The organism is Paenarthrobacter sp. 22069, from assembly GCF_052046035.1.
Taxonomy (GTDB): Bacteria; Actinomycetota; Actinomycetes; order Actinomycetales; family Micrococcaceae; genus Arthrobacter.
In genome coordinates this window covers 1-55,785 of the sequence record NZ_JBQEQF010000023.1, presented here as the reverse complement: position 1 = coordinate 55,785, position 55,785 = coordinate 1, and the positions used below count along the sequence as shown (strand labels likewise).

Annotated in this window: 56 protein-coding genes (1 of these 56 only partly in view); 11 read left to right on the top strand and 45 right to left on the bottom strand. The window is 66.9% G+C overall.

All coding sequences use genetic code 11. The annotated features are described in order from the left end of the window. The 7 genes in view from ACTJK0_RS17605 to argC are tightly spaced (at most 45 nt apart) and all read right to left on the bottom strand, a layout consistent with a single transcriptional unit that may run on beyond the window. Positions 1-872: the 5' portion of an argininosuccinate synthase gene (locus ACTJK0_RS17605; RefSeq protein ID WP_110544885.1), read on the bottom strand. It extends 334 nt beyond the left edge of the window; the window shows 872 of its 1,206 coding nt (coding positions 1-872); its start codon is at positions 870-872; its stop codon lies beyond the left edge, outside the window. Positions 873-917: 45 nt separating this feature from the next. Continuing rightward, complete coding sequence (locus tag ACTJK0_RS17600; protein ID WP_110544884.1) at positions 918-1,448, bottom strand: arginine repressor; 531 nt, start codon at positions 1,446-1,448, stop codon at positions 918-920. Next, positions 1,448-2,449: an ornithine carbamoyltransferase gene (gene argF, locus ACTJK0_RS17595; protein ID WP_440746068.1), complete on the bottom strand. Its 1,002-nt coding sequence runs from the start codon at positions 2,447-2,449 to the stop codon at positions 1,448-1,450. Before argF ends, ACTJK0_RS17600 begins: the two co-directional genes overlap by 1 nt. Continuing rightward, positions 2,446-3,699: an acetylornithine transaminase gene (locus ACTJK0_RS17590; protein ID WP_440746067.1), complete on the bottom strand. Its 1,254-nt coding sequence runs from the start codon at positions 3,697-3,699 to the stop codon at positions 2,446-2,448. The genes argF and ACTJK0_RS17590 overlap by 4 nt, the downstream gene beginning before the upstream one ends. Then, the gene (gene argB, locus ACTJK0_RS17585; protein ID WP_440746066.1) at positions 3,696-4,655 is read right to left on the bottom strand and encodes an acetylglutamate kinase; all 960 of its coding nucleotides are present in this window, start codon (positions 4,653-4,655) and stop codon (positions 3,696-3,698) included. Before argB ends, ACTJK0_RS17590 begins: the two co-directional genes overlap by 4 nt. 43 nt (positions 4,656-4,698) lie before the next feature. Continuing rightward, a complete protein-coding gene (gene argJ / locus ACTJK0_RS17580) occupies positions 4,699-5,865 on the bottom strand; it encodes a bifunctional glutamate N-acetyltransferase/amino-acid acetyltransferase ArgJ (protein WP_440746065.1) in 1,167 nt (388 codons plus the stop codon). Continuing rightward, complete coding sequence (argC, locus tag ACTJK0_RS17575) at positions 5,862-6,893, bottom strand: N-acetyl-gamma-glutamyl-phosphate reductase (protein ID WP_440746064.1); 1,032 nt, start codon at positions 6,891-6,893, stop codon at positions 5,862-5,864. The genes argJ and argC overlap by 4 nt, the downstream gene beginning before the upstream one ends. 150 nt (positions 6,894-7,043) lie before the next feature. Here argC and ACTJK0_RS17570 point away from each other — a divergent pair, with 150 nt between their 5' ends. Continuing rightward, the gene (locus ACTJK0_RS17570) at positions 7,044-8,009 is read left to right on the top strand and encodes a quinone oxidoreductase family protein (protein ID WP_110544876.1); all 966 of its coding nucleotides are present in this window, start codon (positions 7,044-7,046) and stop codon (positions 8,007-8,009) included. A gap of 78 nt (positions 8,010-8,087) precedes the next feature. On the opposite strand, the gene pheT is transcribed toward ACTJK0_RS17570, so the two are convergent. After that, positions 8,088-10,631, bottom strand: a complete 2,544-nt coding sequence (gene pheT / locus ACTJK0_RS17565) for a phenylalanine--tRNA ligase subunit beta (RefSeq protein WP_440746063.1) — start codon at positions 10,629-10,631, stop codon at positions 8,088-8,090. 2 nt (positions 10,632-10,633) lie between these two features. Next, positions 10,634-11,695 (bottom strand): phenylalanine--tRNA ligase subunit alpha, encoded by a 1,062-nt coding sequence (gene pheS, locus ACTJK0_RS17560; protein WP_110544872.1) that lies wholly within the window; start codon positions 11,693-11,695, stop codon positions 10,634-10,636. Positions 11,696-11,896: 201 nt separating this feature from the next. Here pheS and ACTJK0_RS17555 point away from each other — a divergent pair, with 201 nt between their 5' ends. Genes ACTJK0_RS17555 through ACTJK0_RS17545 form a run of 3 tightly spaced genes read left to right on the top strand, consistent with a single transcriptional unit; the run spans position 11,897 to position 14,181 of the window. Continuing rightward, on the top strand, positions 11,897-12,349 hold the full coding sequence (locus tag ACTJK0_RS17555) for a hypothetical protein (protein ID WP_110544871.1): 453 nt from the start codon (positions 11,897-11,899) through the stop codon (positions 12,347-12,349). Continuing rightward, positions 12,349-13,005 (top strand): SIMPL domain-containing protein, encoded by a 657-nt coding sequence (locus ACTJK0_RS17550; RefSeq protein WP_440746062.1) that lies wholly within the window; start codon positions 12,349-12,351, stop codon positions 13,003-13,005. Before ACTJK0_RS17555 ends, ACTJK0_RS17550 begins: the two co-directional genes overlap by 1 nt. A gap of 57 nt (positions 13,006-13,062) precedes the next feature. Then, positions 13,063-14,181, top strand: coding sequence for an Rv2578c family radical SAM protein (locus ACTJK0_RS17545; protein ID WP_440746061.1), 1,119 nt, complete (start codon positions 13,063-13,065; stop codon positions 14,179-14,181). 106 nt (positions 14,182-14,287) lie between these two features. Here ACTJK0_RS17545 and ACTJK0_RS17540 read toward each other — a convergent pair whose 3' ends face one another. Next, positions 14,288-14,743 carry a (deoxy)nucleoside triphosphate pyrophosphohydrolase gene (locus tag ACTJK0_RS17540; protein ID WP_110544868.1) on the bottom strand — a complete coding sequence of 152 codons (456 nt, stop codon included), beginning with the start codon at positions 14,741-14,743 and terminating at the stop codon, positions 14,288-14,290. Between the two features lie 171 nt (positions 14,744-14,914). Between ACTJK0_RS17540 and ACTJK0_RS17535 the strand changes: the two genes are divergently transcribed. Next, positions 14,915-16,123, top strand: a complete 1,209-nt coding sequence (locus tag ACTJK0_RS17535; RefSeq protein ID WP_110544866.1) for an MFS transporter — start codon at positions 14,915-14,917, stop codon at positions 16,121-16,123. Positions 16,124-16,271: 148 nt separating this feature from the next. Beyond that, a complete protein-coding gene (locus ACTJK0_RS17530; RefSeq protein ID WP_110544864.1) occupies positions 16,272-16,547 on the top strand; it encodes a GlsB/YeaQ/YmgE family stress response membrane protein in 276 nt (91 codons plus the stop codon). Between the two features lie 143 nt (positions 16,548-16,690). On the opposite strand, the gene ACTJK0_RS17525 is transcribed toward ACTJK0_RS17530, so the two are convergent. The 4 genes from ACTJK0_RS17525 to infC all read right to left on the bottom strand — a co-directional run bounded on the left by ACTJK0_RS17525 (position 16,691) and on the right by infC (position 19,551). Beyond that, positions 16,691-17,653 carry a TrmH family RNA methyltransferase gene (locus ACTJK0_RS17525; RefSeq protein ID WP_440746060.1) on the bottom strand — a complete coding sequence of 321 codons (963 nt, stop codon included), beginning with the start codon at positions 17,651-17,653 and terminating at the stop codon, positions 16,691-16,693. Positions 17,654-17,723: 70 nt separating this feature from the next. Continuing rightward, complete coding sequence (gene rplT, locus ACTJK0_RS17520) at positions 17,724-18,113, bottom strand: 50S ribosomal protein L20 (protein WP_018763610.1); 390 nt, start codon at positions 18,111-18,113, stop codon at positions 17,724-17,726. Between the two features lie 118 nt (positions 18,114-18,231). After that, positions 18,232-18,426, bottom strand: a complete 195-nt coding sequence (gene rpmI / locus ACTJK0_RS17515; protein WP_009358635.1) for a 50S ribosomal protein L35 — start codon at positions 18,424-18,426, stop codon at positions 18,232-18,234. Between the two features lie 117 nt (positions 18,427-18,543). After that, positions 18,544-19,551, bottom strand: coding sequence for a translation initiation factor IF-3 (infC, locus tag ACTJK0_RS17510; protein ID WP_440746059.1), 1,008 nt, complete (start codon positions 19,549-19,551; stop codon positions 18,544-18,546). A gap of 402 nt (positions 19,552-19,953) precedes the next feature. Between infC and ACTJK0_RS17505 the strand changes: the two genes are divergently transcribed. After that, the gene (locus ACTJK0_RS17505; RefSeq protein WP_440746058.1) at positions 19,954-20,340 is read left to right on the top strand and encodes a DUF1844 domain-containing protein; all 387 of its coding nucleotides are present in this window, start codon (positions 19,954-19,956) and stop codon (positions 20,338-20,340) included. 97 nt (positions 20,341-20,437) lie between these two features. On the opposite strand, the gene ACTJK0_RS17500 is transcribed toward ACTJK0_RS17505, so the two are convergent. From ACTJK0_RS17500 to ACTJK0_RS17465, 8 genes are all read right to left on the bottom strand, one after another. After that, positions 20,438-21,736: an MFS transporter gene (locus tag ACTJK0_RS17500; RefSeq protein WP_440746057.1), complete on the bottom strand. Its 1,299-nt coding sequence runs from the start codon at positions 21,734-21,736 to the stop codon at positions 20,438-20,440. Positions 21,737-21,794: 58 nt separating this feature from the next. Next, entirely contained in the window at positions 21,795-22,673 is an 879-nt protein-coding gene (locus ACTJK0_RS17495; protein ID WP_440746056.1) for an SseB family protein, read from the bottom strand. Between the two features lie 20 nt (positions 22,674-22,693). Continuing rightward, entirely contained in the window at positions 22,694-23,440 is a 747-nt protein-coding gene (gene priA / locus ACTJK0_RS17490; protein ID WP_440746055.1) for a bifunctional 1-(5-phosphoribosyl)-5-((5-phosphoribosylamino)methylideneamino)imidazole-4-carboxamide isomerase/phosphoribosylanthranilate isomerase PriA, read from the bottom strand. Between the two features lie 116 nt (positions 23,441-23,556). Further along, complete coding sequence (locus tag ACTJK0_RS17485) at positions 23,557-23,715, bottom strand: hypothetical protein (protein WP_181422497.1); 159 nt, start codon at positions 23,713-23,715, stop codon at positions 23,557-23,559. Continuing rightward, positions 23,716-24,477 (bottom strand): imidazole glycerol phosphate synthase subunit HisH, encoded by a 762-nt coding sequence (gene hisH, locus ACTJK0_RS17480; protein WP_440746054.1) that lies wholly within the window; start codon positions 24,475-24,477, stop codon positions 23,716-23,718. Further along, positions 24,474-25,100 carry an imidazoleglycerol-phosphate dehydratase HisB gene (hisB, locus tag ACTJK0_RS17475; RefSeq protein WP_110544930.1) on the bottom strand — a complete coding sequence of 209 codons (627 nt, stop codon included), beginning with the start codon at positions 25,098-25,100 and terminating at the stop codon, positions 24,474-24,476. Before hisB ends, hisH begins: the two co-directional genes overlap by 4 nt. A 61-nt stretch (positions 25,101-25,161) precedes the next feature. Beyond that, entirely contained in the window at positions 25,162-26,280 is a 1,119-nt protein-coding gene (locus tag ACTJK0_RS17470) for a histidinol-phosphate transaminase (protein WP_440746053.1), read from the bottom strand. A 124-nt stretch (positions 26,281-26,404) separates the two neighbouring features. Beyond that, complete coding sequence (locus tag ACTJK0_RS17465) at positions 26,405-26,782, bottom strand: LysM peptidoglycan-binding domain-containing protein (RefSeq protein WP_440746052.1); 378 nt, start codon at positions 26,780-26,782, stop codon at positions 26,405-26,407. 350 nt (positions 26,783-27,132) lie between these two features. Here ACTJK0_RS17465 and lexA point away from each other — a divergent pair, with 350 nt between their 5' ends. After that, complete coding sequence (gene lexA / locus ACTJK0_RS17460) at positions 27,133-27,870, top strand: transcriptional repressor LexA (RefSeq protein ID WP_440746073.1); 738 nt, start codon at positions 27,133-27,135, stop codon at positions 27,868-27,870. Positions 27,871-28,094: 224 nt separating this feature from the next. On the opposite strand, the gene ACTJK0_RS17455 is transcribed toward lexA, so the two are convergent. Next, on the bottom strand, positions 28,095-30,152 hold the full coding sequence (locus ACTJK0_RS17455; RefSeq protein WP_440746051.1) for an ATP-dependent DNA helicase: 2,058 nt from the start codon (positions 30,150-30,152) through the stop codon (positions 28,095-28,097). Further along, a complete protein-coding gene (gene hflX / locus ACTJK0_RS17450; protein ID WP_440746050.1) occupies positions 30,145-31,725 on the bottom strand; it encodes a GTPase HflX in 1,581 nt (526 codons plus the stop codon). Before hflX ends, ACTJK0_RS17455 begins: the two co-directional genes overlap by 8 nt. Before the next feature lie 435 nt (positions 31,726-32,160). Here hflX and ACTJK0_RS17445 point away from each other — a divergent pair, with 435 nt between their 5' ends. After that, positions 32,161-32,784, top strand: coding sequence for a class I SAM-dependent methyltransferase (locus ACTJK0_RS17445; protein WP_440746049.1), 624 nt, complete (start codon positions 32,161-32,163; stop codon positions 32,782-32,784). On the opposite strand, the gene dapF is transcribed toward ACTJK0_RS17445, so the two are convergent. The 6 genes from dapF to ACTJK0_RS17415 form a co-directional block, all read right to left on the bottom strand. Continuing rightward, complete coding sequence (gene dapF, locus ACTJK0_RS17440) at positions 32,756-33,700, bottom strand: diaminopimelate epimerase (protein ID WP_440746048.1); 945 nt, start codon at positions 33,698-33,700, stop codon at positions 32,756-32,758. The genes ACTJK0_RS17445 and dapF overlap by 29 nt on opposite strands. A 98-nt stretch (positions 33,701-33,798) precedes the next feature. Further along, positions 33,799-34,695, bottom strand: coding sequence for a tRNA (adenosine(37)-N6)-dimethylallyltransferase MiaA (gene miaA, locus ACTJK0_RS17435; RefSeq protein WP_440746047.1), 897 nt, complete (start codon positions 34,693-34,695; stop codon positions 33,799-33,801). A 3-nt stretch (positions 34,696-34,698) separates the two neighbouring features. Further along, positions 34,699-36,258, bottom strand: coding sequence for a tRNA (N6-isopentenyl adenosine(37)-C2)-methylthiotransferase MiaB (gene miaB / locus ACTJK0_RS17430; RefSeq protein ID WP_440746046.1), 1,560 nt, complete (start codon positions 36,256-36,258; stop codon positions 34,699-34,701). Between the two features lie 3 nt (positions 36,259-36,261). Next, positions 36,262-36,810, bottom strand: coding sequence for a regulatory protein RecX (locus tag ACTJK0_RS17425; protein WP_110544842.1), 549 nt, complete (start codon positions 36,808-36,810; stop codon positions 36,262-36,264). 72 nt (positions 36,811-36,882) lie between these two features. Continuing rightward, positions 36,883-37,938 carry a recombinase RecA gene (recA, locus tag ACTJK0_RS17420; RefSeq protein WP_110544923.1) on the bottom strand — a complete coding sequence of 352 codons (1,056 nt, stop codon included), beginning with the start codon at positions 37,936-37,938 and terminating at the stop codon, positions 36,883-36,885. Between the two features lie 205 nt (positions 37,939-38,143). Continuing rightward, a complete protein-coding gene (locus ACTJK0_RS17415; protein WP_110544841.1) occupies positions 38,144-38,368 on the bottom strand; it encodes a DUF3046 domain-containing protein in 225 nt (74 codons plus the stop codon). A gap of 41 nt (positions 38,369-38,409) precedes the next feature. Between ACTJK0_RS17415 and ACTJK0_RS17410 the strand changes: the two genes are divergently transcribed. Beyond that, complete coding sequence (locus tag ACTJK0_RS17410) at positions 38,410-38,931, top strand: MarR family winged helix-turn-helix transcriptional regulator (protein ID WP_440746045.1); 522 nt, start codon at positions 38,410-38,412, stop codon at positions 38,929-38,931. A 102-nt stretch (positions 38,932-39,033) separates the two neighbouring features. Here the strand turns inward: ACTJK0_RS17410 and ACTJK0_RS17405 are convergent, their stop codons facing one another. The 7 genes from ACTJK0_RS17405 to ACTJK0_RS17375 form a co-directional block, all read right to left on the bottom strand. Then, positions 39,034-39,486, bottom strand: coding sequence for a helix-turn-helix domain-containing protein (locus ACTJK0_RS17405; RefSeq protein ID WP_110544837.1), 453 nt, complete (start codon positions 39,484-39,486; stop codon positions 39,034-39,036). 166 nt (positions 39,487-39,652) lie between these two features. Next, a complete protein-coding gene (locus tag ACTJK0_RS17400; protein ID WP_440746044.1) occupies positions 39,653-40,132 on the bottom strand; it encodes a CinA family protein in 480 nt (159 codons plus the stop codon). Next, the gene (pgsA, locus tag ACTJK0_RS17395) at positions 40,129-40,776 is read right to left on the bottom strand and encodes a CDP-diacylglycerol--glycerol-3-phosphate 3-phosphatidyltransferase (RefSeq protein ID WP_440746043.1); all 648 of its coding nucleotides are present in this window, start codon (positions 40,774-40,776) and stop codon (positions 40,129-40,131) included. Before pgsA ends, ACTJK0_RS17400 begins: the two co-directional genes overlap by 4 nt. A gap of 17 nt (positions 40,777-40,793) precedes the next feature. After that, positions 40,794-43,688 carry a DNA translocase FtsK gene (locus ACTJK0_RS17390; RefSeq protein ID WP_440746042.1) on the bottom strand — a complete coding sequence of 965 codons (2,895 nt, stop codon included), beginning with the start codon at positions 43,686-43,688 and terminating at the stop codon, positions 40,794-40,796. A 146-nt stretch (positions 43,689-43,834) separates the two neighbouring features. Next, positions 43,835-45,526, bottom strand: a complete 1,692-nt coding sequence (locus tag ACTJK0_RS17385; RefSeq protein WP_110544831.1) for a ribonuclease J — start codon at positions 45,524-45,526, stop codon at positions 43,835-43,837. 40 nt (positions 45,527-45,566) lie between these two features. After that, positions 45,567-46,475: a 4-hydroxy-tetrahydrodipicolinate synthase gene (gene dapA, locus ACTJK0_RS17380; RefSeq protein WP_440746041.1), complete on the bottom strand. Its 909-nt coding sequence runs from the start codon at positions 46,473-46,475 to the stop codon at positions 45,567-45,569. A 58-nt stretch (positions 46,476-46,533) separates the two neighbouring features. Next, entirely contained in the window at positions 46,534-46,911 is a 378-nt protein-coding gene (locus ACTJK0_RS17375) for a hypothetical protein (protein WP_440746040.1), read from the bottom strand. An 84-nt stretch (positions 46,912-46,995) separates the two neighbouring features. Here ACTJK0_RS17375 and ACTJK0_RS17370 point away from each other — a divergent pair, with 84 nt between their 5' ends. Further along, a complete protein-coding gene (locus ACTJK0_RS17370; protein ID WP_440746039.1) occupies positions 46,996-48,231 on the top strand; it encodes a heparan-alpha-glucosaminide N-acetyltransferase domain-containing protein in 1,236 nt (411 codons plus the stop codon). A gap of 227 nt (positions 48,232-48,458) precedes the next feature. Here the strand turns inward: ACTJK0_RS17370 and ACTJK0_RS17365 are convergent, their stop codons facing one another. The 8 genes from ACTJK0_RS17365 to ACTJK0_RS17330 all read right to left on the bottom strand — a co-directional run bounded on the left by ACTJK0_RS17365 (position 48,459) and on the right by ACTJK0_RS17330 (position 55,663). After that, positions 48,459-48,932, bottom strand: a complete 474-nt coding sequence (locus tag ACTJK0_RS17365) for a hypothetical protein (protein WP_110544822.1) — start codon at positions 48,930-48,932, stop codon at positions 48,459-48,461. Between the two features lie 3 nt (positions 48,933-48,935). After that, positions 48,936-49,706: a 4-hydroxy-tetrahydrodipicolinate reductase gene (dapB, locus tag ACTJK0_RS17360; RefSeq protein ID WP_440746038.1), complete on the bottom strand. Its 771-nt coding sequence runs from the start codon at positions 49,704-49,706 to the stop codon at positions 48,936-48,938. A gap of 126 nt (positions 49,707-49,832) precedes the next feature. After that, complete coding sequence (locus ACTJK0_RS17355; protein WP_440746037.1) at positions 49,833-50,321, bottom strand: molybdenum cofactor biosynthesis protein MoaE; 489 nt, start codon at positions 50,319-50,321, stop codon at positions 49,833-49,835. Then, positions 50,311-50,835, bottom strand: a complete 525-nt coding sequence (locus ACTJK0_RS17350) for a MogA/MoaB family molybdenum cofactor biosynthesis protein (protein ID WP_110544817.1) — start codon at positions 50,833-50,835, stop codon at positions 50,311-50,313. The genes ACTJK0_RS17355 and ACTJK0_RS17350 overlap by 11 nt, the downstream gene beginning before the upstream one ends. Beyond that, positions 50,832-51,323: a cyclic pyranopterin monophosphate synthase MoaC gene (gene moaC, locus ACTJK0_RS17345; protein WP_440746036.1), complete on the bottom strand. Its 492-nt coding sequence runs from the start codon at positions 51,321-51,323 to the stop codon at positions 50,832-50,834. Before moaC ends, ACTJK0_RS17350 begins: the two co-directional genes overlap by 4 nt. Then, a complete protein-coding gene (locus tag ACTJK0_RS17340) occupies positions 51,311-52,564 on the bottom strand; it encodes a molybdopterin molybdotransferase MoeA (RefSeq protein ID WP_440746035.1) in 1,254 nt (417 codons plus the stop codon). Before ACTJK0_RS17340 ends, moaC begins: the two co-directional genes overlap by 13 nt. Before the next feature lie 23 nt (positions 52,565-52,587). Next, positions 52,588-54,321 carry a molybdopterin-dependent oxidoreductase gene (locus tag ACTJK0_RS17335; protein WP_440746034.1) on the bottom strand — a complete coding sequence of 578 codons (1,734 nt, stop codon included), beginning with the start codon at positions 54,319-54,321 and terminating at the stop codon, positions 52,588-52,590. 97 nt (positions 54,322-54,418) lie between these two features. Then, positions 54,419-55,663: an integrase catalytic domain-containing protein gene (locus tag ACTJK0_RS17330; RefSeq protein WP_440744316.1), complete on the bottom strand. Its 1,245-nt coding sequence runs from the start codon at positions 55,661-55,663 to the stop codon at positions 54,419-54,421. Positions 55,664-55,785 lie beyond the last annotated feature (122 nt).

Below are 55,785 nucleotides of genomic sequence, written 5' to 3'. Positions count from 1 at the left end.
ACCGTGATGTCCTCGAGGTGCTTGTGCGCGGTGATCAGCGCCATGGCGCCCGGGGCTTCGTAGATTTCGCGGGACTTGATGCCCACCAGGCGGTCCTCGACGACGTCGATGCGGCCCACGCCCTGCGCACCGGCGCGGCGGTTGAGTTCCTTGATGGCCTGCAGCGGGGTGACCTTGACGCCGTCGATGGCCACAGGCACGCCGGCTTCGAAGGAGATGGTGACCTCATCCGGCGCCGGTGGGAATTCCGGTGTGGCGGTGTAGTCGTAGATGTCCTTGGTGGGGGCGTTCCAGATGTCCTCGAGGTAGCCGGTTTCCACGGCGCGTCCCCAAACATTCTGGTCGATGGAGTACGGGTTCTTCTTGGTGGTCTCGATGGGCAGTCCCTTTTCCTCGGCGAAGGCGATGGCCTTGTCGCGGGTCAGGGCGAGGTCGCGGACCGGTGCGATGCACTTCAGGTCCGGGCCGAGGGTCTGGATGCCCACTTCGAAGCGGACCTGGTCGTTGCCCTTGCCGGTGCAGCCGTGTGCAACGGTCGTGGCGCCGAACTCACGGGCAGCCTTGACCAGGTGCTTGACGATGACCGGGCGGGAGATCGCGGAAACCAGCGGGTAGTGGCCCTGGTAGAGGGCGTTGGCCTTCAGGGTGGGCACGCAGTATTCGTTGGCGAACTCGTCCGATGCGTCGGCGACGTAGGCCTCCACGGCGCCGCAGCCGAGGGCGCGCTGGCGGATGGTTTCAAGCGATTCGCCGCCCTGTCCGACGTCCACCGCCACGGCGATGACCTCGGCACCGGTGGCTTCACCGATCCAGCCGATGGCGACGGAGGTGTCCAGGCCGCCGGAGTAGGCCAGCACAATGCGTTCAGTCACTTTAGATGCTCCTTGTTGGGGTTTGTTGATTGATTGTCTTCAAGCTTATTGCCCGGCTTCCTCGGCCATTTGCAGGAAGCGGGCGGCGAGGTCCGGGCCGCCGAGCGGATCGCGTGAGACCAGCAGGACGGTGTCATCACCGGCGATGGTGCCCAGGATGGACGGCATGACCGAATGGTCGATGGCCAGGGCCAGGAAGTTTGCCGCCCCGGGCGGAGTCCGCAGCACAGCGATGTTGGCCGAGGCTTCGGCCGTGACGAGCAGTTCGCTGCACAGCCGGGCGAGCCGGGCGTCCAGGATCTCCTGGGTCACGCCGCTCTTGGCAGCCCGTTCGCCCCCCTCACCTGGGACCGCGTAGACCAGGACGCCTTCCTTGCCGCGGACGCGGACAGCGCCCAGCTCCACCAGGTCGCGGGACAGCGTGGCTTGGGTGACCTGCACGCCGTCGTCCGCCAGCAACGCCGCGAGCTCCGCCTGGGAACGCACGGACTGCCCGGTCAGGATCGCAGTGATGCGCGCCTGCCGGGCCGTCTTGGTGGCGGGGCTGCTGCCCGGGGAGGACGGCTGGGCGGACACTAGAACGTGCTCTCCCCGGTACCTTCGACGGGCGACAGGCCTTCGACGAACGCAAGGCCGGACCGGTGCATCAGCCAGGCCATCAGCGCCTTCTGGGCGTGCAGGCGGTTTTCCGCCTCGTCCCAGACGATCGACTGCGGGCCGTCAATCACATCGGCTGAGATTTCGTAGCCCCGGTAGGCGGGCAGGCAGTGGAGCACGACGGCGTCATCCGCCGTGAGTGCCATGGCGGCGGAGTCCACGGAGTAGTCCCGGAACAGCTGCATCCGGGCTTCCTTTTCGGCTTCCTGGCCCATGGACACCCAGGTATCGGTGGCCACGACGTCCGCGCCCTGGAGTGCCTCCTTGGCGTCGGTGGTGATGAGGACCGAGCCGCCGGTTTCTGCAGCACGCTCCTTCGCTGCCGCTACGATCTCCGCAGCGGGCAGGTAGCCTTCAGGGCCGGCGATGCGGACGTGCATGCCGGCCGTGACTCCGGCCAGCAGGTAGGAGTTGGCCATGTTGTTGGCAGCGTCACCCAGGTAGCTCATGGTGAGCCCCTTGAGTTCGCCCTTGTGTTCCTTGACGGCAAGCAGGTCCGCCAGGAGCTGGCAGGGGTGGTAGTCATCGCACAGGGCGTTGATGACCGGGACCTTGGAGTTCGCGGCCATGGCCACCAGGCCGGAGTGCGCGCCCGTACGCCACACGATGGTGGAGACCATGCGTTCCAGGACCTTGGCGGTGTCCTCCACGGATTCCTTGTGCCCGATCTGCGCCTCGCCGGGGTTGATGATGAGGGCGTTGCCGCCCATGTCGGCGATGCCGGTGGCGAAGGAGACGCGGGTCCGGGTGGAGGTCTTATCGAAAATCACGGCCACGGTCTTGCGGCCACTGCCCTCCGCCGCGAACGGCTGGACGCTGTAGGGGGCAGCCTTCATGCGGGCGGCGAGCTCCAGGACTTCCGACTGCTCAGCCGGGGTGAGGTCGGTGTCCTTGAGGAAATGCCGGGTTGCGGTAGTCACTGGGCGTCCTTAGCTGCTTGGAGGATTGCCGGAAAAGCGGCGAGGAAGGTGTCAGCCTGGGCCGCGGTGAGGATCAGCGGCGGGGCCAGGCGGATGGTGCGCGGGCCGGGGCTGTTGATGATGAAGCCCGCGTCGAGGGCAGCCTGCACTGCCGCGGGGGCAACATCGGCGTCGAGGTCGAAGCCGATCAGGAGCCCTTCGCCGCGCACCTCCGTGACGCCGGGCAGGGCGGCCAGTCCGGAGCGCAGGTGCTCCCCCACCGTGACGGCGTTTGCGAGCACGTTCTGGCTTTCCAGTGCGTGCAGGGTTGCCAGGGCGGCAGCGGTGGCAACAGGGTTGCCGCCGAAGGTTGTGCCGTGCTGGCCGGCGGAGAGCAACGACGACGTCTGCTCGCCAAAGGTGATCAGGGCACCGATGGGGAAGCCGCCGCCGAGGCCCTTTGCCAGGGTGACGGCGTCCGGCATGATTCCGGCGTCTTCGCTGGCGAGCCACTTGCCGGTCCGGCCGATGCCGGTCTGCACCTCATCCAGGATGAGCAGGGCGCCGGTCCTGGCTGTCAGCTCCCGGGCTGCCCGGAGGTACTCCGCCGAAAGGGGGCGTACACCTGCTTCACCCTGGATGGGCTCGAGGAAGACCGCGGCCACGGTTTCGTCCACCGCGGCCTTGAGCGCGTCGATGTCCCCGAACGGGATGTGCTCCACGCCGCCGGGCAGCGGCTCGAAGGGTGCCCGGTAGGCCTCCTTGGCCGTGAGCGCCAGGGCGCCCATGGTCCGGCCATGGAAGGCCCCCTCGAGGGCAATGATTTTGGTCTTCTTCGCGGCGCCCTCGCCGGTGTTGCGGCGGGCCAGCTTGAAGGCGGCCTCGTTCGCTTCGGTGCCGGAGTTGCTGAAGAACACCTTGGATCCCGCCGGCGCGTTGGCCAGCGACAGGAGCTTTTCGGCCAGGGCCACCTGCGTGGGGCTGGTGAAGAAGTTGGACACGTGGCCCAGGGTGGCCAGCTGGCTGCTGATGACAGAGGTTACGAACGGGTGGGCATGGCCCAGGGCGTTGACGGCAATGCCGCCCAGGAGGTCGAGGTACTCTTTGCCGTCGGCGTCCCACACCACGCAGCCGGCACCGCGGACCAGCACCCGCTGCGGCGTGCCGAACACGTTCATCAGCGAGCTGGAGTAGCGGGCCAGCCACTCGGATCCGGCGTGGCCGGTGGTTTCCACCAGCTCGTTCACTGATGGTTTTTCCACGGTATTCATGAGCTGATCTCCTCGTCCGGGACTACCTGGGTGCCGATGCCCGCCGTCGTAAATGTTTCCAGAAGCATGGAGTGGGCCAGGCGCCCGTCCACGATGTGTGCCTGTTCGACGCCCTCGTCGACGGCCTTGAGGCAGGCCGCCATCTTGGGGATCATCCCTGATTCGAGCCTGGGCAGCATCTGCCGCAGCTCCGAGGCCGTGAGGGACGAAATCAGCGAGGACTTGTCCGGCCAGTTGGCGTAGAGGCCCTCAACATCGGTCAGGATCACCAGCTTGGAAGCGCCGAGCGCGGAGGCGACCGCGGCCGCTGCGGTGTCGGCGTTGACGTTCAGGACCTGGCCCGTGGGCTGGAACCGTGCGGTCCCGGCCACGCCGTCACCGCCGTCGACAATTTCCGGCGCCACCGTGGAGATCACGGGGATCCGCCCGGCGGCGAGGATGTCCACAATGCCTGCGGGGTCGACGCCGACCACCTCGCCTACCAGCCCGAGGTCCACGTCCTCGCCGTCCACCACGGTCCCGGTGCGGACAGCGCGGAGGAGGCCGCCGTCCTCGCCGGACATGCCCACCGCGTAGGGGCCGTGCGAGTTGATCAGGCCCACCAGTTCGCGGCCCACCTGGCCGGTGAGGACCATGCGGACCACGTCCATGGCCTCGGGCGTTGTTACGCGGAGTCCGCCCTTGAACTCGGATTCGATGCCCAGCCGGCCCAGCATGGAATTGATCTGCGGGCCGCCGCCGTGCACCACCACGGGGTGGATGCCCACATGGTGGAGGAAGACGATGTCCTCGGCAAAGGCGCGGCGGAGCTCGTCGTTGACCATGGCGTTTCCGCCGTACTTGATCACCATGGTGGTGCCCGCGAACCGCTGGATCCAGGGCAGTGCCTCGATCAGGGTGGCGGCCTTGTCCTGGGCGGCGGACATGCTGGTGTTTTCGCGCGTCTGGGTGTTCATGATGTCACTTTCCACAGCGGTCTGTGCCTGGGGCGCTGGGCTCCTAGCTGGAGTAGGCGCTGTTTTCGTGGACGTAGTCGTGGGTGAGGTCGTTGGTCCAGATGGTGGCTTCCGCATCGCCTGCCTGCAGGTCGATCTCCACCAGCACTTCGCGGGGTTCCAGGTCCACCAGGCCCCGGTCGTCGCCGATGCTGCCGTTGCGGCAGATTTGGACGCCGTTCATGGCCACGTTGAGCTTGTCCGCTTCGAAAGCGGCGTCCGTGGTGCCCACGGCTGACAGGACCCGGCCCCAGTTGGGATCCTTGCCGAAGATGGCGGCCTTGAACAGGTTGGAGCGGGCCACGGAGCGGCTGACGGTTTCGGCGTCGGCTTCGCTGGCGGCGTTGAACGTACGGATGGCGATGTCGTGGCTGGCGCCTTCGGCGTCCGCGATCAATTTCCGTGCCAGCTCGGCGCAGACCCGGGTGAGGCCGGCGCCGAAGGCTTCGGCTGACGGCACGGCTCCCGAGGCGCCGGACGCCATCAAAACCACGGTGTCGTTGGTGGACATGCAGCCGTCCGAATCGGCACGGTCGAAGGTGACGCGGGTGGCGTCGCGGAGGACGACGTCGAGCAGCTCCGGCTGCACGTTGGCATCGGTGGTGAGCACCACCAGCATGGTGGCCAGGCCGGGGGCGAGCATGCCGGCACCCTTGGCGATGCCGCCGATGCTGAATTCCTGGCCGTCGGCGTCGCTGCCGATGAAGAGGGCAGACTTGGGGACGCTGTCGGTGGTCATGATCGCCGTGCCGGCCGCAGGCCCGCCATCAGTGCTGAGCGCCGCAGCAGCAGCCTCGACGCCGGGCAGGATCTTGTCCATGGGCAGCTGCTCGCCGATCAGGCCGGTGGAGCAGACGAAGACGTCGGTGGCGGAGATGCCCAGCACCTCGGCCACTTTCTCCGCGGTGCTGTGGGTGTTCTGGAAACCGGTGGGGCCGGTGCAGGCGTTGGCTCCGCCGGAGTTGAGGATGACGGCGTCCACGCGGCCGTCGGAGACCACCTGGCGGGACCAGTGCACGGGGGCGGCTGCCACCCGGTTGCTGGTGAAGACGGCGGCGGCGGCCTTGGACGGGCCGTCGTTGACGACCAGGGCCAGGTCCGGGTTGCCGGAGGCCTTGAGGCCGGCGGTGACGCCGGCCGCCCGGAATCCCATGGGGGCGGTGATGGTCACGGGGCTACTCCCTGGAGGTTGAGGCCGGCGGTTTCCGGCAGGCCGAGTGCGATGTTCATGGACTGTACGGCGCCGCCGGCGGTGCCCTTGGTGAGGTTGTCGATCACGCAGGTGACGATGACGCGGCCCGCGTGCGGGTCGAACACCAGCTGCATGGCTGCGTGATTGGATCCCTGGACGGACTTAGTGGCGGGCCATTGGCCTTCCGGCAGCACATGGACGAAGGGCTCGTCGTCATACGCTTCCATCCAGGCCTGCCGCAGCTGGGCAGCGGTGGTGCCGGCCTTGACCTTCGCGGTGGCCGTGGTCAGGATGCCGCGGCTCATCGGCGCCAGTGTAGGCGTGAAGGAGACGGAGACCTTTTCGCCGGCGGCGTTGCTGAGCCCCTGCTCGATTTCCGGCGTGTGCCGGTGTCCGCCGCCCACGCCGTACGGGCTCATGGAGCCCATCACTTCGGAGCCGATGAGGTTGACCTTGGCTGCCTTGCCGGCGCCGGAGGTTCCGGACGCGGACACGATCACGACGTCGTCGGGCTCCAGGAGCTGGGCGGCGAACCCTGGGGCCAGGGCCAGGAGGGAAGACGTGGGGTAGCAGCCGGGCACGGCGATGCGCTTGGCGCCCTTGAGGGCCTCCCGCTGGCCGGGCAGTTCCGGCAGCCCGTAGGGCCAGGTGCCGGCGTGGGCGGAGCCGTAGAACTTCTCCCAGGCGGCCGGATCCTCCAGGCGGTGGTCGGCGCCGGCGTCGATAACGAGGGTCCCCTCAGGCAGCTGGGCGGCAATCTCCCCGGAGGCACCGTGCGGCAGGGCGAGGAACACGACATCGTGGCCGGAGAGGTTCTCCACCGTGGTGTCCTCCAGGATCCGGCTGGCCAGTCCGTGAAGGTGCGGCTGGAGTTCACCGAGCCGGGATCCTGCATTGCTGTGGGCGGTAATGGCCCCGATGGTCACCCCGGGGTGCCCGGCAAGGAGGCGGAGGACTTCTCCCCCGGCGTAGCCACTGGCTCCCGAGACCGCAACAGAAATAGTCATGCTCCGACTATACAGCAATAGTTATGCATACCTACCGATATTTATGCATCGAAATGGGAGGTTCCCGGTTCTTGGGTAAGGAGTGCCGGTGTCCCTACGATGGTTCCGGCAGCCGGGGCCGGAGATTCCGGGTCCCGCGAAAGGAGAGCCATGACGCACGCAATCGTCGCACGGCAGGCAGGCGGACCGGAAGTCCTTGACTACGCCGAGGTTGAAACTCCGGTTCCCGGGCCGGGCCAGCTGCTGTTCAGGGTGGGGGCGGCCGGCGTCAACTTCATTGACACCTACAAGCGCAGCGGCACCTACAAGGTGCCCTACCCCTTCGTCCCCGGCACGGAAGCGGCAGGCACGGTGGAGGCCGTGGGCGACGGCGTGACCGGCTTCGCGGTGGGCGACCGCATTGCCACAGCCGAGGGCATCGGCTGCTACGCCGACTATGCGCTGGTGGATGAGGATGCGGCGCTGCCCGTACCGAAGGGCCTGGACGTCTTCACCGCCGCCGCCCTCCCCCTGCAGGGTGTCACAGCCCACTACCTGATCAACTCCACGTTCAAGGTGGAACCGGGGCACACGGTGTTGCTGCACGCCGGCGCAGGGGGTGTGGGTCTGCTCCTGATCCAGTTGCTCAAAGCCAAGGGCGCGCGGGTCATCACCACCGTGTCCAACGATGAGAAGAAAGCCCTAGCCCTCGAGGCCGGGGCGGACCACGTGCTGCGCTACGAGGGCTTCCCGCACCACGTGCGCGAACTTACCGGCGGGACCGGCGTTGATGTGGTGTACGACGGCGTGGGGAAGGATACCTTCGACGGCTCGCTGGCTGCGCTGCGGGTGCGCGGCATGCTGGTGCTGTTCGGCGCGGCGTCGGGTCCGGTGCCGCCGTTCGATCCGCAACGGCTCAATGCCGCCGGGTCGCTGTTCCTGACCCGCCCCACGATGGGCCACTACCTGCGGGACGCTGCGGAGCGGCGCTGGCGCGCGGACGAGGTCTTTGCTGCCGCGGCCGACGGCAGCCTGAAGGTCCGGATCGGTGCGCGCTATCCGCTGAGCCAGGCCGCCCAGGCGCACCGGGACCTGGAAGGCCGCAAGACCACGGGCAAGGTCCTCCTGGTGCCCTGACAGGTACTTACAGGCCAACGACAAAGTCCCCGCAACCACTCAAGGTTGCGGGGACTTGTGGCTTCCGGAAGCGTCCAGTCAGCGCTGGACAGCTCCGAAGCGTTCGGCGGTCAGGGCAACGGCGCTCTCGCGCGCTGCGGAGGCTTCGTCGGCGGTCAGCGTACGGTCGGCGGCACGGAACCGGAGCCCGAACGCCAGGGACTTCTTGCCGTCCTCGATGCCCTTTCCTGCGTAGACATCGAACAGGGCCACATCCTCCAGCAGTTCACCGGCGCCTTCACGCAGCGCGGCGAGGACGTCGTCGGCGGGAACCTCGGACGGAACCACGAGTGCAACGTCCTGGGTTGCCACGGGGAACGTGGAAATGTGCCGCGCCACGATGACATCCGGTGCGGCCTCGAACAGCGCGTCAGCGTTGATCTCCAGCGCGACGGAACGGGCAGGCATGTCCGAGGCGGCGAGCAGCTTGGGGTGCAGTTCGCCCGCATAGCCGACGGTCTGCCCGGTGTGCAGGGCAAGGCGGGCCGTGCGGCCGGGATGGAAAGCCTGGTGCCGGCCCTGGGTGACCACGAGGTCGACGCCGAGGACGTCGCCCGCGAGCCGGGCGACATCGAGCGCGTCGGCCCAGTCCCACGCCCGGGGGGTGTGCGTCGCAGCAGCCGGCGAATCATGGCCGGTGAGGACCGCGGCAAGGTGGAACGGCTGGTCAGGGACGCCGTCGTACAGCGCGTCCAGCACCTCATCGGCAGGCTTTACGCCCAGCGGCGGGATGGAGGCGGTCCCAACGGTTTCACCCGGCAGGAACACGAGGCCGGATTCGAACAGGGCGAGGTCCCGGAAGCCGCGTGAATGGTTCCGCTTGGCCACCTCGATCAGCCCCGGCAGGATGGAGGTGCGCAGGTAACCCTGCTCTTCGCTGATGGGATTGGCCAGCTTGACGGCACTGCGGCCGGCACCCTCTTCCGCGGTTCCGAAGGTGTCGTTGGCGGCTTTGGAGACGAACGGGTAGGCCAGGACTTCCGTGAGGCCGGCGTCTGCCAGTGCCTGGATCAGGCGGCGGCGCTGTTGCTGGACGCGGGTGAGGCCGCGGCCGGGCGGGGCCACGGGCAGGGTGGCGGGGATCTTGTCGTAGCCCACCAGCCGGGCAACTTCCTCGGTCAGGTCCTCTTTGGTCTCCAGGTCGCTGCGCCAGCTCGGCGGTGTCACCGTCCAGCCGCCGTCGTGCTTCACCACAACCGCGCCCAGGTCCTCGAGCGAGGTGACGATCTGTTCCTCGGTGAAGTCGATGCCGATGCGTGCCGCAGCGAAGCCTGCCGGCAGTTCGATGGTGATGGTTTCCGGCGGGGTGCCCACGTCGGTGCCGGCGTCGTCGGCCGTTCCGCCGGCGAGCTCCACCAGGAGGTCCACCACGCGCTGGGCGGCGATGCCGGCCACCTGCCAGTCCACGCCGCGTTCGAACCGCTTGGATGCCTCGGACGGCAGCTTGTGCCGGCGCCTGGAGCGTCCGATGGACACCTCGTCGAAGTGCGCCGCCTCCACCAGGATGTTCGACGTCGAATCGCCCACCTCGGTGGCCGCACCGCCCATGACGCCGGCGATGCCGATGGCACCGGAGTCGTCGGTGATGAGCAGGTCCTCGGCGTCAAGGCTGCGTTCCTTGCCGTCGAGGGTGGTGATCTTCTCCCCCGCGGCCGCGCGGCGCACCACGATGTCGCCGGAGAGCGTGTCCAGGTCGTAGCAGTGTGTGGGCTGGCCCAGCTCAAGCATGACGTAGTTGGAGATGTCCACGGGCAGGGAGATGGAGCGGATGCCTGCCAGCCGAAGCCGCGAGACCATCCACGGCGGGGTGGGCTTGGTCGCATCCACGCCGCGGACGGTGCGCGCCACGAAGCGGTCGCAGCCCGGCTTGCCGTAAATGGGGGCATCATCATTGAGCTTGACGCCGTACCCGCCGGACAGTTCCGCGGGTGCCTGGACCTTGCCGGCAGGGTCCGTGAAGGCCGTACCGGTGGCGTGGGCGTACTCCCGGGCCACGCCACGGATGGAGAAGGCGTAGCCGCGGTCGGGAGTGACGTTGATTTCCGCGGCCTCGTCGTACAGGCCCAGCAGCTCCATGGCGTCGGTGCCCACTTCCGGGTCCAGCCCGATGCGGGACAGCACCAGGATGCCGTCGTGGTCCTCGCCGATGCCCAGTTCGCGGACGGAGGCAATCATGCCGGCCGAGAGGTGGCCGTAGGTCTTTCGGGCCGAGATGCGGAAGTCGCCGGGCAGCACGGCGCCGGGCAGGGTCACCACCACCTTGTCGCCCTCCACGAAGTTGTGGGCACCGCAGATGATGCCCTGGACACCGGACGGGTCGATACCGTCCCCGGTAAGGGTCTGTTCCTGTCCCTCGGGGACAACCCGGACATGGCACCAGTTGATGGTCTTGCCGTTGGTCTGGGGTTCCTTGACCAGGCTCAGGACCTGGCCCACCACGACGGGACCCTGCAGGGTGTCCGTGGGGCGGTGGACGGCTTCTTCCTCGAAACCGACCTTGACCAGCTCGGCCATGACGTCTTCGGCCGTTGCATCGGCCGGTACTGCCGCGAATTCACGCAGCCAGGAAAGTGGGATACGCACTGTTAGATCTCCATCCCGAAGTGCTCGCTGAACCGTACATCGCCTTCGATCATGTCGCGCATGTCCCCTACTTCATTGCGGAACATGAGGGTGCGCTCGATGCCCATGCCAAAGGCGAAACCTGAATAGACGTCCGGATCGATGCCGGCGGCGCGCAGGACGTTCGGGTTGACCATGCCGCAGCCGCCCCACTCGATCCAGGCCGGGCCGCCCTTGGCGCCGGGGTGGAAGATGTCCAGCTCGGCGGACGGTTCGGTGAAGGGGAAGTAGTTGGGGCGAAGCCGGATCTGGGCTTCCTCGCCGAACATCTGCCGGGCGAAGTGCTCAAGGGTGCCGCGCAGGTCCGCCATGCTGAGGTTCCTGTCGATGGCCAGGCCCTCGAACTGGTGGAACACCGGGGTGTGGGTGGCGTCCAGTTCATCGGTACGGAACACCTTGCCAGGGCACAGGACGTAGATGGGTACCTCGCGCTCGAGCATCGAACGCACCTGCACCGGCGAAGTGTGGGTGCGCATCAGCAGGTGGGCTTCGGGAGGTTCCACGAAGAAGGTGTCCTGCATTTCCCGGGCCGGGTGGTCAGGTTTGAAATTCAGTGCGTCGAAGTTGAACCATTCCGATTCCACCTCGGGACCCTCGGCGATTTCCCAGCCCATGCCCACGAAGATGTCGGCCACGCGGTCCTGCAGGGTTGACAGCGGGTGGCGGGCGCCGGCACGGCGGCGGCGCGGCGCGGCCGTGACATCCACCGTCTCCTCCACCAGGATGCGGGCGTCGTTTTCGGCCTCCAGCACCACGGTGCGATCGGCGAGCGCCTTGTTCACGCGGCCGCGGGAGGCTCCCATCAGCTTTCCGGCGAGCGCCTTCTGGTCCTTGGGCAGGCGGCCGATCTCCCGGTTGGCCAGGCTGAGCGGGGACTTCTCGCCGCTGTGGGCCAGGCGCACCGCCTTCAGCTCGTCAAGGGTGGCCGCACCGGCGATGGCGGTGATGGCCTGGTCTACAGCGGCGTTAATGGCGGCCTCATCCGTGGGGTTCGGGATGTCGGCGCCCGGCAAAGTTTCAGTCATCTACTGTTCTTAGCTACGAGTCGTGGCTGCCGGCGGCAGGGGCAGCCACGGACGGTTTCCCGCCCGGCGCGTCCGCCGCTGGCAGGTCATGGATGAATGCGCTGAACGTCAGTGTCATTCAATGACCAGGTCAGGGCTCGCCGGCAGGACCGGCGGCCACTGCCCTCCAGTCTAGTTGAACCCTCCGGCTACCATGGCCTCATGACTTTGCGGCAGCGGCCGGGTTTCCTGGGCGGCCCGACGACGGCCCAGCGGCTCAGGCGCGCAGCAAACCTCCTCAACGGGAGCACCCTGGCCGGGCTCGCCGTCGCCCTCGCCGCGCGGACGCGGATCAGCCGCGGCCCGCGCGGAATGATCATCGCTGCCGGCTACCCCTGGCGCCTGCCGTTCGCACACGCCTACACCCTGGGCAACGTGGTGCTGTGCCGCTGCACGGCCGGGGACCTGCTGTCCCGGCCCGCGCTCCTGGAACACGAGGAGAGGCATTGCACCCAGTACGCGTGCTGCTTGGGCCTGCCCTTTATCCCGCTGTACCTGGTGGCTGCCGCGTGGTCGATGCTGCGGACGGGAAACCCCGGGACGGCGAACATTTTTGAACGCAGGGCAGGGCTGGCAGCCGGCGGCTATCCGCTCACGGCAGGCAGGAAAGCGTGATGGTCCCTGAATCCTTGGCGAATGGCCGGGCGGGAACCATCACCCTCACCGGAGCGGGGTGGGCAGAGACGGCCCCGGACCTGATGCTTGTTTCGGTTGGCGTGGAGTGCCGCGCCGCATCAGTGGAGGACGCCTGGGCGGCGGCCACCGGGGGCCTGCGGGAGGTTGGCGCTGCGCTCCGCAGCCGCGGCGTAGCCCCCGCGGACATCCGTTCGACAGGCTTGGCCGTCCGCCCCGATCTGGCCTGGCGGGACGGCGAGGGCCAAAAGCTCGTGGGCTATGTGGCAGCCGGCAGCCTGTCGGTCCGGCTGCGGGACCTCCCTGGGGCGTCCGCCATCATTTCCGCTGCAGTCGGCGCGGCCGGTGACACTGTCCGGCTGAACCACCTGCAGCTGGTCCTCTCCGACGACTCCGCGGTTCGGGCAGAGGCCCGGGAGGCTGCCTGGCAGGACGCACTCCGCAGCGCCGGCCAGTATGCGGCGCTGGCCTCCGGCCGCCTCGGACGGGTGCTGTCCGTGGACGAGTCCCGCCCCGCCCCGGGACCGGTTCCGCTGGCAGGGCTGCAACGGGCTTCCGCAGCCGAAGGACCGCCAATCGAACCCGGACTGAACCGGGTGGAGGCCGCCGTAACGGTCACGTGGGAGCTGGCAACCTAGGACATCGCCGTGTGCGGCGCCTTGACATTTATTCGAACATGTTTTCGAATGGGAATCATGAGATGGGAAGCACAGGCCTTGGTGCCCACCCCGGATGCTCCTGCTGAAGCACGCCCGGCGCTGCTTCCGCTGGTGGGGCTGGTACGCTCCGTCACCACCCCTGAGTTCGCCGGCATCACCTTCCACGAGGTCACCGCCAAATCGGTGCTCAACAGGGTTCCCACAGGGTCGAAGATGCCCTTCGAATGGACGGTCAATCCGTACCGCGGCTGCAGCCACGCCTGCGTCTACTGCTTTGCCCGCAAAACCCATACGTACCTGGATTTCGACGCCGGCATGGACTTTGACAGCCAGGTGGTGGTGAAGGTGAACGCAGCGGAGGTCCTGCGGAAGGAATTGGCCAAGCCATCCTGGTCCCGGCAGCAGGTGGCGCTGGGCACCAATACCGATCCCTACCAGCGGGCGGAGGGAAGGTACCGGCTCATGCCCGGCATTATCGCCGCCCTGGCGGAGTCCGACACGCCACTGTCCATCCTGACCAAGGGGACGCTGCTGGCGCGCGACATTCCGTTGCTCAAGAGCGCGGCCACGCAGGTTCCCGTGGGTCTGGGCATATCCCTGGCCATGACCAATGAGGCCCTGTCAGAGGCGATCGAGCCCGGTACCCCCGGGCCGAGGGCGCGGCTCAAACTGGTGTCGCGGCTTCGCGAGGCCGGCCTTCCCTGCGGGGTTATGGCCATGCCCATCCTGCCGTGGCTGTCCGACAGCGACGAAGCCCTGGACGCCCTTTTCGGGTCCCTGGCGGCCGCCGGCGCAACCGGGGTCAGCGCAGGCGCGCTGTACCTGAAGCCGGGCACCAGGGAATGGTTCATGAAGTGGATCGCTGCCCACCACCCCGAACTGGCCGGCAAATACCGGCGGCTGTACGGGACCGGTTCCTACGCCACAAAGGAATACCGGACGTGGCTGGCGGGCAGGGTGCGCTACTTCAAGGCCCGCCACGGCTTCACGCATTCCTCCGGCTTCAGCCACCGCGACCTGGACGATCCGCGGGCGGAGGAAGCGGAATACCCTGCGGGCATCATTCCTGACCGGGCTGGCGGCGCCTCCACTGCCGGTTCCTCGCGGCCTGCCCCGTCACAGCCAGGACAGGCGGTGCAGGACTCGCTGTTCTAGGTGTCGCTGTTCCAGGTGTCGCTGTTTTAGGTGTCGCTGTTTTAGGTGTCGCTGGTCCAGCCCCAAGGAGCACACGGTCTTCCCGGCTACAACCTGCCGGCCCGTCTTATCCTTCGTTCCGGCCTTCCGGCACCAGCGCCGCCACATTGTCCAGGAGCGCCCGCACAATCGGATAGTCGGCAGGGATCCAGGCCAGGCCAAGGATCGCATCCCGGTCATTGAGTCCAAACCAGCGCAGTTCATCATGGTCTTCAAGCGGCCGGGGTTCGCCCCCTGTGACCTCGGCGAACCACACCCGCATTCGCGCGCGATCATTGAGGGGCCAACCACCCGGTTCCTCCGCGGGCAGTTCACGCCCCAGCCGCACGCCGACGCCCAGTTCCTCGGCCAGCTCACGGATCAGCGCCGCTTCAGGTTCCTCGCCGGGTTCCACCTTGCCGCCGGGGAACTCCCACAGCCCTGCCAGGTGCTCCGGTGCGCTCCGCCGTGCCACCAGCAATGCGGCCGGATCAGCCAGCTGGTCCACCACGGCTGCGCCCACTACCTCAATCAGTCCAGTCACCGGCCCATTCTATGGGCCACAATGGAAGGGTTCCGGAACAGCGCTTCCGCCCATCCCGGGCAGGCCGCAGGGAATAGGCCCTGCTGGCCCGGGGTTTGACCCAATGTTCGGAGCCCTGCCCCATTGCCGTGGCATCCACCCCTTCAGTCGACCCCTTTGAGAAGCAGGCACATGAGCAGCGTCCTTACCCCCTCCACGGCAACCAAAACCAAGACCCCCCGTGTGGGGATGGCCATCTTTGCTCTCGCCATGGGCGGGGTTGGGATCGGCGTCACCGAGTTCACCATGATGGGTCTGCTGAAGGAAGTGGAACAGGGGCTGGCCATCAGCACCCCCGAGGCCGGGAACCTGATCTCCGCCTATGCGCTGGGCGTGGTGGTGGGAGCCCCACTCCTGGCTGCCGTCGGCGCAAAGCTCCCCCGCAAGAAACTCGCGCTGGGGCTCCTGCTGTTTTTCACCATCGCCAATCTGGCCTCATACCTGGCCCCTGACTACGGGTCAATGCTGTTGTCCCGCTTTGCCGCCGGACTGCCGCACGGGGCCTTCTTCGGGGTTGCCGCAGTGATCGCCGCGTCCCTGGTCCCGGCCACCCGGCGGGGCTGGGCCATTTCCATGGTCATGGCCGGGCTCAGCGTCTCCAACGTCGTGGGAGTTCCCTTCGCCACCTGGGTCGGCCAAACCTACGGCTGGCGGCTGCTGTTTGTCCTCGTGGGTGCAATCGGCCTGCTGGCCCTGGTTCTCGTCTGGAAATTCGTGCCCTTCCAACATGCCCACCCGGATGCCAGCATCCGGCGCGAGCTTGGGGCGCTCAAGCGCCTCCAGGTGTGGCTCGCGCTCCTGGTTGGCATCGTGGGTTTCGGCGGCTTCTTCGCCACCTACACCTACATTGCCCACACCATGACCGCTGTCGCCGGCATCCCGTCCGCCCTGATCCCCGTGGTGGTGGCGCTGTACGGGCTGGGCATGGTGGCGGGGAACGTCATCGGCGGCCGTCTTGCCGACAAATCGGTCATGGGCACGCTGTACAAAGTCCTGCCGGCCATTGCCGTGGCCCTCGTGGTGTACGCGGTGGCAGCGCACTGGGCGTGGAGTGCCATGGTCATGGTGTTCGTGGTGGGTGCTTCGGGCTCCATGCTGATTCCGGCCCTGCAGACCCGCCTGTTGGACGCTTCCCCTGACGCGCCCTCGCTGGCGTCATCCCTCAACCATGCAGGACTCAACGTGGCCAATGCCCTCGGAGCATTCCTGGGCGGCCTCGTCATCGCCCTCGGATGGGGCTTCACAGCCCCCGCCCTGGTCGGTGCCGTCCTGGCCGTCCTGGGCTTCGGCGTCGCCCTCCTCAGCGGGCTGCTGGAACGGAAGAAGCCGCTGGGTGCCTGAATTCAGGGCAGATCCGGCCACGCCCGGCCGTCTGCGCCGCTGCTAACGATGCGGCAACGCCGCCGTCCGGGCTACTGACTTTGCGGGGCCCTTATGTTAGCTTGAGGCTCATCGGGACTGTTAATCCCGGTCACAATAAGGAGGAGACATGGGTTTTCTTGCTTGGATTATTTTGGGCCTGATTGTCGGGGCCATCGTTAAAGCCGTAATGCCCGGACGGGTCGGCGGCGGCTGGGTAACCAGCCTCATCCTGGGTGTGGTTGGAGCCATTGTCGGCGGCTGGATTGGCAGCCTCCTGTTCAACAAGGGCGATCTTGCCTTCTTCGACCTTGGCACCTGGATTCTCGCTATCGTCGGCGGCCTGGTTGTTGCCGGCATCTACGGAGCAGTCACCGGACGCGGACGAGCCAGCCGCGCACCCTGATCGCTCTGTCAACGAATAACCGATGGGCCCCGGATATCCGGGGCCTTTTCTTATGCCCCCGGACTTCTCCGGTGCCCCGCACATGCGGGTCCACCGCATAGTGGGCGGCGGAAGATTTCCCGCCCGGCCGCCGTCGTCCTTTCCTACCCTGCCGGGTCCTGTTCCCCCGCTGCGCCGGCGCCCATGGCAATTTCTGCTCCCCCGGCAGCTTCTGCCCGGCGCTGGGAGCGGGCACTGGCGTAGAGGCAGACGGTAGCCGCCGTCCCCAGATTGAGGCTTTCGGCAGCGCCATAGACGGGGACCGCAACGCGGTGGTCAGCCAGTTCCAGCTCTTCGTCGGAGAGTCCCTGGGCCTCGTTGCCGAAAAACCAGGCGGTGGGTCCGGCAAGGTCGTACACCGAGTCCGGCCCAAATCCGGTAAGTCTGCGGCGGGCGCTCTCGTCCTGCAGAACGTCGAGGTCCAACTGGCCGTAACCGTCCGCGGCGAGGACGCCAATGCCGCGGGCCTTGCACTCAGCCGCCAGTTCCGCGGGATCCACGGCCAGGACGACGGGCAGGTGGAACAGTGAACCGGCGGTGGAGCGGACAGCCTTCGGGTTGTAGATGTCCACGCTGGACGCGGTGAACACCACAGCATCGGCGCCGGCTGAATCGGCTGCGCGCAGGACCGTTCCCGCGTTCCCTGGATCCCGTACCTGGCAGAGAACGGCGATAAGGCGGGGGCCGGCGTCGAGAACGTCCGCCAGGGTGACGTCGACGAAGCGGCAGACGGCCACGATGCCCTGGGGGTTGACGGTGTCTGCCATGGCCGCCAGGACCTCATCCGTGGCCAGCCGCGCGTTGGTGCCTTCGGCGAGCTCTTCGAATTCGGGAAAGCGGTCAAGGCAGCTTTCGCTGGCGAAGACCTCAGTGACCACTCCGGGCGCTCCCGCCGCGAGGCGCTGCTGGTGGAGTTTGAGGGCTTCCCGGACGGCCTGGGGCCCCTCGGCAAGGAACTGGCCCCGCTTTAAACGGGCCGGGCGCCCTGCAAGCTTTGCCACGTCCCTGACCCGATCGGCTCGGGGGTTGGACAGTGGAAGATCTTGCGGGCGCCCGGATTCGTTCATACAAGAACTGTAGTAGCTGACGCTTCCAGTTCCTGAACCGGCCCCTCAGGCGAGGGGCGAGCAGCGGCTGCTAGGCTGCGGCAACCTTCTTGGCGGAGGTGTCTGCCGGCAGGGAGTCCTTGGCCACCTGGACCAGTGCGGCGAAGGCGTTGGCGTCGGAGACGGCAAGCTCGGCCAGCATGCGGCGGTCAACCTCGACCTCAGCGGCCTTCAGGCCCTGGATGAGGCGGTTGTAGGTGAGGCCGTTGGCGCGGGAAGCAGCGTTGATGCGCTGGATCCACAGGCGGCGGAAGTCACCCTTCTTCTTCTTGCGGTCGCCGTAGCTGTACACAAACGAGTGCAGCAGCTGTTCCTTGGCTTTGCGGTACAGGCGCGAACGCTGTCCGCGGTAGCCCTTCGCCCGTTCAAGAACAACCCGGCGCTTCTTGTGGGCGTTGACCGCCCTCTTCACACGTGCCACGTGCGTACTCCTTCGAAAATCTGATCCCAAGCATCTGTTGCCGGTGTTCCGGCGGCCTGAGAAGGCTGTTTGGCAGGTGACGGACCACCGGTGGGCGGTCCATCAATAAACTTGGAAACTAGATGCCGAGCATCTTCCGGATGACCTTGGCATCGCCCTTGAAGACGATCTTGTCGCCGGCAAGGCGGCGGGTCAGGCGGCTGGACTTGTGCTCCAGGTAGTGGCGGCGGTTGGCCTGCTGGCGGCGCAGCTTGCCGCTGCCGGTCAGCTTGAAGCGCTTCTTGGCACCACTGTGGGTCTTCATCTTCGGCATGGGAACCGATCTCCTAACGTGTCTGCGGGCCCGGGGGCCGGCAGTTCTATCGCGCAGCCACCCCTGCGGGCAGCATGCTGGTTGCTGACTGCCGGGGCTTGCCCCGGCAGCTGTGAACTAGTTGGTCTTCTTACCTGCCGGCTTCGGCACTGCCTTGGGAGCAGGGCGGGCAGCAGGCTTCGGTGCAGCGGGCCTTGCCACCGGCTTCGGCGGCGCAGGCACGGCCGCTGGCTTCGGCGCGGCCGGCGCGGCAGCTTCGGGCTTGGCAGCAACCGCAGGCCTGGGCGCCGGAGCGGCGGCCTTCGGTGCAGCAGCCTTCGGCGCTTCGACCTTAGGTGCAGCAGCCTTCGGCGCTTCGGCCTTAGGTGCTTCAGCCTTGGGTGCTTCCTGCTTCGGAGCAGCCGCAGCCTTCGGGGCCTCCTGCTTGGGAGCTTCAGGTACCTCAGCCGTGGCGGTGTCCGCCTCAGGAGCTTCCCTGGCGGGAGCTTCCGGCTCGGTGGACACGGTGAAGCCTTCAGGCAGGAGATCCGCCAGTGACTGCGTCATCGGGGCCTGATCGTCGCCGGAGGTGTCAACCCGTCCCGCGGCCTTGGCTTCGTTCTGCGCCTTGGCTTCGGCACGCTGGGTGGCCCGCCGCGCTTCAGCCTTGGCCTCGGCCTTGTTCTTCAGCGGGCCAACCACCATGACCATGTTGCGGCCGTCGATGCGGGGGCTGGACTCCACGACGCCGACTTCGGCGACGTCGTCCGCGAAGCGCTGGAGCAGGCGGATGCCCATCTCCGGACGCTGCTGCTCACGGCCACGGAACTGGATCATGGCCTTGACCTTGTCCCCGGCTCCGAGGAAGCGGAGGGCGTGGCCGCGCTTGGTCTCGTAGTCGTGGGTGTCGATCTTCAGGCGGAAGCGGATTTCCTTCAGAACGGTGTTCGTCTGGTTCTTCCGTGCTTCACGCGCCTTGACTGCGGCCTCGTACTTGTACTTGCCGAAGTCCATCAGCTTGCACACCGGAGGCTTCGCCTGAGGTGCGACTTCAACGAGATCAAGGTCGGACTCGGCAGCCAGGCGCAGGGCATCCTCAATGCGGACGATTCCTACCTGTTCACCTGCAGGGCCGACCAGCCGCACCTCGGGGACGCGGATACGCTCATTGATTCTTGGCTCGCTAATGTTAAAGCTCCTGTGGTTGATGTGGTTTCCGGCAAACAGAGAAGGCCCCCAATTGCCGGAGCAATCGAAGGCCTCAAAAAAGGTTGGCCGGCGCACCCCGCAAAGGGGCTGCACGCGCACGGTCCCGGCAATGCCGGTCCGTGCCCAACCAGGTACCCGGCAACCTTACGTCCCGGGCGGGTTCCAATGGAACGCCTGGGACAGCGGCTGACGCGGGTGGGAGAGATCTCCGCTTGCAAACTGAATGCCATTCTACAGAAAAAATTCCCGCCAACGCCGGAAAGCGCTGTTGGGAACCTGATTGTTTGGGACAATCCCTGAAATAACGACATCCAGTCGGTCTGTGTCAAGCTTACCAGTATGAGCACCCCAGACAGTAATTCACACGTCTTCGAGCCGGCTGAGGCAGGCGCAGACGTTTCCCAGCAGATCCGGGACATCTCGGAGGTTCCGGCCATCGAGGTCATCACCACGGCAGCGGTGCACCTGATGAGCGCCGCCGCCGTAAAGCTTGGCCTGGCGGCTGAGGACAACGCAGCCGAGCTGAAGGACCTTGACGAGGCCCGCAAACTCATCACCGCACTGGCTGGCCTTGTCACCGCGGCTGCCCCCGAAATCGGGTCCCAGCACGCGGGTCCGTTGCGCGACGGCCTCCGGTCACTCCAGCTGGCGTTCCGTGAGGAGTCCCTGATTCCGGACGCTCCGGGCAAGGGCCCGGGCGAAAAGTACACCGGGGCAGTCAACTAAGGAAGTACTCCCACAGCAGCGTCCGACGGCGGGACGGCCTTTNCGTCCCGCCGTCGTCGTTTCCCCGGCAGAGTGTCCGGGGCGACTCTTGAGCCTGTCAGGCGGCTGCCCGCCGGCGGCGCTGCTGAAGAACCAGCCCCACCAGGCACAGCACCACCCCAGCGGCACCCACGGACAAGAAGCCGCCGGAAGGTCCCATGACGTCGATGAAAATCCCGGCCAGCGGTGAACCAAGCGCAACGCCGGCGGTCAGGGCCGATCCGTACCAGCCCATCGCCTCGCCGCGCCGTTCCTCTGAAACCAGGTCCGCAACCTTCTCGGATGCCGCGGACAGGACAGGAGCGCACAGGAGGCCCGGCAGGACGGAAATGAGCGCCAGCGTCCACGTGTCGTGGGCGAATGCCATGGGCATGGTCAGCGCGGCCATGCCCAGCAGCAGGATGATGGGCGGGATGGGCCGGTGCATGGCGCCGTAGATCAGTCCGCCCACCACCGACGCGGCGCACCAGAAGACGAAGACTATGCCGATCTCGCGCTGGTGGCCGCCGATCTCCAGCGCGGCGACAATGCCCACGTCCGTGCCGCTCAGGACCATTCCGGCACCGGCGGCCACGGCAAACAGTGCCGCGACCGTGGCCGTGAACCAGGCGAAGCCGCCCGCCAGCTTTCCGCGGAGCCCGTACTGCGCGGCTGTTGTGGCTGCGCCCGCCGGTGCGAGCTCTGCTGCTGCTTCCTGGACGTGGGCCGGTGCAGCGGAGACGACGGCGGCTTCCGCGGCGTGTTGCTCGTCCTCGGCGCACTCGGCTGTCAGGTCCTGGCTGCGGGTGGGCGGGTTGAACCACATCAGGAGCAGACCGGCGAGGGAGGTCGCCACACCCACTACGGTCAGCCCGGCGGTGGTGAACCCGCTGGTGGCCACCACGGCTCCCGCGGCGGGGCCGATCATGAACACCATTTCCGTGGTGATGGCGTCGAGGGCAAAGGCGGTCCGCCGCTGGTCACCTTCGGCCAGGACGCCGAGGGATTGCCGCACGACGCTGAAGATGGGCAGCGTGAGCAGGCCGCCCACAAAGACGAGTGGAAGCAGCCATTGGTAGGGCACGTGCGGCACCACTGACCAGATCACTGTCTCCGAGATCACGGACGGGATAAGCGCGGTACGCAGGCCCACGGTGTCCACGCGCCTGCCCCGCCACGGGGCGCCGAGGGCGATGCCAATGGTCATGACGGCCGCGGCGGCACCGGCGGCCGCGTACCCCTGGCCCAGGGTGAGCACGATGTGCAGGGTCAGCAGCACTCCGGCAGCCGAGTGCGGGATGCGGGCAATCATGCCCACCAGCAGCAGCCGGCGGATTGGCCGGATGGCGAGCAACTCCCGGTAGAGAGCGAAATTCACGAAGCGGTCCTTCACGGTATGCCGGAGCCGTGGCGGGGTTCGCCCGTCCGGCTGCCGGCTAGTCGGGAGCGCGCCTCAGTTTGATTTCGAGGGAGTCGACGCGCTCCCCAAACAATACATTCCGCGACCATTCCGCCTGCAGGCCGGCTACCAGTTCCTGGACGCCGGCGGCGTCCAAGCCGTCCTCGAGGTACAGCACCACCTGCAGTTCCGGGCCGGAGCCGCCGCCGGGAAGCACCGAACCGTCGGCCGCGGCGGCAGCTACTCCCCTGCCTGGACGAAGTTCGAGGCTGCGGACAGCGGCGAAGCCGGAGGCAGCCCGGGCCATCTCACCTGCAAGGTCGGGATCGCTGTACGACGGTGTCCAAGGTTGCTGCTGGGCCAGCGCCCACACCCCGGGCCTACGGACCACAAAGGTCACATCCGCCCCCGGGTCCAGGACCAGGAGCTCCGCGCCCTCAGCGACGGCCGAGAGCGCCGCGCGCGCAGCATACACGGCAACGGGCCGGGCCTCCGGGTGCCAGGCCGCCAGGGCGGCGGCCGAGGTGAACGCGGGAAGCGCAGTCCTGCCGTCAGCTGCCTTGAGCGTCACCAGTGCCATGTCCGCTTGTTTGTCGCCGTGCAGCCCATGGTCCGTTTCCGCCTCGTCGGCCAGTTGCGCCACGATCGGAATGAAGACCCGGGCTGTCGCCAGCGAGGCGACGACGCCTGCTTCGCCGCCCGAGCCCTTTTGGAGCGCGTCCAGGGCGGCGAGGTAGCCGGCGTCGGCCGTGCCGTCGTCGTCCTCGAAGTTGTGGATCTTCGCGTCATCACCGGCGAGGCTGCGGCCGGACCAGGGCTGGCCGGCGGAATCCGTGGCGCCGCCCGCGCCGGCCAGGGCCGCCGCGATATGTCCCGGCAGCCGCCGGCCGGCGGGTGGCTCCTCGATATTTGCCATGTCGTAGGCTTCTGCCGGCCCTACCGGCGGCCTGCGACGTCGAGGGCTTCGGGGAGGGTAAAAGCTCCGGCGTACAGGGCCTTGCCTACGATGGCACCTTCCACGCCCAGCGGCACCAGCGAACGGAGGACCTTCAGGTCATCCAGGCTGGAGATGCCGCCGGAAGCCACCACCGGCTTGCCCGTCTTTTCCACCATCTGGCGCAGGAGTTCGACGTTGGGGCCCTTCAGGGTGCCGTCCTTGGTCACGTCCGTCACCACATAGCGCGCGCAGCCGGCTTCTTCGAGGCGGCCCAGCACCTCCCAGAGGTCGCCGCCTTCCTTGGTCCAGCCGCGTCCGGCCAGCGTGGTTCCACGGACGTCGAGGCCGACGGCGATCCGGTCACCAAAGCGTTCGATGGCACGTGCGGTCCACTCAGGGTTTTCCAGTGCGGCGGTCCCCAGATTGACCCGGGCCACACCCAGGTCAAGGGCTGCTTCGAGGGATGCGTCGTCGCGGAGTCCACCGGAAAGCTCCACCTTGATGTCCAGCCGGCCCACCACTCCGCGGAGCAGGTCGGCGTTCGAGCCGCGGCCGAAGGCGGCGTCCAGGTCCACCAGGTGCACCCATTCGGCGCCCTGCTGCTGCCAGTTCAGCGCCGCTTCAAGCGGCGTTCCATAGCTGGTCTCGCTGCCGGCTTCGCCCTGGACCAGCCGGACGGCCTGGCCGTTGACGACGTCGACGGCTGGCAGAAGTTCAAGGACCGGCAGGTCGTGTGCGGTGGTCATACTCATCCTTGGTGTCGGTTCTTCAATGGAGCAGGGGCATGGTTCGTATGCGGCGTTCCGGGCCGAAGCCCTTCACCCCGCGGGCCGGTTGGCAGTGGGGCGCCGAGTTTGCTGTGTCAGTTGCCTGGGAGTGTGAGCAGGTAGGCGGCGACCAGCGACATGGCGGCCAGGACGTAGAAGGCCACCTGGGTCCACAGCGGCCTGTGCTGCTGCCGGAACGAGATGCCGCCGCCAATCAGCAGGCCGGCGAGGCCCATCAGGAGGACGGACCACATCTAGGCGTCGCTGCCGGCTTCGGCTGACACTGCGCCGGACCCGTTACCGGCCGGCTTGCGCAGGCCTTCAACCCAGTTGCGGAGCAGCCTGGCGCCGGCGTCACCGGACTTTTCGGGGTGGAACTGCGTGGCGCAGAGCGGGCCGTTTTCGACTGCGGCGATGAAAGGGCCACCGTGCTCGGACCAGGTGACCAGCGGGGGCGCCATCCGTGGCTGGATGACGTCGAAGTTCCATTCCTGGACCCCGTAGGAGTGCACAAAATAGAACCGCTCGTTTTCAACGCCGGCAAACAGCTTCGAACCTTCCGGAACCTTGACGGTGTTCCAGCCCATGTGCGGAACCACTTCCGCACGCAGTGCCTCGACCTTGCCGGGCCACTCGCCGATGCCCTGGGCTTCGGTGCCATGTTCCACGCCGGCCTCGAACAGGACCTGCAGGCCCACGCAAATGCCCAGGACGGGACGTCCGCCTGCCACGCGCCTGCCGATGAGCCTGATGCCGTCCACGGCTTTGAGTTCACCCATCACGGTTTCGAAGGCACCCACGCCGGGCACCACAAGGCCGTCAGCGTTCAACACGTCCTCGGGCTTGGCGCTCAGGATGACCTCGGCGCCGGCGCGTTCGAGCGCCCGGACGGCCGACCGGACGTTGCCGGAACCATAGTCCAGTACCGTGACCGTGGGCTTACCCTCGGGGGACGGCAGCTTCCGGGATGCTGTGGGATCGGTGATCGCTCCGTCTTTCAGGACCTGGCCGCTCACAGTGCCCCCTTCGTGGATGGGATGCCCTCGACCCGGGGGTCGGGTTCCACTGCGGCGCGCAGGGCGCGGGCGAAGGCTTTGAACTGGGCTTCGACGATGTGGTGCGGGTCCCGGCCGGCCAGCACGTTCATGTGGAGGCAAATGCCGGCGTGCAGGGTGATCGCTTCGAACACGTGGCGGGTCAGGGAACCGGTGAAGTGGCCGCCAATGAGGTGGTACTCCTGTCCAGCGGGCTCGCCGCCGTGCACCAGGTAGGGCCGGCCGGAGACATCGACCACGGCGTGTGCCAGAGCCTCGTCCAGCGGCACCGTGGCCTCGCCGAACCGGCGGATCCCGGCCTTATTGCCCAGGGCGATCCGGAGTACTTCACCGAACGTGATGGCGACGTCCTCCACCGTGTGGTGCACGTCGATGTGGGTGTCGCCGGTTGCCTTGACCGTCATGTCGATCAGCGAGTGCTTGCACAGGGCCGTGAGCATGTGGTCGTAGAACGGCACCGAGGTATCGATGTCCGAGGTCCCGGTTCCGTCGAGGTTGATCTCCACGAGCACGGACGACTCGCTGGTGGCTCGCTCCATGCGGGCGGTCCGGGCCGCAGCCGTGTTCGATCCGGTTGAACTCATGGTGAAGGATCCTTTGTGGGAGAAGAAGTGGTTCAAGGCGTCCAGCGCCGCACTATCAAGTCTAGGCGGGAAGCGCGGCGTGGCCCGCAAGGATGCGTTCCAGGGACTCAAGGAAGGCTGTGGTTTCCGCCTCAGTGCCCGCAGTCACGCGCAGGTGGCCCGGGATGCCCACGTCGCGGATCAACACGCCGGCCTCCAACAGTTCCTGCCACACCTGGTGCGGATTTTCCAATCCTCCGAAGAACACATAATTGGAGTCCGACGCGGCGGGCTTGAGACCCATCCTTGCCAGCTCGGACACGATGCGGTCCCGCTGCTTCTTGATGTCCTCGACATCGGCCATCAGGACCTCGCGGTGTTCCAGAGCGGCCAGCGCAGTCGCCTGGGTGATGGCGGAAAGGTGGTAAGGCAGGCGCACCAGGCGCAGGGCATCCGTGACCTCGGGGGCGGCCGCCATGTAGCCAAGCCGGGCGCCGGCCAAGGCGAACGCCTTGCTCATGGTGCGTGAAACGATCAGCCGTTCCCGTCCCGGCAGCAGGGTCAGAGCGCTGGGTGTGCCGTCATGTGCGAACTCGTGGTAGGCCTCGTCAACGATCACGATCGTCTGGCTGTCGGCGCCTGCCTCGTACACCGCCTCCACCACGTCAAGGCCGAGGCCGGTGCCCGTGGGGTTGTTGGGTGAGCAGAGGAAGACGATGTTCGGCTGCAGTTCCTTGACCTGGCGGGCCGCGGACTCAGCGCTCAAGCCATACCCGTCGGCGCGTTCCCCGGTGATGTACTGGGTGTCCGTTCCACTGGCCAGGAGCGGGTACATGGAGTACGTGGGCGGGAATCCCAGGGCGGTCCTGCCGGGGCCGCCGAAGGCCTGGAGGATCTGCTGCAGAACTTCATTGGAGCCATTGGCTGCCCAAAGATTGGTTTCGTCCAGGCCATGGCCAAGATATTCAGCCAGGGCTTTGCGGAGGTCCGTGAACTCCCTATCCGGATAGCGGTTGAGTCCCGCAGCGGCTTCCGTGACAGCCGCTGCGATGGCCGCACGCACATCCGCGGGTACCCCGTGGGTGTTTTCATTGACGTTCAACAGAATGGGGACGTCCAGTTGGGGCGCCCCATAAGGAGTCAGCCCGCGGAGGTTGCTGCGGAGGGGAAGCCGGTTCAGGCGTTCTAGCTGGTCGTTCACCTGAACAGTTTAGTTGCCGCGGCAACGGCCGGAAAATGTGACAGGTGCTGTTCGCCGTCGGCATGCCTTGCATAAGTCCGCTGCGTGGACTGGGCCCGGCCTGACCGACCAGCGGAGTGGCCGGTCAGCGCGTGGGAACAAAGAGTTGCTGGCCCGGAATGACAGTGCCGGCGCCAAGGTTGTTGAGCTGGACGATATCCGCCACCACGTCCCGGGCATCACGGTCCGGGGCAACAGTTCCAGCGATGGCCCACAGCGACTGCCCCGGCTGCACGGTCACGGTCACTGCCGGTGTCACGGCCAGACCGGCAGCGGAATCCGAGGCCTTGGCCGGTGAATTGAAGAACCCGCCAAGCGACAGCAGGACGACGGCGAGGAGTACGAGCGGGGCTCCGATCAGGACGATCCGCCCGCGGCGAGTAAGCCGCAGCGGCGCCGGCGCGGGCGTTGCCTTGCGGGCGAAACTGCTGGGGGAAACCTGGTGAAGAGATAAAGCTGACATGAACTGAGCCCTCCTGGACCTGCCGTGCTGCCCGGTGTCCGCCCGCCACTGCCCCTGCCATTTCGCATCCCGGACCGAAACTTCCTTCGGCCGTTTTCGACGGAGACATTTGCTGGTTAGAACACATATTCGAACTTTGCTGGTTTAGTTTTAGCACTTATCAACGAACAATGTCGAGACTCGCTAGAACAAATGTTTGAAAAACCAATGTGGCTGGCCTAGCTTTGAACCAAAGAACAACCACTCCCGTAGTTGATCAGCAGGGTCTGACAATGACAGATGGTCCATCCGGCGGCGGTGTGGAAACAGCGCCGGGTGGATGCGGCGGCAAGCGAAAGGCATTGGCGAATATGGCAGCAGCAGCCGCCGGGGGCAGGACCGCCCCGCAACCCAGGAGAACCGCCAAGGGCCTGACCCCACGGCAGAAAAAGATCCTGGAGACGATCCAGCGCTCAGTCAATGAGAACGGCTATCCCCCCTCAATGCGCGAGATCGGTGACACCGTGGGGCTTGCCAGCCTTTCCAGCGTGACCCACCAGCTGTCCCAGCTTGAGAAGCTGGGCTACCTGCGCCGTGACCCCAAACGGCCCCGTGCCATGGAAGTGCTGATGCCACTTACCCTGGACGGTGGCGCCGGAAAAGCTGCTGGTCCGGCGCCTGTCCCAAAGGCAGCCGGTACGCGTGCCGGTGTAACTGAACTGCCCAGCGCGCTGGATACCGCGATGGTGCCGCTCGTGGGGCGGATCGCGGCCGGCGGCCCTATCCTGGCCGAGCAGCTTGTCGAGGATGTCATGCCGCTCCCCCGCCAGCTCGTCGGACAGGGCGAACTATTCATGCTGAGGGTTGCCGGCGACTCCATGGTGGACGCCGCCATTTGCGATGGTGACTGGGTGGTGGTGCGGCGCCAGGCGGATGCCGCCAATGGCGACATTGTTGCTGCCCTGCTCGATGACGAAGCAACTGTCAAGACGTTCCGCCAACGGGACGGACACACCTGGCTGCTCCCACAGAACACGCAGTACGAACCCATCCTTGGCGACCATGCCACGATCATGGGCAAGGTCGTCTCGGTCCTGCGGTCCCTCTGACCACGGATTCTTGATGACATCGGTCCCTTAATGACCACAGCTTCTTGATGGCCACAATTCATCAATAGCCACGGCTCCTTAGTGAGCACGCTTCCTTGCCTAACGGGCAAGGAAGCCGGGGCCCGGGCTCACCTGGCCGGGTCCTGGGAGATCAGAAGCTGCCCGCGGCCGCAGCCCCTGCTTCCTGGCGCCCGCAGACGCCAGCCGGAAGTTTCGCGGACCCGCTACTTGGCGTCCGCCCCAAGCCTGGACAGCGCGGCCAATGCCTTGCTGCGGTCGGTGGTGGCCCAGAACGGCGGCAGCGCTCCGCGCAGGAATCCTGCGTAGCGCTCGGTTGCCAGCCGTGAATCAAGCACGGCCACCACTCCCTTGTCCCCGGTGGATCGAATCAGCCGCCCGGCGCCCTGGGCGAGACGGATGGCGGCATGCGTGGCCGATACCGACATGAAGCCGTTGCCCCCGGCCTGTGCCACGGCGCGGGAACGCGCAGTCATCAGCGGATCATCCGGCCGCGGGAACGGGATCCGGTCGATCACCACAAGCCGGCAGGACCCTCCCGGGACGTCAACGCCCTGCCACAGCGACATGGTTCCGAACAGGCAGGTGTCGGGTTCGTCCGCGAACTGCTTGACCAGGGCTGTCATGGTCGATTCGCCTTGGCAGAGGACCGTCACATCGAGCTTGGGCCGCAGGGCGTCAGCGGCTTCCTCCGCCGCACGGCGGGACGAGAAGAGGCACAGGGCTCCCCCGCCGGATGCCTTGATGAGTGCTTCCAGTTCCTCCAGGGCCTCCGGCGAGACGCCGCGGCCGGGCTTCGGCAGGTGGCCGGCCACGTAAAGGATTCCTTGGCGTGGATAGTCGAACGGCGAGCCGACATCTACGCCCGTCCAGCTGGGTGCGCCGTCGCCGATAAGGCCCAGTCCCCCTGCGGCGGGCTCGAAGGCCGACCCAATGGCCAGGGTGGCGGAGGTCAGGACCACGGTGTGCCCGTTGAAGAGCCCTTCCCGCAATTTTCCTGCCACTGACAGCGGGGCGATGTTGACCAGTACGGGCGCCGTTTCATCAGGCTGGGAGTATCCCTGCCCGGGGTCGAATGTGCTGGCGCGCGAGAACCACACCACTTCCCTGTTCTCCCGGGCATTGATCAAACGTTCACACAGCTCCAGGATGAGCATGAGCCGGGACCGGGCGAGCTGCCGCCCGCCGTCTGCTGTGGTGTTGCTGTCCCCCTTGGAGTCTGACAGCGCGGCCCGGCAGGCCTCCCGGAGCTGGTCGACGCAGTCGAGCTGCTCGTCGTTTAGTCCGTTGGGCAGCAGGCCGCTGGGTGCGCCGGCCAGCGCCAGCTCGAGGTTGGCGGCCGCTGCGTTGAGGGCATCAACGGTGATGGCGGTGTGTTTCCGGGCGCCCGAGGCGGCAGCGTGCACCATGGCGACAGACAGCTGCCCGGACACGGCTCCGGTGACGCGGTCCTGCAGTTCGTGTGCCTCATCCACCACCACGACGTCGTATTCGGGCAGCACTGCGAGTCCCTCGAACGCACTGACGGCCAGCATGGCGTGGTTGGTCACCACGACGTCAGCCTCGGCTGCGTCCTGGCGTGCCAGCTCGCTGAAGCATTCGGCGGCCATGGGGCACTTCTGGGCACCGAGGCATTCCATGGAGGTCACCGAGACCTGCCGCCAGGCACGGTCCGTCACGCCGGGCAGGAGCTCGTCCCGGTCGCCGGTGGCCGTCTTTTCGGCCCACTCGCGCAGCCGCACCACTTCCTTGCCCAGCTGGGAGGAGGGGCCGCCCACGGAGGCGGCGAAGTGCGGCACGCTGGTGTCCTCCCCGAGGGAGAAAAGCTGGCCCTCCGACGGCTCCTCGGAGGGGAACCCGCCGTCGAGCTTGTGCCGGCAAACGTAGTTGGACCGCCCTTTGACCAGGGCAACCTTCACCGGCCGGTCCAGCGCCGGCGTGATGTTCTTCAGGAGCCGGGGCAGGTCCCTGCCCACAATCTGGGTCTGGAGTGCCAGCGTGGCCGTGGACACCAGGGCGGGCTTGTTGCTTTCGAGGGCATGGGCAATAAGCGGCACCAGGTAAGCAAGCGATTTGCCGGTGCCTGTGCCTGCCTGGACCAAGAGGTGGTTGCCTGTTTCGATGGCCCGGGCCACCTGGCGGGCCATTTCGTGTTGTCCGGTACGGCTTTGTCCGCCCATGCCGGCGACGGCGCGGTCGAGCAGTTCGATAACGAACTGCTCGCCGGCCGTCTGCGCAGCTTCGCCGGCTGCGACGTCAGACATTGACGACGAATGGTTCCAGTTCGGACGCGAGGCCCTCCCGGACCATCACGGCTGCCCTGGTACCCGCCTCAACGTGGTCCAGGCTGAGGATTTCGGCGTCGGACTCATGGAGCTTGCTGATGAGGTCCCCGCGGTCGTACGGAATGAGCAGCTCCATCTTGACGGAGGGCCGGGGAATGGACTCGCTGATGGCCTTCAGCAGTTCCGGGATGCCCTCCCCCGTGCGTGCCGAGACCACCACGTGGCGCGGTTCGCGCTGCTTCAGCCGCTCCACCGCGAAGGGGTCGGCGGCGTCGGCCTTGTTCAGCACGATGATTTCGGGCACCTTCCGGGCGTCCACTTCGCTGAAGACCTTGCGGACGGCAGCGATCTGCCCTTCGGGGTCAGGGTGCGAAGCATCCACCACGTGCAGGATGAGGTCCGAGTCCGCCACTTCCTCGAGGGTGGAGCGGAAGGCTTCCACCAACTGGGTGGGCAGCGACCGGACGAATCCGACGGTGTCGGCCAGGGTGTAGCCCAGGCCGTCAGCAGTTTCGGCTTTGCGGACGGTGGGGTCCAGGGTGGCGAAGAGTGCGTTCTCCACGAGAACCCCGGCGTCCGTGAGCCGGTTGAGCAGTGAGGACTTTCCGGCGTTGGTGTACCCGGCGATTGCCACCGAGGGCACTTCGTTACGACGGCGGTTGGCCCGTTTGGTCTCGCGAGCGGGTTTCATGGCGGCGATTTCGCGCCGCAGCTTTGCCATGCGGGTACGGATCCGGCGCCGGTCCAGCTCGATCTTGGTTTCACCGGGTCCGCGGGAGCCCATGCCGGCGGCAGCGCCGCCGACCTGGCCACCGGCCTGGCGGGACATCGACTCGCCCCAGCCACGCAGGCGGGGAAGCAGGTATTCCAGCTGCGCGAGCTCTACTTGGGCCTTGCCTTCGCGGCTCTTGGCGTGCTGGGCGAAGATGTCGAGGATCAGGGCTGTCCTGTCGATGACCTTGACCTTGACGATGTCTTCCAGGCCGCGGCGCTGGGAAGGCGCCAGTTCGGCGTCGACCACCACGGTGTCCGCGCCCGTGGACATGACGATGTCCTTCAACTCCTGGGCCTTGCCGGACCCCAGGAAGGTCCCGGGGTCCGGTTTGTCGCGGCGCTGCACCAGCCCGTCGAGGACCTCCGAACCGGCGGTCTCGGCGAGGGCGGCGAGCTCACGCAGCGAGTTTTCGGCGTCGGCAAGCGTCCCTTCGGACCAGAGCCCGGCAAGGACGACGCGTTCCAGGCGCAGCTGCCGGTATTCGACCTCGGTGACGTCTTCGAGCTCAGTGGACAGGCCTGCCCGCCGGCGCAGCGCGCGGCGCTCCTCGAGGTCCTGCTGGTCGCCGTCGTATGTGCTGTGTTCCTCATCAAGGCGGGAAATAGCCTGCGCCTTGCCGAGCACCGCTTTTCCATTGCCGCCGCCTTCACCGCCGGGCGTGCTGACATTCTTGGCCGGGACGTCCTTGGCGAGGATCCGGTCGATAACAGCCTGGATTTCCTGCGGACTCATGTCCTGGGCGGCTGGATCGGAACCGGTGTTGGGCTGGCTGGTCATGGTCTCCTTTGAAGATTCGGCAATTCCAGAATAGTGCTGATTGGTGGGAAGTTGGAACGTATTCGCGCTGGGCTGACGGCCTGCGGTCATGCATCTTCTCCTGTTGTGTCGCCGCCGGCTGCGGTGCCGGGGCCGGTGATGCCGCGCCAGGGAGGCGGCAGGGGAAAAGGGAGCCGGAAAATGGCTGAAACTGCAGCACGGGGCTGACGTTCGAGTATTGTCCGGGGCCGGCGGGACAAAGAGGTCTGCGCCGGTGTGCAGCGGAAGGTGTGGGAGCCTGCGTCGCTGCGGGACGGGCTGTCGCTGGAGGACAGGTGCGGGACGGGCAGTGGGCCCGCGCGGCTACTCGAAGATCAGGAACATGCCCTCCAGAGTAGCAGAGCGGCTTCTGCGCGGTTTCCCTTTACGCTGCAAGGGGAACTACTCTGGCCAGTTATGGAGTCCGCACATTATTTCAGCACGTCCCCCGCCGGCCCCTTCACCCGTAAGCCACTTACTGTGGAGTTGGCCGGTGAGACGCGCAGGCTCCATACCTCCACCGGCATCTTCAGCCCGGACGGAATCGACAAGGGCACCGCCGTGCTCCTGGCCAAGGTCCCGCCCCCGCATCCGCAGGGAAACCTGCTGGACATCGGGTGCGGCTGGGGCCCAATCGCACTCACCATGGCACTGCTTGCTCCGCAGTCAAAGGTCTATGCCGTGGACGTAAACGAACGATGCATCGCCCTGACCAACGAAAACGCCGCCACGCTGGGACTGTCCAACGTCGTGGCCGACACGCCAGGGGCCGTGGACCCGGAGGTCCGCTTCGACACCATTTGGTCCAACCCGCCGATCCGCATCGGGAAAGACGAGCTGCATGCACTGCTGAAATTGTGGCTGCCGCGCCTGGCCGACGGCGGAACGGCGTGGCTTGTGGTGCAGAAGAACCTCGGTTCGGATTCGCTTCAGCGCTGGCTGGCAGCCGAACTTGACAGCTCCTTCACCGTAACCCGCGCGTCAACGTCAAAGACCTTCCGGATCCTGAAGGTTACGAAAGCGTCCCGCTCGCCACAATAACGGCTGGGCCGCTGAGCTCAACATGTTCATGGCCGCCGGGCCCGGCAAAGAACTTCACACCGACCACGCCCCCGGGAACATGGACGCGCCACGCGTCCGGCGCTTCGGCGCCGGCCCAGTGGCGGATGGCGACGGCGGCAGCACAGGCTCCCGTACCGCAGGACTGGGTCTCCCCCACGCCGCGCTCGTGCACCCGCATGGTGACGGATCCCACGCCGTCGTTGACCAGGGGCTCGGAGGGCACCACGAACTCCACGTTGGTCCCGTTGGCGGGTACGGGGTCGACCTTGGGCGCCGTGAAAAGCCGGGTGCCTTCCAGCTCGGACAGTTCAGCGAGGGCCACCACCGTGTGCGGATTGCCCATGCTGACGGACAGCGCCGGCCGGGGAACTTCCAGTCCGTCGGCAGTAACCAGGGAATCCATGGCCTTGGCGCTGGCCTCCCCGGGGAAGATGAATTCCCACGGCCCCATGTCCACCGCGTAGCCGTCCCCGGTCCGGACCACCGTCTTGACGCCTCCGCGGGTGCCGATGGTGAGAGCCGCGCCGTCGGGAAGGTCGATGAGGCCCTCCGTGAGCAGGAAGTGGACAAAGACCCGGACCCCGTTGCCGCACATTTCGGACAGTGAGCCGTCCGCGTTGCGGTAGTCCATGAACCATTCCGCGTCCGGGGCGGCGGCGAGCAGTTCCCGGCCCTCGGGCAGGAAGCGGGAGGGGACGGCCCTGATCAGACCGTCGGCTCCGATGCCGCGGTGCCGGTCACAGAGGGTGGCAGCGTGGTCAGCTCCCAGAGCCTGGGTCCCCTCCGGGTCGGCGACCAGGACGAAGTCGTTGCCGGTGCCGTGCCCCTTCGAAAAGCGGAGCCCGCTCAATGAGCGCAGGGCGGATCCGGGAGTTTCTGCGGGGGTGGCATTCATGTTCCCAAGCGTAGCGCCGGATGCTGCCGCCGCTGAAACCGCAACAGTGGCAGGCACAGTTCAACCTCCCGCCTGTACGGCTCCTACGGGCACAGTTTTTACCTGCACAGCTCCGCGGCTTTGCCCACGAGTTGCGGATCCTGCCAGTCGAGCCAGGTAATTCGCGGATCGGCGCGGAACCAGGTCAGCTGCCGGCGCGCGAACTGCCGGGTGGCCACGATCGTCTCTTCGGCGGCCTCCGCAACGGTTGAGCCGCCGTCGATGACCCGCAGGAACTGGGCATAGCCAAGGGCGCGGGACGCGGTTTTGCCCCGGCGCAGGCCACGGGTGTCCAATTCCCTGACCTCGTCCAGCAGTCCGCCGTCCACCATCCGGTGCACACGGGCCGCCAGCCGCTCCCGCAGCACGTCCCGGTCCACGGCAAGGCCCACCTGCACGGCAGGCCGGAAATACTCGCGCCGGGGCATGTAGGAGCTGAAGGGCCGGCCCGTGAGTTCGTGCACTTCCAGGGCGCGGATTATCCTCCGGGCGTCTGAGACCCGGTCCGCAGATACGGGATCAACGGCCTTTAGCCTGGCCAGGAGTTCGCCTGTGCCGAGTTCCGCGTGCTCTGCCTCAATCCGGGCACGGAGAGCAGGGTCGGTCCCCGGGAATTCCAGGACGTCCAGCGCTGCCCGGACGTACAGCCCGGAACCACCGGCCAGGATGGCGCGCTTGCCGCGTCCATGGATGTCGTCGATGGTCTCGCGCGCCTGCGCCTGGAAGTCGGAAACACTGGCTTCCTGGGTTACGTCCAGAATGTCGAGGAGGTGGTGCGGCACCCCGCGCCGCTCGGCCACGGTGATTTTTGCGGTACCGATGTCCATGCCCCGATAGAACTGCATGGCGTCGGCGTTGACGACTTCACCGCCGAGTTCAAGGGCGAGATTGACGGCGAGGTCTGACTTGCCGGAGCCGGTGGGACCGACGACGGCGATCACAGGTGGGGCAGCCACCTGTCAGCGGGTGCGCAGGGGCAGGGTGGGCATGCCGAGGGAGACACCCTTCGCTCCTGCCCCGGCGCCCGGGGCCGGTGCACCGCAGGAGTCGGCCTGGGACCTGTCCCAGGCGTCCCCTGCCCGGGACCGGCGCAGGCTGTAATCCTCCAGCGTGGGATCAGCCACGAGGTGGAATGCCGCGGCCTCAGTAATGGTGACGGTGACGAGGTCTCCGGGCCGGGGCGAGGCTGCGCCGTCGGGAACGGAGAAATGGACCAGCCGCTGGTCCTGTGAGCGCCCTGACAGCCGGTGGGTTTCCCCGGACTTCCGCCCCGGCTGGGCGGTGACCATGACCTCGAGCCGGCGGCCGAGCTGCTTGCGGTTCTCCTCGGCAGCGATCCTGTCCTGCAGGGCGGTGAGCCGCTCGAACCGCTCCTGGACCACGGCCTTGGGCAGCTGGTCCGGCAGGTCGGCGGCGGGCGTGCCCGGCCGCTTGGAGTACTGGAACGTGAAGGCGGTGGCAAAGCGCGACTGTTCCACCACGTCCAGCGTTGCCTGGAAGTCCTCCTCCGTCTCCCCCGGGAATCCAACGATGATGTCCGTGGAGATAGCCGCTTGCGGAATCTTTTCCCGCACCTTGTCCAGGATGCCCAGGAACTTCGTGGAGCGGTAGGAACGTTTCATGGCCCGCAGGATGCGGTCCGACCCCGACTGCAGCGGCATGTGGAGCTGTGGCATCACGTTCGGGGTCTCGGCCATGGCGTCAATGACGTCGTCAGTGAAAGCGGCCGGATGGGGGCTGGTGAAGCGCACGCGTTCGAGGCCCTCGATGTCTCCGCAGGCGCGCAGCAGCTTGGAGAAGGCCTCCCGGTCACCGAACTCGACGCCGTAGGAGTTGACGTTCTGCCCCAGGAGGGTCACTTCGATGGCGCCGTCATCCACCAGCGCCTGGATCTCGGCGAGGATGTCACCGGGCCGTCGGTCTTTTTCCTTGCCCCGCAGTGCCGGCACGATGCAGAAGGTGCAGGTGTTGTTGCAGCCGACAGAGATGGACACCCAGCCGGAGTAAACGGAGTCGCGTTTTGTGGGAAGTGTGGACGGGAACACGTCCAGGGATTCCAGGATTTCAAGCTGCGCTTCGTTGTTGTGGCGGGCGCGGTCCAGGAGTGCAGGCAGGGCCCCCACGTTGTGCGTGCCGAAGACGGCGTCAACCCAAGGCGCCTTCTTCAGGATCGTCTCGCGGTCCTTCTGGGCCAGGCACCCGCCCACGGCAATCTGCATGCCGGGGTTGGCCGCCTTCACGGGGGCCAGGATGCCCAAATTGCCGTAGAGCTTATTGTCGGCGTTTTCCCGGACAGCGCAGGTGTTGAACACCACCACGTCGGCGTGGTCGCCTTCCGCCGGGACGTAACCGGCGTCTTCGAGCATGCCGGCCATCCGCTCCGAGTCATGCACGTTCATCTGGCAGCCAAAGGTGCGCACCTGGTAGGTGCGGGGTTGGGCGGCTTCGGATTGCGGCACGGCCGCCGGATCAACGGAAGCGGTGGCGCCGGAGTGGGGGGAAGGAATGGTCAAACTCACCAGTTAAGGGTACCGGCTTTGGAACGCGGCGCTGTCGTGATCCCCGTGGGAATCCAGCACCTCGTTGACGATCCGGAACGCCTGGGATGGCTGATAACCCTTGCGTGCCAGCATGGACGCCAGCCGCCTGACAGATTTGTCCCGCTCTGCCTGGTCGGACAGGTCCGTGCCGGGCCGCAGCTTGCGCTCAACCAGCGTCCTGGCGGCGGCCTCCTCATCGGCGTCGGAGAGCTGCTCCAGGGCTGACGCAGCTGTCTCCTGGTCGATGCCCTTGTCCGCGAGTTCGCGGCGGAGGGCGCCTTTGGCCAGCTTGCGGGATTGTGAACGGCTCCTGACCCACATCTCCGCGAACTCGGCGTCGTCGATCAGGCGGACTTCCTGGAACTTGTCCAGGACAGCTTCGGCAACGTGCTCCGGGATATTTCGTTCGGCCAGCTTCCGGGCCAGCTGCAGCCTGCTCTTTGGCGAGGCCGTCAGCTGCCGGTAGACGATCGTCTGGGCAACGCTGAACGGATCCGGTTCGGCGTCGGCCGACTGCGGGTCCTCCGGCAAGGCGTCGGTGTCCGACAGCCCTCCGGAAGGGCTGTCGGACCGGCTACGGCGTGTACGCGATCCGGCCACGGGCTAGAACCCGTCGACGGCTTTCAGCTTGGGCGCGTCCTTAGACTCATCCTCGGCAGGCTTGACCCCAACGCCGAGCTTCTCCTTAATGAGGCGCTCCAGTTCGGCGGCGAGCTCCGGGTTATCGCGCAGGAACCGGCGCGAGTTCTCCATGCCCTGGCCCAGCTGGTCGCCATCATAGGTGAACCAGGAGCCGGACTTCTTGATGATGCCGTGCTCCACGCCCATGTCGATGATGCCGCCTTCGCGGGAGATGCCCTGGCCGTAGATGATGTCGAATTCGGCGACTTTGAACGGCGGAGCCATCTTGTTCTTGACGATTTTGGCCTTGGTCCGGTTGCCGACGGAATCGGCACCTTCCTTGAGGGTCTGGATCCGCCGGACGTCGATGCGCACGGAGGCGTAGAACTTCAAGGCCTTGCCACCAGTGGTGGTTTCGGGAGAGCCGAAGAAGACGCCGATCTTTTCACGCAACTGGTTGATGAAGATGGCGGTGGTCTTGGTCTGGCTCAGGCGGCCGGTGATCTTACGCAGGGCCTGGCTCATGAGTCGCGCCTGAAGGCCCACGTGGCTGTCCCCCATGTCGCCTTCGATTTCCGCGCGCGGCACCAGGGCGGCAACGGAGTCGATGACGACGATATCCAGCGAACCTGACCCCACCAGCATGTCCATGATCTCCAGGGCCTGCTCACCGGTGTCCGGCTGCGACACGAGGAGGGCGTCGGTGTCCACGCCCAGCTTGGCGGCGTAATCGGGGTCCAGGGCGTGTTCGGCGTCGATGAAGGCTGCGATGCCGCCGGCGCGCTGCGCGTTTGCCACGGCGTGCAGGGCAACCGTGGTCTTACCCGAGGATTCCGGACCGTAGATTTCGATGACGCGGCCACGCGGGAGCCCGCCAATGCCGAGGGCCACGTCCAGGGCGATGGAGCCCGTGGGGATGGTTTCGATCGGGGCACGGACTTCGTCGCCCAGGCGCATGACCGAGCCCTTGCCGAACTGCTTGTCAATCTGGGCAAGCGCTGCTTCCAGCGCTTTTGCACGATCCGGGGCTGCCGCCATGGTTGACACCTCTAATGCTTTCTCGATGGTGGCCTACGCGGCCGTTTTATTGGTCATCTCTGACGCTAAGGGGACCCACTGACATTCCGGCCGGAGGACGACGGTTATGTGGATAAACCCGATGGAAAAAGCATAGCCTTATCCGAACAGGTATTCGAAGAGTCGGGGTCCTGCGGCGTGTCAGCCTGCCCGGAGCGGGGCCCAGTCAGTCGCGGCGGGGAGCGATGTCGCGGCCGAGCCGCCGTCCGGCCGGCACGTCCTGGACGTCGCAGACAGCCAGCCAAACCTTCCGCGGCTCCACGCCTGCTGCCAGGGCCTGGTCGGCAGTTCGGCCGCCCACCCCGGCGAGGACGAGGGTGCTGCTCAGGACACGGGAATAGCCCGCGCCGAACTCGTCATCCATCAGACGCCAGTACTCGCTGATTCGCATCGGTAAATCCTCTCACGATTGCGGACCCTAGAATTGTTGCCATGAGCAACCCTCCGGATCTCCCGCCGCAGCCCGGCAGAGGCGATGATGCCGCCGACACGGCACTGCAGAATGTCGAACACCAGATCAGCCTTTTCTGGCGGCGGGCCAGGGCCATCTCGAACCAGCTCTCCCGGGAAGTGCACCCCGACATGGAGCCGGCCGCGTATGGACTGTTGACGGTCATCCGCAGGGAGGGGCCCATCCGCCTGACCGACCTCGCCATGAACATCGGTGTGGGCAAGCCGTCGGTGAGCCGGCAGATTGCGTTCCTGGAGAGCCTGGGACTGGTGTCCAAGGAAGCGGATCCGATGGACCGGCGGGCCCAGTCCATCCAGCTGACGCCGAAGGGCGAAGAGAAGATGCACCAGGTCCAGGACGCCCGGCGCCAGGTCTTCCAGGAACGCCTGCGGGAGTGGCCGGTGGAGGACCTCCAGGAACTTGCCCGTTACATGGCGATGCTGAACTCTACCTATGAGCGTGACGGGTTTCCCAGGGAAGCCACCGGAGAATCCGCCAATTAGGAGGATTAGGGCCCAACGGAGTATTCGGAGGCAGCAGAAAAGCCCCCGGCCTGGCCGGGGGCTTCCTGTTGCCGTTCGCCCCACCTGCGGTGGGGCTTGCGTTTACCGGGCGCCGGAGAGAAGGCCCGTGGAGAGTTCGTCGTTCAGTTCGTTGTTGAGGTCGCGTTCCAGGTCACGGCCGTAACGCTGGGAGAATTCCTGCGGAACGGTGTCCGGAACGGCCACGCCCTCCGCGACCGCCACGCGGTCGCTGACCTCGCGGAGCATGCTTGACAACGGAACATCCAGCGCCGAGCAGATCGAGGACAGAAGTTCTGACGATGCTTCCTTCTGGCCACGCTCCACTTCGCTGAGGTATCCCAGGGAGACACGGGCACTGTGCGAAACTTCGCGGAGCGTACGCCCCTGACGCTGGCGGACATCGCGCAGGACATCACCAATTTCGTGACGAAGTACTACCATCTTGCGCTCCTTCTGTTCGCTCTTAGCCTGTTCGGCGAGGCCCACATCCTTCCAGCGGACAACGCCGTTTACGGATACGGGCTGCTTTACCATCTGTATCGCCTTGCTCCCTCATTGGTCAGGTCCGCCGCGGGGCGGACCGTCGTGGTCATTTCATCCTAGGCGCCTCCGCTCTCCGGAAGCGACACAATGTAATAACTAATCGGTACCGGCTTTTGTTCCCGGAAACTTTACGCGCGGTAACTTGGGCCCGGAGGGGTCAGGCAGACAAGGCTTCCAGCAGCCTTTCCAGGGCCGCGGCGCAGGCAGCTCCCCTGATGTCCGGCCGGCTGCCGGTGAACGAATATTCAAAACCGGCGGTCCCGGCGGCCGTGGCAACCCCGATGTAAACCCGCCCCACCGGTTTGCCGTCGTGTGCGTCGGGGCCGGCCACTCCCGTGGTGGAAAGCCCGACGTCGGCGCCCAGGACAGTGCGCGCCCCTGCGGCCATGGCGCGGGCGACGTCGGGGTCGACGGAGCCGGCACGGGCCAGCAGGTCACCGGGGACGTGCAGCACGGTTTCCTTGACGGAGTTCTGGTAGGCCACGACACCGCCCTGAAGCATGCCGGAGGCGCCGGGCGTGTCGGCCAGGACCGCAGACACCATGCCCGCCGTCAGCGATTCCGCGGTGGCAACCGTCTGCCCCGACTCGACGGCCTGGCGGACGGCCTGTGCAGCCAGATGGTGGAGGTTGGTCATCCCTGCTCCTGCCCTTCCACGGTTGGTGCTGCCTGGCGCTTCCCCTTCGCACGCAGGCGCAGGGCTTCAACCACGTATTCCACCCCGGTCCAGAGCGTGATGGCGACGGCAGCCATCATGACCGCGAACGCGACCCAGGTCATCCACGGCGCGAAGCCGCCGAAGGGCAGCAGATACAGGAAGATCGCCGCGGTCTGCACAACCGTCTTGAGCTTGCCGCCGCGGGAGGCGGGAATCACACCGTAGCGGATCACGAAGAAGCGCAGGGCCGTGATGCCCCATTCCCGGACCAGGATCACGAGGGTGGCCCACCACGGGAGCTCGCCCAGCAGGGACAGCATCACCAGCGCGGAGCCGATGAGAAGCTTGTCGGCGATGGGGTCGGCGATCTTGCCGAAGTCGGTGACGAGGTTGCGGCTCCTGGCGATGTCGCCGTCGAGCTTGTCTGTGTAGATGGCGACGGAGAACGCCGCCACCGCCGCCCAGCGCCACGGACCGGAGGTACTGTGCAGCCCGGGCGCATCCGCGACGAGGAACCACACGAAGAACGGGACCAGCACAATGCGGATCATGGTCAGGACATTGGGAAGGTTCCAGACCCCGGCTCGGCCTTGGCCGGCGGCGGTTGCATCGGTGCTAGTCACGTTCCTAGGCTACCGGCCTAGCGTCCCGTGAGGGACCATGCGTCTTCGGAGCCGTCGTCGTCATCGCCGTAGCCGCCGGGAGCGGAATCCGAACCGTCGTAGTATTCGACGTTCTGCTTCCGCTTGTCCAGGTCGGCGGCAACCAAGTCCTCGGCGTAACCGCCCTGCGCGATGTTCGCGTTGGCGTTGTCGCTGAGCGCGGCGGTCTGGGAGTCAGGCGCCGCGGGGGCCTCCTGCCCCTTCATGGCGGCGAGGACGGCGGCGAGGTCGTCCGGCTTCACCAGCACATCACGGGCCTTGGAGCCCTCGGAGGGGCCCACCACGCCGCGCGACTCGAGCAGGTCCATAAGCCGGCCGGCCTTGGCGAACCCGACCCGGAGCTTGCGCTGGAGCATCGAGGTGGAACCGAACTGCGTGGTGACCACCAGTTCGGTGGCCTGCAGCAGCACCTCGAGGTCGTCCCCAATGTCGTCGTCGATCTGCTTCTTTTCCGCTTCGGGCGCGACGTCGTCACGGTAGACAGCCTGCAGCTGTCCCTTGACGTGCTCGACGACCTTGTGGATTTCGGATTCCGTGACCCAGGCTCCCTGGACACGCATGGCCTTGGACGCACCCATGGGCAGGAAGAGCGCGTCACCCTGGCCAATCAGCTTCTCCGCGCCGGGCTGGTCCAGGACCACCCGGGAGTCGGTCACGGAGGACGTGGCGAAGGCCATGCGGGAGGGAACGTTGGCCTTGATCAGGCCGGTGACCACGTCCACGGAGGGGCGCTGGGTGGCAAGCACCAGGTGGATTCCGGCAGCACGTGCGAGCTGGGTGATGCGGACAATCGAGTCTTCGACGTCGCGCGGCGCCACCATCATGAGGTCGGCAAGCTCGTCCACGATCACCAGCAGGTAGGGGTACGGGCGGATGACGCGCTTGGAATCCACCGGCGGATGGACCTTGCCGGCGCGGACGGCCTTGTTGAAGTCGTCGATGTGCTTGAAGCCGTAGTTGGCGAGGTCGTCGTACCGGGCGTCCATTTCCCGCACCACCCACTGCAGCGCTTCTGCGGCCTTCTTGGGGTTGGTGATGATGGGCGTGATCAGGTGCGGGACGCCCTCGTAGGCGGTCAGCTCCACGCGTTTGGGGTCCACCATGACCATCCGGACCTCGTCCGGAGTGGCGCGCATCAGGATGGAGGTGATCATCGAGTTCACGAAGGATGACTTACCGGCGCCCGTGGCACCGGCCACCAGCAGGTGCGGCATCTTGGCCAGGTTGGCCACCACGTAGCCACCCTCCACGTCCTTGCCCACGCCCATAACCATGGGGTGGTCGGTGCGGCGGGCGTTCTGGCTGCGGAGGACGTCCCCCAGGGAGACGGTTTCGCGGTCCGTGTTGGGGATCTCGATGCCGATGGCGGACTTGCCCGGGATGGGGCTCAGGATGCGGACATCGCTGGAAGCAACGGCGTAGGAGATGTTCTTGGACAGGGCCGTGACGCGCTCCACCTTGGTGCCGGGCGAGAGTTCGATCTCGTAGCGGGTGACGGTGGGGCCGCGGCTGAAGCCGGTGACGGTGGCGTCGACGTTGAATTGCGTCAGGGTGTCGGTCAGGGCGGCGACGACGGCGTCGTTGGCCTCGGTGCGCTCCTTGGGGATGGAGCCCGGCGTGAGGAAGTCCGAGGCCGGGAGGGTGTACGTGACGTCGCCGGCGAGGGAAAGCTGCTCCGTCCGCTGCGGGATGGGGGCGGGCGGCGGTGCCGGGGCCACCGGGTTGGAAGGAACGGTGGGCGCGGGGGCCGCCTTGGCGGGTGCATTGGCACTTGGGATCACCAACGGAATGGCCTCGGTGGCGTTCTCGGCGGGAGCCGCCGCGGAACTTCCGCCCAGGCCCTGGGCAGCCTTAATCTTTTCGACGGCGATCTCGGCCTGGGTGGGCCGGCGCACGCCGGGGGCGGGGCGGTCGGGTTCCGGCTCGTCGTCGTCAATGACGGCGTGTTCGAAGGCTTCGTCGCCCACGTAGCCGTCCAGGCCTGCCTCGGTCTCCTCGTCCTTGCCAAAGAGCCTGCGCTTCTTCTTTTTCCTTGGCGCAGCCGGCGGGGTCCGCTCCAGGTAGCTGCGGTCATGGCCGTCGCTGGCCTGGTCCTGCTCAATCAGGTCGATGCCCATGAGGTGTTCGTAGGCTCCGCGGAGGCGCCGCGGGATGGCCGTGAACGGGGTGGCCGTGATGATCAGCACCGACACGAACGCGAGCAGGGCGTAGAGCGCCACAGGCACGGCGGGATGGATGGCTGCAAGCGGCGTTGCGGCGAGGAAGCCGAGCATACCGCCGGCCTTCCGGAGGCCGTCGAAGCCGTCGGCAACGGTGGGCTGCCCGCCGAGGACGTGGGCAAGCCCGCAGCCGGCGAAGGTCATGATCAGGAAGCCGATGCCTACCCGGTTGTTGCCGCGGCCATCGGAGGGCTGCCGGAACAGCCGGAAGGCGCACACGAAGAGCATCAGCGGCAGGAGCAGGGAGATCCAGCCGAAGGTTCCGTTCACCACGGCATAGACGGCGTCGGGCAGCCAGCCCGTCAGGCCCCACCAGGCGAAGGTGGCAATGAAGATTCCCAGGGCCAGGTTGAAGAGGGCGGCGCCGTCGCGGCGGTCCTCGGAAGGAAGGTCACTGACGTCGTGTCCGATGCGGCGGATTCCCCCGCCCACCAGGTGGCCAATTCCCAGCCACGCCCCGCCCGCGACGCGCAGCAGCCACGGCTGGTGGTGTTCGACGGCGGGAAGCTGGCGGGTGCGTGCGGTGCTGGATGACCCGCCACGCGCTGGTTTGCTGGCGGTGGAGCCGGTTCCGCGGCCTGTGGAGGCTCCGGATCTGCTGCCGGAGCTCCCCCTGCCGGTACCTTTGGGCGCGGAAGTAGTACGTGTGGCCATAGTAGCCACGCTACCGGAAGCAGGCTGTGATTCCGGGGATATCGGGCTTCCTCCGCCAGCTCGGCGGGATGCGCGAAGGGCCCGGTTCCGAAGAACCGGGCCCCCTGGCCGGAAACCGGCGGCGACGCTTGTGGTGGTCGGGCTTCTCAGGCCTCGAGCACCACCGGGATGATCATGGGCTTGCGGCGCAGCTTGCGGTTGACCCAGGTGCCCACGACCCGGCGCACCACCTGCTGGAGCTGGTGGCTCGTGTGGTCGGCATGGTTCTGGACAGCCTCTTCCAGCGCCGCGTTGATCTTGGGGATGATGTCGTCGAAGACGGAGTCATCCTCGGCCACGCCGCGGGCGTGGATCTCCGGCCCGGAGACCACCTTGCCGGTGGCGCGGTGGATCACCGTGATGATCGAGATGAAGCCCTCATCGCCCAGGATGCGGCGGTCCTTGAGGTCGGCGTCGGTGATTTCGCCCACACTGGAGCCGTCGACGTAGACGAAGCCCACCTCCACCTGGCCCACAATGTCCGCCTGGTGGTCGCGGAGGTCGATGACCGTGCCGTTGTCCGCGAGGATGACGCTGGCCTCCGGAACCCCGGACTCGATGGCGATCTTGCCGTTGGCGATCAGGTGCCGGGTTTCGCCGTGCACGGGCATCGCGTTGAGCGGCTCGAGGATGTTGTAGCAGTAGAGCAGTTCACCGGCCGCAGCGTGGCCGGACACGTGCACCTTGGCGTTGCCCTTGTGGATCACGTCGGCGCCCAGCTTGAGGAGGCCATTGATGATCCGGAACACGGCGTTCTCGTTGCCGGGGATGAGGCTGGAGGCGAGGATGACCGTGTCGCCGTCGCCCACCACCACGCGGTGGTCGCCGTTGGCCATCCTGGACAGGGCGGCCATTGGCTCGCCCTGGGAACCGGTGGACATGAGCACCACGCGGTTGTCGGGGAGGTTGTCGATGTTCTTGATGTCGACGATCAGCCCGGCGGGAACATCCAGGTAGCCGAGCTTTTCCGCGATGGCCATGTTGCGGACCATGGAGCGGCCCACGAAGGCCACCTTGCGGTTGTGCTTGGCCGCTGCGTCAAGGACCTGCTGCACGCGGTGCACGTGCGAGGAGAAGGACGCCACGATGATGCGCTTGGTGGCCTGGCCGAAAAGCCGCTCCAGCGTGGGGCCGATTTCCTTCTCGGCAGTGGTGAAGCCGGGGACGTCCGCGTTGGTCGAGTCGGACATGAACAGGTCCACGCCCTCTTCGCCCAGCTTGGCAAAGTGCCGCAGGTCGGTGATGCGGCCGTCCAGGGGCAGCTGGTCCATCTTGAAGTCGCCGGTATGCAGGACGGTGCCGCCCGCGGTGCGGAGGAACACGGCAAGGGCGTCAGGGATGGAGTGGTTGACGGCCACGAACTCGCATTCGAACGGTCCGAACTTCTCCACCTGGCCTTCCTCGACCGTCAGGGTGTAGGGGCGGATGCGGTGCTCCTGCAGCTTTGCCTCGATCAGGGCAAGGGTCAGCTGCGAACCCACCAGGGGGATGTCGCTGCGCCGCTTCAACAGGTACGGCACGGCGCCGATGTGGTCCTCGTGGCCGTGGGTGAGGATCACGGCCACGACGTCGTCCAGCCGGTCCTCGATGTAGGAGAAGTCCGGCAGGATCAGGTCAACGCCGGGCTGCGTTTCCTCGGGGAAGAGGACGCCGCAGTCCACGATCAGCAGCTTGCCGTCGATTTCGAACACGGCCATGTTCCGGCCGATCTCCCCCAGCCCGCCGAGCGGGACGATCCGCAGTGTGCCCTGGGGCAGACGCGGAGGGGTAACAAGGCCGGTAAGGGCAGTTTGGGTCATAGTGCACTTCTTTCCAGGCGGAAGGGTGCCGGTCTTAGCCTCAGGAGAAGACCAGCCCCGCTTCCGCCAAATCCCCGCGGATGATTTCGATCTCGGTTTCGTCCGGCTCCACGAGGGGCAAACGGACAATCGAGTTGGGCAGGACTCCCTGCCATTTAAGAATCTGTTTGGCCGCGACGGCGCCCTGGACGCGGGTCATGGTGGCGCGGACTACGGGCTGCAGCTCGAAGTTGATCTTGCGGGCAGTCCCAAGGTCGTTGGCGTTGACGGCGTCGATGAGTTCGCGGAAGCGGCGGGTGGCTACATGGGTGGTGACGCCAACCAGGCCGACGGCGCCCAGTGCCATCCAGGGAAGAGTCAGTCCGTCGTCGCCCGAATAGAAGAGGAGGTCTGTTTCCGCCATGACGCGGGTGGCGGCCGTAAGGTCGGCCTTGGCGTCCTTGACGGCGACGATGTTGGGGTGCTGGGCGAGCCGGATCATGGTGTCCGGTTCGATGGGGATAGAGGACCGGCCGGGGATGTCGTACAGCATGACGGGTACGTCAACGGCGGAGGCGATGGTCTCGAAGTGGGCGCGTACCCCGGTCTGGCTGGGCTTGTTGTAGTAGGGGGTAACGAGCAGGAGGCCGTCGACGCCGAGGGCTGCTGCCTGCTGGGAGAGGTGGACCGAGTGCGCGGTGTCATTGGTGCCGGTGCCGGCAATGATTGCCGCGCGGCCGCCCACGGCGTCCTTGACGGCGCGGAACATCCCGAGGTTTTCTTCGTCCGTCAGCGTGGAGGTTTCACCGGTGGTTCCGGTAACTACCAGGCCATCGCAGCCGTCGTCGACCAGCTTGCTGGCCAGCGCTGCCGCCTGGTCGTAATCCACGGCGCCGTCCTTGGTGAACGGCGTGACCATGGCGGTCAGGAGTGTACCGAGGGCAGGGATGTGCGCGGAAGAGTCAGCCATGGAAAAAACGTTACCCTGTCCCCGGCTGGTTAGGACAATGCCACGGGCGTGACGAACGTCAAATAGGGTCCTGTCGCGACCGGGGCGCGGTTGTTCCGGCATGGCAATAGCGCCCGACGGCGGCCTGCCGGAGGTCCTCAGCCCAGGACGCGAGCCGCTGCGCGGCGCGTACGTAGTGGAACAACTCCGTGGGTGTAAGCGCTTCCATGTCCGTTTCCGCGAGCCGCCGGGCAAGCTCCGCCCCTTCCGGCTGGGCGGCCAGGCTGACGCCTTCCTGCTCCCACTGCACGTCCTCGGCCGGTTTGCCCGCGACAAGCTGGCGGAACAGATAATCCACCACTCCCGGGCTCATTGCCCTCAGCAGCCCGCTGCCGGCGCCGGGGTCAACCGGCAGGCGGCCCTGCTCCTGTGCGCCCCCCGTTGATGACATGTCCATGCGACAGATACTATTCGAACATATATTCGAATACAAGATCCCTGTGACAGGAGCGCCCCCACCTGCATGTGAGACGATCTGGTCATGACGTCCCGCACCCCGGCCACCCGGTCCCGGAAAGCTCCCGGACGGCAGCAGGCGGGCCGCCTCCGGGGGATCGACGCGGCCCGGGGCCTGGCATTGCTCGGCATGATGGCCACCCACCTGTTGCCGACGTTCGAACAGAATGCCAGCCTTACGCCCACGTGGATCGGCCTCACGTTCTCCGGACGGGCCGCCGCGCTCTTCGCTGTGCTCGCGGGCGTGGGACTCGCCCTCTCAACGGGGAAGGACAGGCCGCTGGAGGGCGCCGAACTTTCCGCGGCCCGGCGCGGTGTTACCCTGCGCGCGCTGGTGATTGCCGCCGTCGGACTTACCCTGGGCGGCCTGGACGTGAACGTGGCCATCATCCTGGTGCACTACGCAGTCCTGTTCCTGTGCGTCCTGCCCTTCCTGGGGCTGGGAGTGAAGCGGCTTTGTGCCTGGGCAGCCGGCTGGATCCTGGCGTCCCCGGTCATGGCCTACCTGCTCCGGCCCTGGCTCCTCGCACCCGAACCACCACTCAAACTGGGCCACAACCCCACCTGGGAAGACCTGGGGACGCCTTCGCGGCTGCTCGGGGATCTGTTCCTCACGGGCTACTACCCGGTGCTGCAGTGGCTGTCCTACCTGCTGGTGGGACTCGCGATCGGCCGCCTCGTCCTCACCAAGGCACTGATCCCCGTCCTGCTGCTGGTGGGCGGAACCATGGTTGCCATTGCGGCCAAGGCCGTCGGCACAACAGCCATCTGGGATTGGGGTGGCCTGGCAGCGCTGGAAGAAGCCATCAACTCACCCGGGTACCCGCTGGGCAGCGTGCTGCAGGTGAACCTGGCCGGACTTCCGCAGGAAGGTTCCTGGTGGTGGCTGGCGTCGGCTGCGCCGCATTCAGGGACCACGCTTGACCTCTTGCACACCTCAGCGGTGGCGGCCGCCGTCATCGGTGCCTTCCTGCTGCTGGGCCGCCTGGCCGAGTGGGTGGACCTGGACCTGCTGCTGCCGCTGCGCGGGGCGGGCGCCATGACGTTGACCCTCTACACCGTGCACGTCTGGGTGGTTTCCGGCTTCTACCTCAAGCCGCTGCCCGCGGGCTGGACCGAGGATGGAATGTACTTTGCCCATGCCGCCGTCGCCGTCCTCGTGGGCATGCTGTTCGCCGTACTGAGGTGGCGCGGCCCGCTGGAATGGATGGGCCACGCGGCGACCCTGGTGGGCCGGGGCGGCGTCAAAGCCCTGCAGTGACCGGACCAAATACTCACCGGCTGACGGTTACGGGGTGGCTGCTAGTTCACCATCCAATATGCTTCTGGACCACGGCCACGGCAAGGACTGTGCCAACCTCATGCTTTCCCCCAAAGAAGCTAAAGACTGTTTACTAATTAAACGTAGCGTGGACGGCGAAGCACTGCGATGGGCAGACGTACCCATCGCAGTGAAGCTGTGCTCCGCACAGCCAGTAGTAGCCCGTGCTAGGGCGCGGCGGTGAAGAGCCGGACGGCGTCGCGCATTGATGCGCGGGCCCGTTTGCGGTCCCCGGCGGCGTCGTAGGCGCAGCTGAGCCGGAACCAGGAGCGCCAGTCGCCGGGAGCGGCTTCAGCCTCGGCGCGGTATTTTTCGAACTCGGCATCCGCGGCGGCGCGGACGATCCGGCCACCGGGCGTACGGGGCAGCTCATCGACGGGAAGTCCGCCTTCTGCCTCCAGGACCTTGGCCATCTGCTCCGTCCGGGCGCCGAACATGAGTTCGCGGATCAGGGCCCATGCGCCGACGATTGGCAGCACCAGGTAGGCGGCGCCGATGGCCTTGGCGGTGAGGTTGCTGTCCGCCAGCAGCAGGAGGGACCGCTGGAAGGACACCACCAGGTAGAAGACCAGCAGCAGCGTCACCGCTCCCACCCAAATCTTGGTGCGGTTCTTCCGGAAGCCGGCGGCAAACCCGTTCACTGCCTAGAACCCCAGGTCCAGGTAGCCATCCAGGCCCACGGTCAGGCCGGGGTGCGCCGCGACGTTGCGGACGCCCAGGAGGACGCCGGGCATGAAGGAGGCCCGGTCGAAGGAATCGTGCCGGAGGGTCAGCTGTTCACCCGGGCCGCCGAGGAGTACTTCCTGGTGGGCCACGAGCCCGCGGAGACGGACACTGTGCACGCGGACGCCGTCAACCTCGCACCCGCGCGCCCCGGGGCATTCGCTGGTGGTGGCGTCAGGGCTCGGCGGCAGCTCCGCCGCTGCCCGTTCCGCCGCAATGAGCTGCGCCGTTCGCACTGCGGTGCCGGAGGGGGCGTCCACCTTGTCCGGATGGTGCAGCTCGATGATTTCCACCGACTCGAAGTACCTGGCCGCCTTTGCGGCGAAGGCCGATGCGAGCACCGAACCCAGCGCAAAGTTGGGCGCGATGAGGACACCTGTTTCCGGGTGCCCGGCCAGGAGGGATTCCAGCGCGGAGACCCGCGCCGCATCCCAGCCGGTGGTGCCCACGACGGCGTGGATGCCGTGTTCGACGGCGAAGCGGACATTCGCTTCGGTGCTTTCGGGAACGGTCAGGTCCACCAGGTACTGGGCGCCTGCGGTGGTCAGCTGCTCCAGTGAATCACCCCGTCCCAGGGCTGCGACGAGCTTCATGTCGGGCGCGGCGTCGATGGCCTTGACGGCTTCGGCGCCCATGCGTCCATTGGCGCCGAGGACGGCCACCAGCTTGGGAACGGAGTGTTGTTCGGTCATGGCGTTAACCCTACCGGCGGGACCGGTGGGTGCAGGAACCGGCCGGCGTGCGTTACCTCGCATTCGGCCTCCTGACCTGCCGGAGGGGTGAATCCGAGGATCCACCCGCGTGTGTCCGGTGCAGCGTCAGCTGCCCGCACCCACCCATTCCACGGTGCCGTCCGAGAAGAACTGTTCCTTCCAGATGGGCACCTGCTCCTTGATCCGGTCCACCAGTTCGGAGCAGACGGCGAACGCCTGCCCGCGGTGCGCAGCGGACACGGCGCACACAAGCGCCGGGTCGCCGATCTCCAGCATGCCGATGCGGTGGGCGGCCCAGATACGGACGGGCTGGCCACTGCCTCCGGAAGCCTCCCCGGCTGCCTGTTCCGCCGCAGCGTTCTGCTCGGCAACCAGGCGGGCGACGACGTCGGACATCACTTGGTGCGCCGTGGGGTGCGCACTGTAGCTGAGTCGCTCCACGGACTTGCCGCCGTCGTGGTTCCGGACGACGCCGCTGAAGCTGACCACCGCGCCGGCCGTTTCGCTGTCCACTGCGGCAATCGCCTGGTCAACGGAGATCGGGTCCGCGCTCAGCACGGCCCTTACTATTTCGAATGCTGCTTCAGTGCCCATGTCCGCCTTCCAGCTGGTCGCAGAGGTGCCCGATCACGGGATCCAGGACACTCAGTCCGTCCATGACGCCCTTTGGTGATCCGGGCAGGTTCACAATAAACGTTTTCCCCGCGGCGCCCGCGTGTCCACGGCTCAGGGCAGCCAACGGGGTCTTCTCGGCGCCGGCCCGCCGTATGGCCTCCATGATGCCCGGGATTTCCCGGTCCAGCAGGGGCAGGGTGACGTCCGGCGTACGGTCGTCCGGGCTGAGCCCGGTGCCGCCGCTGGTGATAACGACGGCGGGATGCTGGGTCAGGAGCGCCCGGATGGCAGCCCCGACGGGCTCGCCGTCAGGGACCACCATGGCGGGGAAGACGTCGAAGCCGTGCTCGGTGAGCCAGTCGGTGATGATCGGGCCGGTTTCGTCGTCGTAGATGCCGGCGGCAGCACGGGTGGAGGCGATAACGACACCGGCCCTGCGACCCTGCACGTCGCCGTGCCGGTGCGGCTCGGCTGCGCCGAAGATGGAGGTCACAGTGCCCAGTCCCCGCTCTTGCCGCCGCTCTTGGCCAGGACCTTGATGTCCGTCAGGACGGCGTGCTTGTCCACTGCTTTGATCATGTCGTAGACGCTGAGGGCGGCCACGGATGCAGAGGTCAGGGCCTCCATCTCCACGCCGGTGACCCCGCGGGTCTTGACGGTGGAGGTAATAGTGACTGTTTCGGCGCCCAGTTCGAAGTCCACTGTGACCTTGGACAGCGGCAGCGGGTGGCACAGCGGCACCAGGTCCGGCGTTTTCTTGGCAGCCATGATGCCGGCCACGCGGGCAACCGCCAGGGCGTCGCCCTTCGGGAGGCCGCCGGTGCCCAGCAGTTCCATCACCTCTGCGGTGGTCCGCACGGTGGCGGTGGCCGTGGCCTCGCGGGTGGTCTCGGTCTTGGCGGAGACGTCCACCATCTGGGCGCTGCCGTCCTGGCGCAGGTGCGTCAGGGCTGGGGTCTGTTCTGCGTTCACAGCATCCATACTTCCACCTCGTCACCGGCGGCGAGTTCCGTTACGCCGGCCGGGACGTGGACCAGGACGTTGGAACCTGCCAGGGCGTGCATCAGGTGCGAACTTTCGCCGCCCTCAAGCCGCACCGTCCCGTCCGGCTGCAGGCTGCCGCGCCGCACCTGGTGTTTGGGCGCGGGGGACGTGAGGGGCTGGGCCAGGCGGGCCCGCAGCGGCAGCCTGGCTGCCGGTGCCCCCAACAACGCTGAGAGGGCGGGGCGGAGGAACATTTCGAAGGACACCAGGCAACTGACCGGATTGCCGGGAAACCCCAGGAAGGGGACGCCGTCGAACGTTCCTATCCCTTGGGGACCGCCCGGCTGCATGGCCACGTGCAGGAACTCGACGGGCTGTTCAGCCATTGCCTGGCGCACCACCTCGTAGGCGCCCTTGCTGACCCCGCCGGTGGTGACGATGAGGTCGGCACCCTGGCTCCGCGCCCGCAGCAGTGCAGTCAGCTCAGCCGGGTTGTCAGTGGAGATACCGGAACGCCGGACGGTAACACCCGCCTGCTTCAGGGCCGCCTCGAGCAGTGTTCCGTTGGAGTCATAGATTTTGCCCGGCGGAAGAGGCCGGCCCGGTTCAACCACCTCATCCCCGGTGGTGACGAGCAGGACTGTCACGGCCCGGTACACAGGCACCTCTGGAATACCCAGGGCGGCGAGCAGCCCGAGCTGGGCCGGCCCCAGGCACGTTCCGGCGGCAAGGGCCTCCTCCCCGGCTGCGATATCGCTTCCGGCGGCCCTCACGTACGTTCCCTGGGCGGTGGCCGGCAATGTTACTGTCCGTCCGTCCCCGGATGCCAGGAAGTAATCCGGGACAGCCCTTTCAATGGGTACGACGGCGTCAGCCCCCGCCGGGATCATGGCCCCCGTCATGATGGGCGCCGCTGTTCCGGGCTCCAGCGGTTGCGGGCTTGCCCCGGCGGGAACCGGGGGCATGGTGCGCAGCTGCGCCCCGCCGTCGGCAATATCACCGGAACGGACGGCATAGCCGTCCATCTGGGAGTTCGGAAAAGGGGGAAGGCTGAGCGGCGCGTCGACATCCGACGCGAGGCCGCGGCCGAGTGCCTTGCCGAGCGGAAGGGTTTCGACGCGGTCCCCCGCGGCGACGCCGTTGAGGAGGTCCCGGACGGCGGCGGCGTGTTCTGCAACGGACCGCGCCCCGTGGTGCACCTGGTGCCTGGTCTGGCCATGCGGAACGGAACGGGTCATGGGTACGCCTTTGGTTGCGGCTGTCAGGATTTCACGTCCACTCTAACCGTGTGGAATCCCGTAGCCCCGTCCGGCGCCGGTGGCCGTGCCGTTTCTTCCTGTGGCCGGCCCGTGAGGTCGGTGGCGCGAACCTGGACCTCATACTGTCCGGGGGTGAGGTCCATCGCCAGCTTCCACTGGTACCAGGTGTCGAGGGAGATTCCGGCGGCCAGGTCGGCTTCCTGCCACGGTCCCTGGTTGATCCTCAGTTCCACCTTCCGGATGCCGGTGTGCTGGGCCCAGGCCACTCCCCCGAAGACAACCGTTCCTGCGGTGACCGGCCGGCCACTGCGGGGCACGTCGATGCGGGATGACATTTTGATGGGACCGCGCTCGGACCAGCCGCGCGGGGTCCAGTAGCCAGTGTCGTCGGCGAACCGGGTGACCTTCAGTTCCGTGACCCATTTGGTGGCCGACACATACCCGTACAGGCCAGGGACCACCAGCCGTACCGGGAACCCGTGCTCCAGCGGCAGGGGCTCCCCATTCATGCCCACGGCGAGCAGCGCGTCCCTGGAGTCGGTGAGGACCTCGAGTGGCGTCCCTGCGGTCCAGCCGTCGGCACTGCGGGAGAGCACCATGTCGGCGCCCGGCTGGGGAACGGCCTGGGCCAGCAGTTCACGGACCGGCCAGCCCAGCCAGCGTGCGTTGCCGATCAGATCGCCGCCCACACCGTTGGAGACACAGGCAATGGTGATGTGCCGCTCGGTCAGCGGCTTGGCCAGGAGGTCGGCAAAGGAGAGCTGCACCTCGCGGCCGACCATCCCTGTAACCTTCAGGATCCAAGTGTCGGGGTTGACCGCCGGGACGGACAGCGCCGTATCGATCCGGTAGAAGTCCCGGTTGGGCGTAACCAGCGGCGTTGCACCGGCCACCCCCGATTCCGCGGCGGCCGGGATGGGCGGGGCGGGTGAGGCGGGACCGGGAAGGGAGATACGGGCGCGGGCTTCGCTGGCCGCGATGGCGGCGCCGCGCCAGATTCCAGCGAGCACGCCTCCCACGGCTGAAATCGCTGCGGTGACGGCAAGGGATTGGAAGAAGCTGCGGCGGGATGGGCCAGAGGCGGTGCCTGCGTCTGTTTCCCCGCGCCAAGCGTGGAGTTTCCGGATCAGGAACCGCAGGAGGATGCCGGCAAGCACGGCGGCCAGCACCGGAAGTGCCAGGGCAGTGGGTGTCACCTGGGCGCGGGTCAGGACGGCCGCAGCTCCTGCCACCCCGAAAATACCCACCACGGCAATACCGGCGAACTTCCGGCGGTCTTCCAGGACGCCGGCAAAGGCGGCGAGCACGGCAATGGCGAGGGCCATGCCGGTAAGGAGGGCGGCTTTGTCGGCCGTCCCGAAAAGTGAGATGGCCCAGTCTTTGACGCCGGGCGGGACCGCGTCGATGACAGCGCCGCCCACGGCCGTCAGGGGTGACAGCGACGGGCTCAGGAAACTGGCCAGGAGTTCCCCCGCCACCAAGCCGCCGCCGACAGCCACAACACCGGCAGCAGCGCCGAGGAACCTGCGCCGTCCATCCCTGTCCTGCCGCGTGTCCCTTCGCGGCGAATCCGGCCTGTTAGGCAGAAGCTTCCCGGTCCTGCCGCCAGGGCTTGCCGCCTGCCGGCGTTCACCTGGGATAGTGCCCGCACCTGGGTGCGCGCCGCCGTTGGACACCTGCCGTGGAAGGCCGGTGCCGCCGTCGTCCATCAGGCGTCCGGGCCGGGGACTCTTCACACCTCCAGCATAGGTTTGTCGGCGCCAAAGGGCGCCGGATCTGAGGCAACTCCCGGCAGGTTGGCAGCGGGCGAAGTCATGAGCCTGTTGCCTCATGTCAATACCTCCGCGAAGGGGCATACGTTGCCTCATTGGAAAACCTCCGGTTGGGTCGGCGGTTCCAGTCCTCGTTGACTGGCGGTTTGATGGGCGCTGGCTGCTTGGCGGTGGCGAGGGTTCCGAGTTGCCCGGTGAGGGCCAGGATCTGCCGGGACAGGGCCGCGGGTCTGACTTTCCGGTACTCGGCGTTCATGCGGGTTGCCGCCTTCCTTTCGGTGTGAGGATCGGCGGCCGCGCGGCGGTGGGGGGTCGCCGGCGCGTCATGGATCTTTGTCACCGTGGCCCCGTGGCGGGTCTTGGATACGAGCTTCTGCTGGGGAAGCAGGTAGTTGGTGAAGGTACGGTCCAGCTCCCAGATTTGGTTCAGCAGCGCAAGTTCCGCGGCGGTGTCGTAGCGCAGGTAGCCCACCAGCTCACGGACCCTCGACCAGTTTTTCTGCTCGACGTGGGCCCCGTCGTTCTTGTTATACGGACGTGAGCGGGTGAAAGTGATCCGTTGTTCCTGGCAGAAGTCGAAAAGATCGTTGTTGATGAACTCTCCTCCGTTGTCCGAATCGATGCCGATCACCGGGAACGGGAAGGCAGAGATGGCTTGCTGGAGGGCAGCGAAGACATGCCTCTGGGCCTTGTTGGGCACGGACCTGTTCACCGTCCATCCAGTGGCGATGTCCGTGACGGTGAGCGTGAAGCAGTACTGTCCGGAACTGTTCGAGCCCTCATGGCCGACCAGATCGATCTCCACAAAGCCGGGCACGGCGTCATCCCACTGAGCCCACGTGCGGATCGGAATCTGGGACTTGAGCAGCGATCCGGGTTTGGTGTGGGACCGGCCCCGCGGCAGCAGCTTGGCCCGTTCCCCGGCCAGGCGCCTGTCGATCGTGGCTGCGCTCATCCGCCCGAGCAGCTGCGCCTGGGCGTCCGTGATGTCCAGGGCCTTCTCGTCGCGCAGCATCGGGACGAGTTCTGGCATCACCGCCGCCAGCAGCCTTCCGGCAGGAGCGCGCAGCACCGCCCAGCAGAACACCAGAGCAGGCTGCAGATCCGCCCCGTATACCGGTGCCCGGCCGGGCCTGACCGGCCTGGGCCGCGGAGGGTCCAAAGCATGCCGAAGCACCGCCCGGGCATGATCCCGGTGCCAGCCGGTCAACTCCACGACCTCGTCCAGGATTCTTCCCTTCCGGACCCTGTCCCCGGCCCGATAGGACCTGGCCAGCTGCTTCGTCACGGCCTTGCGCTCAGCCATCGTCAATCCCATCCACCCGGCCTAGCCTCCATCCGCCCACCCCGGCAACCGCCAACCCAAGCGGAGGATTATTAATGAGGCAACGTATCCCCCTTCGCGGAGGTTATTTACGAGTCAACGCG

Coding starts and splice junctions, on each gene's coding strand:
- ACTJK0_RS17405 (WP_110544837.1), bottom strand. CDS start 39,486: ATGGTAAAGCAGCCCGTATCCGTAAACGGCGTTGTCCGCTGGAAGGAT.
- ACTJK0_RS17410 (WP_440746045.1), top strand. CDS start 38,410: ATGAGCAACCCTCCGGATCTCCCGCCGCAGCCCGGCAGAGGCGATGAT.
- hisB (WP_110544930.1), bottom strand. CDS start 25,100: ATGAGTTCAACCGGATCGAACACGGCTGCGGCCCGGACCGCCCGCATG.
- pheS (WP_110544872.1), bottom strand. CDS start 11,695: ATGACTGAAACTTTGCCGGGCGCCGACATCCCGAACCCCACGGATGAG.
- dapF (WP_440746048.1), bottom strand. CDS start 33,700: ATGAATGCCACCCCCGCAGAAACTCCCGGATCCGCCCTGCGCTCATTG.
- dapB (WP_440746038.1), bottom strand. CDS start 49,706: ATGACCGAACAACACTCCGTTCCCAAGCTGGTGGCCGTCCTCGGCGCC.
- priA (WP_440746055.1), bottom strand. CDS start 23,440: ATGACCACCGCACACGACCTGCCGGTCCTTGAACTTCTGCCAGCCGTC.
- ACTJK0_RS17535 (WP_110544866.1), top strand. CDS start 14,915: ATGAGCAGCGTCCTTACCCCCTCCACGGCAACCAAAACCAAGACCCCC.
- ACTJK0_RS17340 (WP_440746035.1), bottom strand. CDS start 52,564: ATGACCCGTTCCGTTCCGCATGGCCAGACCAGGCACCAGGTGCACCAC.
- hflX (WP_440746050.1), bottom strand. CDS start 31,725: ATGACCAGCCAGCCCAACACCGGTTCCGATCCAGCCGCCCAGGACATG.
- ACTJK0_RS17495 (WP_440746056.1), bottom strand. CDS start 22,673: ATGGCAAATATCGAGGAGCCACCCGCCGGCCGGCGGCTGCCGGGACAT.
- ACTJK0_RS17385 (WP_110544831.1), bottom strand. CDS start 45,526: ATGACCCAAACTGCCCTTACCGGCCTTGTTACCCCTCCGCGTCTGCCC.
- ACTJK0_RS17455 (WP_440746051.1), bottom strand. CDS start 30,152: ATGTCTGACGTCGCAGCCGGCGAAGCTGCGCAGACGGCCGGCGAGCAG.
- ACTJK0_RS17545 (WP_440746061.1), top strand. CDS start 13,063: ATGAGATGGGAAGCACAGGCCTTGGTGCCCACCCCGGATGCTCCTGCT.
- rpmI (WP_009358635.1), bottom strand. CDS start 18,426: ATGCCGAAGATGAAGACCCACAGTGGTGCCAAGAAGCGCTTCAAGCTG.
- ACTJK0_RS17370 (WP_440746039.1), top strand. CDS start 46,996: ATGACGTCCCGCACCCCGGCCACCCGGTCCCGGAAAGCTCCCGGACGG.
- ACTJK0_RS17330 (WP_440744316.1), bottom strand. CDS start 55,663: ATGGCTGAGCGCAAGGCCGTGACGAAGCAGCTGGCCAGGTCCTATCGG.
- ACTJK0_RS17375 (WP_440746040.1), bottom strand. CDS start 46,911: ATGGACATGTCATCAACGGGGGGCGCACAGGAGCAGGGCCGCCTGCCG.
- ACTJK0_RS17590 (WP_440746067.1), bottom strand. CDS start 3,699: ATGAATACCGTGGAAAAACCATCAGTGAACGAGCTGGTGGAAACCACC.
- ACTJK0_RS17355 (WP_440746037.1), bottom strand. CDS start 50,321: ATGGGCACTGAAGCAGCATTCGAAATAGTAAGGGCCGTGCTGAGCGCG.
- moaC (WP_440746036.1), bottom strand. CDS start 51,323: ATGGATGCTGTGAACGCAGAACAGACCCCAGCCCTGACGCACCTGCGC.
- ACTJK0_RS17465 (WP_440746052.1), bottom strand. CDS start 26,782: ATGTCAGCTTTATCTCTTCACCAGGTTTCCCCCAGCAGTTTCGCCCGC.
- recA (WP_110544923.1), bottom strand. CDS start 37,938: ATGGCGGCAGCCCCGGATCGTGCAAAAGCGCTGGAAGCAGCGCTTGCC.
- ACTJK0_RS17400 (WP_440746044.1), bottom strand. CDS start 40,132: ATGACCAACCTCCACCATCTGGCTGCACAGGCCGTCCGCCAGGCCGTC.
- ACTJK0_RS17485 (WP_181422497.1), bottom strand. CDS start 23,715: ATGTGGTCCGTCCTCCTGATGGGCCTCGCCGGCCTGCTGATTGGCGGC.
- ACTJK0_RS17505 (WP_440746058.1), top strand. CDS start 19,954: ATGAGCACCCCAGACAGTAATTCACACGTCTTCGAGCCGGCTGAGGCA.
- argB (WP_440746066.1), bottom strand. CDS start 4,655: ATGAACACCCAGACGCGCGAAAACACCAGCATGTCCGCCGCCCAGGAC.
- lexA (WP_440746073.1), top strand. CDS start 27,133: ATGGCAGCAGCAGCCGCCGGGGGCAGGACCGCCCCGCAACCCAGGAGA.
- ACTJK0_RS17390 (WP_440746042.1), bottom strand. CDS start 43,688: ATGGCCACACGTACTACTTCCGCGCCCAAAGGTACCGGCAGGGGGAGC.
- ACTJK0_RS17570 (WP_110544876.1), top strand. CDS start 7,044: ATGACGCACGCAATCGTCGCACGGCAGGCAGGCGGACCGGAAGTCCTT.
- argC (WP_440746064.1), bottom strand. CDS start 6,893: ATGACTATTTCTGTTGCGGTCTCGGGAGCCAGTGGCTACGCCGGGGGA.
- ACTJK0_RS17445 (WP_440746049.1), top strand. CDS start 32,161: ATGGAGTCCGCACATTATTTCAGCACGTCCCCCGCCGGCCCCTTCACC.
- ACTJK0_RS17525 (WP_440746060.1), bottom strand. CDS start 17,653: ATGAACGAATCCGGGCGCCCGCAAGATCTTCCACTGTCCAACCCCCGA.
- dapA (WP_440746041.1), bottom strand. CDS start 46,475: ATGGCTGACTCTTCCGCGCACATCCCTGCCCTCGGTACACTCCTGACC.
- ACTJK0_RS17555 (WP_110544871.1), top strand. CDS start 11,897: ATGACTTTGCGGCAGCGGCCGGGTTTCCTGGGCGGCCCGACGACGGCC.
- ACTJK0_RS17530 (WP_110544864.1), top strand. CDS start 16,272: ATGGGTTTTCTTGCTTGGATTATTTTGGGCCTGATTGTCGGGGCCATC.
- ACTJK0_RS17550 (WP_440746062.1), top strand. CDS start 12,349: ATGGTCCCTGAATCCTTGGCGAATGGCCGGGCGGGAACCATCACCCTC.
- ACTJK0_RS17415 (WP_110544841.1), bottom strand. CDS start 38,368: ATGCGAATCAGCGAGTACTGGCGTCTGATGGATGACGAGTTCGGCGCG.